The following is a 56,018-nucleotide window of genomic DNA, read 5'->3' as shown; positions in this document are numbered from 1 at the left end:
TAGCCGACACCGCGCGAGGTGATGATCAGCTTCGGGTCGTCGGGGTGGTCCTCGATCTTGACCCGAAGCCGGCGCACGTGTGCGTCGACGAGGCGTGAGTCGCCGAGGTACTCGTAGCCCCAGACCCGCTCGAGCAACTGATCGCGCGACAGGACCGAGCCCGCGTGGTCGGCGAACTCGCAGAGCAGCCGGAACTCGGTCTTGGTGAGATCGATCTCGGTACCGCCCTTGAGCACGATCCCCTGCTCCCGCCGCAGCTCCACGTCGCCGAACATCGACGTGCGCGGCTGGATCTGGTCATGGAGGTGGACGCGGCGGAGGAGCGAACGGATCCGCGCCGCCAGTTCCTTCGGCTCGACCGGTTTGGTGACGTAGTCGTCAGCTCCCGCCTCGAGTCCGGCGACCATGTCGACGGTGTCGGTCTGCGCGGTGATGATGATGATCGGGACGATGCTCTTGGATCGCAACGCACGACACACCTCGAACCCCGACAGGTCGGGCAGCCGAAGATCGAGCAGCACCAGATCGACCGACTCGCGTTCGAACGACGCCAAGCCCTCCGAACCGTTCGCCGCCTCACGCACCGAATAGCCCTCGTCTTCGAGCGCGAGCGACAGCGCGAGTCGAATGGCGTCGTCGTCTTCGATGAACAACAGGGTTTCCATGACGTGCGCCGATGATAGGTCACCGCGGTCGGCCGATCCGCTCTGTTGCGGTTTGCAGTCGAAGAATCGACCAGACATCGACGGTTCGATGCGATCCGGAGCGATGAACCTGACCGGCTACTGGAGATCGACCGACGAAGGCCCTGCTCACCGACCCGGCGGAAGATTTCCCCTTCGTTACACAAAACGCACAATACGAGCGTCGGGTCGTCACAGACCGGGAGCACTATGTGAATCGTTCACGCTGCCCCGGTGAGGTACCTCCCTCCCCCTGGTGCCTCACCGGCAGCGGGTGAACCCCCTCTCTCAGATCCGTTGATGAGTCGGCGCGTCCGAGTCAGTCTGCAACACTCGACCCGTGGCCAGCGATCGCTCCCTTCGACTGCGAACTCGCGTCACGCTGTTCTTCGCTCTCATCGCGTTGTTCGCAGGTCTGGTTCTGATCGGGGTGACCTACGGTTTCGCGCGGAACAATCTTCTCGACGAGCGGTCGTCGTCGGCGAAACAGCAGGCGTTCGACAACGCCTCCGAAGTGGCCGACCAACTCGACGCGGCGCTCGTCGACCCCGAGGTGAACGTCGGCGACTACTTCGTCAACGATCTGCGGACCGAACCCGGCGGATTCGCGGTGTTGGTCGACCCGCGATCGCAGACCGACGTCACCCACCCGCTGTCGGACTTTCCGCCGGAACTGGTCGAACACGTCGAGGCCGGCGGTTCCGCGATCGAGTACACATCGATCGACGGAGACGACTACGTCACGGTCGGCACGTACATCCGTCGCCACGACACCGGATATCTCGAAGCATTCCCTGCCGACAACGAGCGTTCCACCCTCACCGCCCTGCTGACCGCGCTCGCCCTCGGCGGCGCCGGCACGTTGCTGCTCGCCACGTTGTTCGGATATTCGACGAGCCGCCGACTGCTCCGCCCGATCAGTCGCGTCGCCGACGCCGCGGAAGACATCGCGTCGGGTGGTCTCGACACCCGACTCGAGAGCGAATCCGATCCGGACCTGGACCGTCTGGCAAACTCGTTCAACGACATGGCGGACGCGGTGCAGACGAAGATCGAGCTGGAAGCCCGGTTCGCGTCCGATGTCAGCCATGAGCTGCGCTCCCCGATCACCGCGCTGACCGCCGCCGTCGAGGTGCTCGACGCGAAGCGCGAGGACATCCCGGAGAGGACCCAGCAGGCGCTCGACGTGGTGGTCAGCCAGGTCCGTCGGTTCGACAGCATGGTCATCGACCTGCTGGAGCTCTCGCGCCTCGATGCCGGCGCGACCGATCTCACGGTCGAGACGCTCGACATCATCACCCTCACCGATCGCGTTGCCGCTCGTTTCGGGAGCCCCGACATCGAGGTCGATGTCGACCCCGCGACTCCGCGCGAGATCGACGTCGACAAGGTCCGTTTCGAGCGGGTGCTCGGCAACCTGATCGAGAACGCCAACCACCACGGCGGCGGGGCTCTGCGTGTGGAGGTCGTGCCGACCGGACGAGGAATGCTGCGATTCGCCGTCGAGGACGGCGGCCCGGGCGTCGCGCAGAGCGAACGCGACCGCATCTTCGAGCGGTTCGCTCGCGGCAGCGCAGCGCGACATCGCATCGGAACCGGGCTCGGCCTCGCACTCGCGTCCGAGCACAGCAGCGCGATGGGCGGCGCAGTGTGGGTCGAGGACCGTCCCGGCGGGGGCGCTCGTTTCGTCTTCGAGATCCCGTCCCGGAGGAACTCATGAGCCGCTGGTCCCACCCCGCAGCGTGGTGTGCGGTCGCTGCCCTGGCCGCCGGCTGCGGGGTGCCCACGGGCGCCGACAGTTTCGAAGCGATCGACGACGCCGAGATACCGAATCGACTGGCCGACACCACCACGACGACCACGACCACCACGACCACCACCACGACGACGGTCCCCGACACGCCGGAACAGAGCACGACCACGACGATCGCCCCGGCGACGCAACTGGTCGAGGTGTTCTTCCTGTCACGCGACCAACTCCGAGCCGTGGAGATGGCCGCCCCGTCGCCCGTCGCCGACACCGACCTGATCCTGCTCCTCGAACGAGGACCAGGTCCCTCCGGAGACCTCCTCACCAACCTGGTCGAAGAAGGCTCGATCATCGACACGTCCGCCCAGGACGGAGTTCTCACGATCGACCTCGACGAGGACGTGCTCGACGACATCGCGTCGCGTGACCAGCGCGCGGCGATCGCCCAGATCGTGCTCACCTTCCTGTACGGCCTCGGCGGCGTCGGCCAAGCGGTGTTCACGTTCAACGGGAGCACCGACACGGTGGCGGTCCCGACCGGTGACGGCGAACTCACCGACGAGCCGGTCTCGGTCGACGACTACTCGACCATGCGCGTCGACACCGAGTTCGATCCGTCGACGGTCGACGACCCCGACCCGGTGGAGTCCGTCCCCGACGACGACCCCGTCGTCACCGACGACGGAACGACGTCCGTCCCGGAATCGTCGACCGACGGATAGCCGGTCTGACGAGGTCCGACTCGAGATGCTGAGGCGTACCGCCACGCCAGAGCCGTGGCGGTCGGGATCGGGCTATCGTGCGCGTGGTGAGTGCGGTGGACCCGGTGGTCGATCCTGAGCGTTTGGCGGTCGTAGCGCAGTTGGGGATGATGGACGGTCCCCATGAACCGGTGTTCGACGAGTTCGCCCGGCTCGTCGCCCGATTGCTGAGTGCTCCCTATGCGTTCGTGACGATCGTCGATGACCTCCGGTCGTACTGGACCGCCGCGCACGGGGTGAACGACGGCACCCGATCGAACTCGGTCGACGAGTCGTTCTGTCAGTACGTGATCCGATCGCGAGATGACCTGGTCGTCGGTGACGCGTCAGCGGACCCAGTCACCAAGGACAACCCGTCGATCGAGACGATGGCCGTCCGGGCATGGGCGGGTGCTCCGATCGTGCTCGACGGCCAGGTGATCGGCAGCTTCTGCGTCGTCGACACGCAAACCCGGACCTGGACCGACGACGACCGCGACGTGCTGCACACCTTCCGGGATCAGGTGCAGCGCGAGTTCGAACACCGACGCGACCTCCAGATCGCGCGTTCCGCCCAGGAGGAAAAAGCACAGTCCTTGGCGGCGTTGCGCGCCGAACTGATTCCGGCCGAACTCCCCGAGGTCACGGGCTGCGACATCGCCGGGTGGTATCGCGCCGCAACCGATGGCAACGATGTTCTGGGCGACTTCTACGACGTGTTCGCCATCGACGATGACCGATGGGGCGTCGTACTGGGCGACGTGTGCGGACACGGCGCCGCCGCAGCACGACTCACCGCCCTGGTCCGGTACAGCCTGCGCGCTGCCGCCACGCACTCACGAGATCTCGACGAGGTCCTCAGCGAGGTCGACAACTCCCTCCAACACGATCACGTCGACCCGGGCCGGTTCGCAACGCTCAGCTACCTCACGGTCGACACCGCCCGACCAGGCCGAATCGAGCGAGCCAGTGCAGGTCATCCGCCCCCGCTCGTCCGCGATCCGGATGGAACCATTCGCCGGCTGAACGGCGCCAACGCCAGCCCGGTGGGTCTCGCGACGGAAAACCGGTACCTCAGTGAGGCGCTGACTCTGCCACCCGACAGCATCATCATGCTCTACTCGGACGGCGCCACCGACGCCCGCAACCCGGCCGGAGAACCCTTCGGCGACGACGCCCTCGAACATCTCATGTCGACCGCACCCACTCACGCCGCCGACGCGTTCATCGACCACATCGCAGACGGCATCGTCACCCATGCCTGCCAGAACCTGCTCGACGACGTCGCCCTGCTGGCCATCAGGATCCTCGCTCCTCCGCGCATCGGTCCGACGTCCCCGTCGATCGGGGCAAGCGCTCCGACCGACCGTCAGTAGCCGAGCCGCTCGACTCGATCGGGCCGGCGCTGCCAGTCCTTGTCGACCTTCACCCGCAGCTCGAGGAAGGCACCGTCGGGGAGTTGCTTGCGGGCGGCCTCGCCGACGCGCTTCAGCACGCTGCCGCCCTTGCCGATCACCATGCCCTTCTGACTGTCGCGCTCGACGATGATGTCGACGCGAATGCGTGGCCACTCCCATTCCACGACCTGCGTGGCGATGGAGTAGGGCAGCTCGTCACGCGTGGCCGCGAGCAGTTGCTCACGGACGAGTTCGGCGACCCATCGTTCCTCGGGGAGATCGCTCACCTCGTCATCGGGAAAGTATCTCGGCCCGGGAGGAAGCTGGTCGACGAGGTGGTCGACCAACCCGTCGAGGCCGTCCTTCGTGCGCGCGGACACGGGGAAGTACTCGCGTGCGCCGAGTTCACTCGCGGCGCTCAACATCGCCAGCACCTTCTCCTGCGGCGCTCGGTCGATCTTGTTGACGATCACGATCGCCTTCGACATGTCGAGCCGGTCGGCGACCCAGCGATCTCCCTTGCCGAACGGCTGTGTCGCGTCGAGCACCAGCGCGGTCGCGTCGACGTCGCCCGAGTTCTGGTCGACGCTGTCGAGCGCAGTCGCGTTGACCCGCTCGCCGAGCGCCGTGACGGCCTTGTGCAGACCCGGCGTGTCGACGAACACGAGTTGGCTTTCGGGACGCGACAGCACCCCCATGATCCGGTGACGGGTGGTCTGCGGCTTGTCGCTGACGATGCTGATCTTGCGTCCGCAGATCGCGTTGACCAGCGACGACTTGCCGACGTTGGGACGACCGACGAACGTCACGAAGCCCGACCGGAAATCACCGACCGGACCCGCAGATGTGTCGTCTGTTTCGTCGCTCATCACGACAGTCTGCCAACATCAGCCTCATGCGCATGATCGAAGGAATCGACGGACTCAAGGCCCTCGTCGGAGAGCACCTCGGATACTCGCCGTACGTCGAGATCACCCAGGAGCAGGTGAACACCTTCGCCGACGCCACGGGCGATCATCAGTGGATCCACGTCGATGTCGAGCGCGCCAAGGAGGGCCCGTTCGGTGGGCCGATCGCGCACGGCTATCTCACGCTCTCGCTGGGCCCGATGCTGTCGCCACAGGTCTTCGGCGTCTCCGGCGTCGCGATGGGCGTCAACTACGGGACCGGGAAGGTCCGCTTCCCCTCGCCGGTCCCGGTGGGTTCCAAGCTGCGACTCGGCATCACGCTCACCGCCGTCGACGACGTGCCGGGCGGCGCGCAGGTCACCCAGGAGTTCGTGTTCCAGATCGAAGGCGCCGACAAGCCGTCCTGTGTCGCCGAAGTCATCTTCCGCTACTACGTCTGACCGCCGACTGAGATGACCTCGGCGATGTCCGACAGCCCCGACGTCGCCTCGGACGACGCCGAACTCGGCCTCGCCGAGGTGCACGAAGCCATCGGGCGGACGCGCCCGGATGCCGAATGCCTCGTTTTCCGCGACCGTCGATTCACGTGGGCCGAGATCGAGGACCGGACACGCCGCCTTGCGAACCACCTCCTCGGCGAGGGTCTCGGGTGCCACACCGAGCGTGACGAGGTCGCCGGGCACGTCTCCGGCCAGGACCATCTGGCGATCTACCTCCACAACGGCAACGAGTACCTCGAGGCGATGCTCGGGGCGCTCAAAGCCCGCGTCGCATCGCTGAACGTGAACTATCGCTACGTCGCGGAGGAGCTCGAGTACCTCCTCACCGATTCCGATGCCCGCGCGGTGGTCATCCATTCCACCTTCGCCCCCACGTTGGCCGAAGTCCTCCCGAGCGTCCCGAACCTCACCACGATCCTACAGGTGCCCGACGAATCGGGCAACGACCTGCTCCCCGGAGCCGTGTGGTACGAGGATGCACTCGCCGCGGCATCGCCCGAACGTCCGCCCGTCGACTGGTCAGCCGATGACCTCTACATGCTCTACACCGGCGGCACCACCGGAATGCCCAAAGGTGTGATGTGGCGCAACGGCGATGCGATGCGCGAGTGCTTCGGCGGCTCCAAGACGGCGACGACGATCGACGAGTTCATCGCCGACGCGAACACCGGGCTGCGGGCTCTCCTCGCGCCACCGTTCATGCACGGTGCCGGACACTGGATGAGCTTCCGAACCTGGCTCGGTGGGGGCACGATCGTGGTCCAGGACGTGACCGACCGACTCGACCCGGCCGACATCTGGACGATCGTCGAACGTGAGCGGATCGACTTCCTCCTGATCGTCGGTGATGCGTTCGCTCGGCCGCTGCTCGACGAACTGGATCGCGCCCGATCGGCAGGCTCGCGGTACGACCTGTCGTCGCTGACCGTGGTCCTCTCGGGTGGAGCGGCGCTGTCGGCTCCACTGAAGGACGAGTTCCTCGCGCACCTCCCGACGTTGATGATCATCGACGGACTCGGGTCATCGGAGGCAGGCGGCCAGGTCTCTCAGGTGTCGACCGGCGGGGATTCGACGACGGGAACGTTCCCGATGGTCGAGGGCAATGTCGTGCTCTCCGCCGATCTCGATGCCGTTCTCGACCCTGGGTCGGACGAACTGGGGTGGCTCGCCAAGACCGGCCGCCTCGCACTCGGATACCTGGGCGACCCGGACAAGACGGCGCGCACCTACCCGGTCGTCGATGGCATCCGGTACGCCGTGCCGGGCGATCGAGCCCGCCTGCTCGTCGACGACGTCGGCGGACCGGGAATCGTCGAACTCCACGGCCGGGACTCGGTGACGATCAACTCCGGCGGCGAGAAGATCTTCGCTGAGGAGGTCGAGGCGGCGATCAAGGAACATCACGCGATCTACGACTGCATCGTCGCAGGACGACCGAGCGAACGCTGGGGCAACGAGGTCGTGGCGATCGTGCGCATCCGTCCCGACCACGAGGTGTCGGACGAGGACCTGATCGCCGAAGCCGAACGCCACGTCGCTCGATACAAGCTCCCCAAGGAGATCATTCGCGTCGACGACATCGTCCGCTCGCCGAGCGGCAAAGCCGACTATCGGTGGGCTCGCGGCGTCGCAATTGGATGACGGCCGCCACGCACCTCGAGGCGGCGTCCGTCGAGGCCCTGCTGACCTGGCCCGGGGTGATGGAGGCCATCGAGAACGGACACCGTTCGCCACCCGCGGAGATCGACGACACTTTGCTCCGCCGGGGTGATGATTCGCTCCTGAGCCGTGCAGCATGGATCGACGGCCTCGGCTGCGCGGTGAAGACCGCGACGATCTTCCCGTCCAACTCGACCGTCGACCTCCCGACCGTGCACGGTTCCGTGTCGCTGTTCTCCGACCGGACGGGACGACTGGACTGCACGCTCGACTTCCACATGGTCACGAAGTGGAAGACCGCCGCCGACTCCGCACTGGCCGCCAGTCGTCTGGCTCGGCCCGACACGAACCGCATCCTGATCGTCGGCTCCGGCACCGTCGCGGCATCGATGGTCGACGCCTATCGATCGGTGTTCCCCGGGGCCGACGTGGGGATCTGGAGCCGAACTCCCGAGAACGCGCGTGCCCTCGCCGCCGCGGCATCGGCTCGCGTCGTCAGCGATCTTCGCGCCGAAATCGCTGAAGCCGACCTCGTGTGCACGGCCACCATGTCCTCCGAACCGGTTGTGTCCGGCGACTGGCTCCGGCCGGGTCAGCACATCGACCTCATCGGCGGGTACCGGCCGGACATGCGCGAAGCCGACGACGAGTGCATCCACCGCGCCTCGGTCTTCGTCGACAGCGTCGACACCGCGCTCGACGTGGGCGACATCGGCGGGCCCGTCGGCAACGGGATCCTCGACCCCGAGCGCCTCGTCGACTTCGGCGGTCTCGAGTCCGGTGCGTTCGCGCGGTCATCCGACGACGAGATCACGCTCTTCAAGAACGCCGGCGGGGCACACCTCGACCTGATGGTCGCTCGGCACATGTTCGAGCGGCATTCCGCGTCGGATCGAAGGCGGCTCGACGTCGGAAGCTCGTAATCTCGGATCAGCCGGCGACCTGTGTTCTATGGTCTGATCTGGACCTCAACGAAGACGAAAGGTGGGCCTGCCATGGGTCTCATGGACAAACTCAAGGGCGAACTCGTCGACATCATCGAGTGGATCGACGATTCGCGTTCCACGCTCGCGTGGCGCTTCCCGCGCTATCAGAACGAGATCAAGAACGGCGCCCAGCTGATCGTCCGTGAGGGCCAGAAGGCGGTCTTCGTCTATCGGGGCGCACTGGCCGACCAGTTCGAGCCCGGCCACTACGAGCTCACGTCCGAGAACCTGCCGATCATGTCCACGATCCAGGGGTGGAAGCACGGATTCGACAGCCCGTTCCGGTCCGAGGTGTACTTCATCAACACCCGCCCCGTGACCGACATCCGCTGGGGAACTCCCCAGCCGGTCACGGTTCGAGACCCCGATTTCAAGATGGTCCAGGTCCGTGCGAACGGCCTGTGCGTCGTCAAGATCGTCGATGTCGAGATCTTCCTCAAGGAGGTCATCGGCACGGACTCGGCGGTCGATGCCGACGAGATCACCGAATTGTTGCGGCGCATCATCTCGATGGCGTTCTCCGACATGGTGCTGGCATCCGGACTGGGTGCGATCGATCTCCAGGGCCAGCAGGTGTCTCTGTCGGGACGCCTCGCTCAGTTCGTGCAGGAGCGCGTCGACGACGAGTTCGGCCTCGAGATTCCCGACATGACGATGAACATCTCGTTGCCCGACGAGGTGACCCAGGCGATGACACGCGGCGTCGCGAAGGGCGTCGAGGCGTCCGGCTTCGTCGAGAACGTCGACCTCGACAAGTACCAGCAGGCCCAAGCGGCCGATGCGATGCTCGCCGCCGCCGAGAACGAGGGCGGCTCGGTGATGGGCGACATGATGCAGATGGGCATGGGCGTCGCGATGGCCGGTCAGATGGCCAACCAGATGCCCGGCGCCGGTGGTGCTCAACAGGCGCCGGCGGCTCAGCCCGCCGTCGCGGCCAACCCCGGCGGTGCCCCGCCACCACTTCCCGGCCAGAAGCTCTTCCACGTCGATCACGGCGGCCAGGCGGGTGGTCCGTACAACATGGCCCAGATGCAGCAGGGCATCCAGGGGGGCCAGGTCACCGGGCAGACCCTCGTGTGGGCACAAGGGATGGCTGCCTGGGCTCCGGCCCAGTCCGTCCCCGAACTCCAGGCACTGTTCGCTGCTCCCCCGCCCGTGCCGCCGACCAGCCCGAACCCCCCGCCGGTCCCCCCGACTCCGCCAGCGCCCGACGCTCCGACGGAGTGACCCGATGAGCGACACCCCACCGCCGCTCGGCGGATCCGACGAGGGGCCACCGCCACCGCCTCCCCCGCTTCCGCCGTCGGACACTCCACCGCCGCCACCTGCACCGGGGTCTCCGGGCCACACCGGACGCCGCGACGATCTCGACTCGCACTCGCTGACGATGAAACACGTCACCGAGAGTTCGCGCACGTACCCGTGTCGTGCGTGCGGCGGCGAACTCCACTTCGACATCGCATCGCAGAAGTTGAAGTGCCAGCACTGCGGGAGCACCCACGAACTCGTCGAAGGCGACGGCGAGGTGGTCGAACAGGATCTGCGCGCAGCACTCCGCAGAGTGCGTGAAGGCAGAACCCAGCCCGGCGTCGTCACCGAGGAGAAGGAGATCGTCTGTCAGAACTGTGGCGGACACACGACCTTCTCCGGAAGTCTCACCGCGAACAACTGCCCGTACTGCGCCACCCCGATCCAGCGTGACGACGTCCACGACGCACCCGAGCGACTTCCGGTCGACGCGGTGCTTCCGTTCCAGGTCGACGACAAGGCGGCCGCAGAACTCATCGAGGCGTGGATCAACGGACGCTGGTTCGCTCCCTCGGAGTTCAAGCGGTACAACCGCACCGGCTCGTTCAAGAGCGTCTACATGGCGTACTTCACCTACGACGCCGACACCGTCACCACCTACGTCGGCCAGCGCGGCGTCACCCGTACCCGCACCGTCGGCAGCGGCGACAACCGCCGGACCGAGGTGTACACGCAGTGGTACCCGGCGCGGGGCACGGTCGGGAACAGCTTCGACGACGTACCGGTGCTGGCGAACACCGGCTTCGAAAAGAACCGCATCGACAAGCTCGAACCGTGGCCGACCCAGACCGCGAAGCCCTACTCGGCCGAGTACTCGGCAGGACACCTCGCGCGGACCTACGACCGCGACGTCGAGGACTGCCTCGGCGAGGCGACCGCGGTGATGAACGAGGAGATCAAGGGCACCATCCGTCGCGACATCGGTGGCAACCAACAACGCATCGACCGGATGAACATCAGCTGGCGCGAGATGACCTACAAGCACGTGCTGTTGCCGCTCTGGTTGCTGACCGTCATCTACGACGGGCGTCCGTTCCAGGTGTACATCAACGGCGCCACCGGCGAGGTCCACGGTTCTCGCCCGTACAGCAAGGTGAAGATCGCATTCGCCGTCACCGCTGCGCTGATCCTGTTGATCGTGATCATCGTGTTGTACTCATCGTCGGGCGGGGGTGGATCAGGGTGATCACCGCGCTCCTGGTGCTGGCGGTCGCTGCGGTGATCGGTTTCGGTGTTGCGCTGACCGTGCGGTCGAAGCGCGACTTCGCCCAGCAGAACGAGATCGTGCCGGGCGAGAAGTCGCCGGCGCCTGCAAGCTGGGCCGGCGCGCACTCGCGTGAAGCCAAGCTGCACCGCCGACTCGGAGCGGCCGTCCGCGGCGCCCACGAGAACCCACGCCTGGTCGAGTTGGGACTGGCTCCCCAGATGCGATCGATCGATGCCGAAGCCCTCGCGATCGACGAACGACTGGTCGCCTCGGCGGCTCTCCCGGCAGCACACCGCGAGGCTGCGATCGACACCGTGGAGGAACACGTCGTGGCCCTCGAATCCACGATCGCCGAGATGGTCACGAGCATCACGGTGGCCGATTCCAAGGCGCAGCTCGAACAAGCGGTTTCGGCGGCCGACCTGAAGTTGCACGCACTCGCGCAGGCCCGCGCCGAGGTCGAACTGATCGATCGCCAGGTCGCCGGAACCGACGACGCGTCGAACGAGGTCGCCCGACACGCGCAACCCGCGCCTCCTCCCCCGGCCACGTCTCCGCCATCGGAGCCACCGCCGCGACCGGCGACGAGTCCGGACGACCCGCCGGCCGCTGCCGCCGACGAACACAACGCCTAGCCTGAGCGGGTGAGTTCCCAGCCAGCCCCGGACGCTTCGACCCGCCGATGGGACACCGACGATCTTCCCGAGGGCGAGGAGAAGGTCGCTGCGGTGCGCGACATGTTCGACGCGATCGCGCCGAAGTACGACCGACTGAACCGCATCATCTCGTTGCGCCTCGATGTGCGTTGGCGCAAGCGAGCGATCCGGGACCTCGCGCTTCCCGCAGGATCGAGCGTGCTCGACCTCGCCAGCGGCACCGGCGACATGTGCATCGACCTCGCCGAGTCGGGTCTGCGACCGTTCTCGATGGACCTCAGCTTCGGGATGTTGACGGCAGACCGATCCGGCGCCCCGCGCGTGCAGACCGACATCTTGCGCTTGCCGGTACCCGACGGGTCGGTCGACGGCGTCACCTGCGGCTTCGCACTCCGCAACCTCCTCGATCTCGGTGATTTCTTCGAGGAGTTGGGTCGAGTGATCCGTCCCGGAGGACGGATCGCGCTGCTCGACGTCAGCACCCCACCGAATCGGGTGTTGCGTTTCGGCAACGACATCTATTTCGGCAAGATCGTGCCGAAGATCGGCGCCGCACTGTCCGACGGCGCGGCATACAGCTACCTCCCGAAGAGCGTGGCCTACCTGCCCGATCCCGATGAACTGCTGGCGATGTTGCGTTCGGCCGGGTTCGGCGATGCGACGCACCGACAGCTCTCGGGTGGGCTCACGCAGCTGATGGTCGGCACGCGCGACTGATCCGCGAGGTTCGACGACCATGAAGGCGATCACCCGCCCCCTGTCGGAGTTCACCGACGCCGCACCGGATCTCAACGACATCGCCGCCGACGACGGGGTCCTGTTCGTTCGCGGCGGCAACGGAGTCGCGGGAAGCGGTGTCGCGACTCGGGTGGCAGCGGACGACGCCGCGGACCTCCTCGCATCGATCGAGCACGACTCGTCCGTCGGAGCGGCGGCACCGATCGCGGTCGGAGGAGTCCCGTTTCGCCCCGGCGCCGATTCCGACCTGCTCATTCCCGCGGTCACGGTCGTCAAACGCGACGGCGACGCGTGGGTGACCGCCATCGATGGTGCCGACATCGACGCAGCGTTGGCCCCGCCGCGCGAACCCGAACCCACCGCGCCGTCGTGGACGATCGCTCCACTCGTCGACATCGACCACTACCTCGCGGCGGTTGCCCAGGCGCGTGATGCGGTTCGTGCCGGGACACTCACCAAGGCGGTCATCGCCCGCCCGATCGAGGTGGCTGCCGATGGCCCCATCAGCATCCACGCGGTCCTCCGCCGACTGAAGGCGACGTTCTCGTCGAGCTACCGCTTCTCGATCGACGGGTTCGTCGGGGCCTCGCCCGAACTGCTCGTGGAGGTCGAGGGTGCCGTGATCCGGTCCCACCCGCTCGCCGGCACGACGCCGCGCACGGGCGACGTCGACAACGACGCGCGTCTGGCCGCAGAACTGCAGGCGAGCACGAAGAACCAGATCGAGCACCGAGTCGTGATCGACGACGTTCACGACCGACTCCTGCCCTATGTCAGCTATCTCGACTGGGAGCCGGAGCCGTCGGTCGTCACGGTCGCCAACGTGCAGCACCTCGGCACCCGGATGGAAGGAATGTTGTCCCAGCCCGGCCCGTCGGTCGTCGAGCTGGTGCGCGCCCTGTCGCCGACGCCGGCACTCGGAGGTCACCCACGTTCCGAGGCACTCGACCTGATCGGCCACGTCGAGGGGTTCGAACGGGGTCGGTACGGAGGTGCGGTCGGCTGGGTCGACGCGCACGGCGACGGAGCGTGGGCCGTGGCGATCCGCTGCGCAGAGTTCGCCTCCGATCGGAGATCCGCACGCTTGGTCGCCGGCGGAGGCATCGTCGCCGACAGCGACCCGCTCGCCGAACTCGCCGAGACCCAGGCCAAGTTCCAGGCGATGCTCTCGGCGATCATCCGGCCGTAGCGTCGATGCACCCAACTGCGAGTCGGACCCGATAACCTCTCGACGACTTGGGGGCGGAAGGCGAAAGCTTTCCGCCTCCACCATTTTTTCGGCGGCCGCTCGCAACGGCCCCTTCGGCTGATGTGTCAAGCTCGGCTCGTGAGCGGACGCAGGGTGATGACGGCAGCGGTCACGCTCGGCCACGGCGGGCCGGAACACATCGAGATCCACGACGATTGGCCGCGCCCCGAGGTCGGAGCGGGGCAGGTGCTGGTGCGCGTGACTGCGGCCGCGCTCAACAACACCGACATCTGGTCGCGCGAAGGCGCCTACGGCACCGCCGATGATCCGGACGCGGTCGTGGGGTGGAAGGGTGTGCCGCTCGATTTCCCGCGGATTCAGGGGATCGACGTCGCGGGCGAGGTCGTCGAAGTCGGTTCCGGCGTCGACGAGACGTGGAACGGGCGCCCGGTGATCGTCGACCCGGCGGCTCGCTACGACGGGGCGTATCCCGCCGACATCATCGGGAGTGAGATCGACGGCGGATTCGCCCAGTACCACCTCTGCTCGGAGCGCCAGCTCCACGACGTGTCCGGCTCCCCGCTGTCGCCCGCTCAGTTGGCGTGTCTGCCCACGGCGTACGGCACCGCACTCGGAATGCTGAATCGGGCCGAGTGCGCCGCCGGCGAGCGGGTGATCGTGACCGGCGCGTCCGGAGGGGTCGGGATGGCCGCCGTCCAGCTCCTGATCGACCGCGGTTGCTCCGTCGTCGCCCGGACCAGCGAGTCGAAGCGCGACGTCATCGCCGAACTCGACGTGGCGGAGATCTCCGTTCGCGGGATCGACGACATCACCGCGATCGAACCCGCCGATGCTGTCGTCGATGTCGTGGGTGGCGACGAGTTCGGACCCCTGATCGACCGACTTCGCGACGGCGGTCGACTGGTGACCGCCGGCGCGATCGCGGGACCGATCGTGCCATTCGACATCCGCCGCCTGTACCTCCGACACCGGAAGATCATCGGCTCCACGATGCACACGCCGGACGACTTCGCCCAACTGGCGGCGATCGGTGCCAGTGGTGGTGTCGCCCCGCTCGTCGCGGCGACCTTCCCTCTCCCCGAGATCGCCGCTGCCCAGGAGCGCTTCGGACGCAAGGACTTCGTCGGCAAGCTCGTGCTGCTGCCCTGACCGGACCGGGGCGGGCGGTCGTGCTGTTCAGCGCGCGGCGTCCAGGGCCGCATTCACGGCATCGTGGAGCCGCTGGTGGACGAGGACGTTCTCCGCGCGATCGGACGGGACGCGGCACAACCACGGTCCGGGCCGACCCAGTTGATCGATCAACTCGGCGCCCGAGGTGGCCGTCGCCGTGGGAACCCCGTGAGCGGCGGCGAGTTGCAACACGTCCGTTCCCAGCGGGGTCCCGAACAGCTGCTCGAATCGACGGTGTTCGAGGATCGTCGCCTGCGGGAGGAACGAGAAGATCCCACCGCCGTCGTTGTCGACCACGACCACGCGCAGATCGACCGCCCGCTCCGTCAATGCCACGAGTGCGTTCGAGTCGTGCACGAACGCGAGGTCACCGATCAGCACGAACTCCGGACCGACGGGTCGGGCCGAGCTGTGTGCTCGGCCGAGCGCCCTGCCGAGCGCGGTGGACAGGACTCCGTCGATGCCGTTCGCACCGCGGTTGCTGTGGGCGGTCGCCGTGCGTCCGCCGAACCATTCGAGATCGCGGACCGGCATCGATGAGGAGACGGTCAACCGGGCAGCCGGCGGAAGGTTCTCGGCGATCACCCGGGCGACCGCCGGTTCGCTCAGATCGTCACCGATCACGTGCGTTGCCATGACCTGATCGGCGATCTCGTCCACACGGCGCCACTCGTCGAGCCACGAGCGACCGGTCGCTGCCGAGGGAGCCGCGGCCAGCAGGTCGTCGATCGTGCACCGGGCCGCCACATCGTGCGCGGGATCGATCCGGCCGGGGCCGCCGACCTGGATCAGCGTGGCGTCGAGGCGAGCCGTCCACTGCGCGAGCAGTTTCGACGTCGACGGTCGACCGATTCGCACGATCGTGTCCGGGGCGAACGTGTCCGCGAACCCCTCGGACCGCAGCAGCGCGTCGACGGTGCTGACGTCGCCGAGGTGCCGCATGCCCGACGTCGGGTCGGCGATGATCGGCCAAGCCGTCCGCCGACCCAACTCGACGATCTTGTCGACATCGACGCCATGCCGACCGCCCACGAGGATGATCCCGCGTTCACGATCGAATCCACTCGGGACGGCGTCGGTGGGCGCAACGTTCGCGGGGGCGTGATCGACGGGTTCGGGATCGTGCGGAGCGGGCAGGGCGTACGCCCGACCGACCAGCGGCTCCCGGAAAGCGAGGTTGAGCTGAACGGGACCGTGAGCCGAGTGTTTCCACGCGGTCGTCGCCAACGGGCGCCACTCCCCCGCCGTCGACGCCTCGGCGACCCCTGGATCGCATGACCAGCGGACGTGGCCGCCGTACAGATCGATCTGGTCGATGGTCTGCGGCGCGCCCACCCCTCGCAGCTCGTCGGGCCGATCGGCGGTGAGCACGATCAGCGGAATCTCGGACAGTCCGGCCTCCACCACGGCCGGGAAGAAGTTCGCGGCGGCGGTGCCACTCGTGCACAGCAGCAACGCCGGGGTGGCCGGTCGGTCGGGACCTGCGTCGAGCCCGAGCCCGACGGCCACGAAGGCGGCAGCGCGTTCGTCGTGGACGACGTGGACCGCCATCTCCTCTCGATCGGTGAGCGCGAGCGCCATCGGCGTCGACCGCGAGCCGGGGGCGACGATGGCGTGGCGCACGCCGAGCCGCAGCCACTGATCGACGAGGGTCGCACAGTACGTGGCCTGGACGTCGGTCGGACTCGCGTCGGCGGGGAGTTCACGAGCAGCGGGGACCTCGACCATCGCCCACCGACGATACGGCCCTACCCTGGAAGTCATGGACATCGACACCAACACCGGACCCGGGTCGAGCGACCAGACCGGCTCGACTCGGCCCACGATCTCGATCGACATCTACTCCGATGTCGTGTGCCCGTGGTGCTACATCGGCAAACGGCGCTTCGAAGCAGGCCTTGCCGAGGCGACCGAGGACGGTGACCTCGGTGTGGATTTCGACATCGAGTACAAGCCCTACCAGCTTGATCCCACGGCAGCGCCGGGCGTTGCCGGTCCGGTGCTCGACGCCTACGCGAAGAAGTTCGGCGGTCCGGAGAAGGCCGAGCAGATCATCGGCCACGTCACTCGCACGGCCGCCGAGGACGGCCTCGAGTTCCGGATGGATCGTGCGCAGCGCGCCAACACGCTGCTCGCACATCGGCTGATCTGGTGGGCGGGGCAGCCCGAATCCCCCGTGACGCAGGACGCGATGAAGGAGCGACTGCTCCGGGCCTACTTCATGGACGGAACCCACGTCGGTGACGCCGGCGCGCTGGCCGACTGCGCCGCAGACGTCGGCGTCGACCGCGACGAGGCGATTGCGTTCCTCGAGTCGTCGGAAGGCACCGCCGAGGTCGCGGCAGAACTCGACCACGCCCGGGACACCGGGATCACCGCAGTGCCCACCTACGTGTTCAACGACCAGTGGGCCGTGCCGGGCGCCCAGGATTCGGCGACCTTCGCGAAGGTGTTGCGCAAGATGGCCGATCAGGCGCTCGCTGACGCCCCCGCGTGAGCGACCGGGTCGTTCTCGCCCACGGATTCACTCAGACCGCGCGGAGCTGGGCCGACATCGAGGCGCGACTGCACGAGTCGACCCCGGGGGTCGTGACGCAGGCGATCGACCTCCCGGGCCACGGACGCGCCGGTGACGTCCACACCGATCTGTGGGGAGCGGCCGACCACCTCGTCCGCCAGGGCGGCGCCGGCACCTACGTCGGCTATTCCATGGGCGGGCGGGTGTCGCTGCACGCGGCGCTCGCTCATCCGGAACTCGTCGAGCGACTCGTGTTGATCGGCGCGACGGCCGGCATCGACGACGCCGACGAGCGCGCGGCCAGGCGAGCGAGCGACGAACGCCTCGCCGAGCGGGTCGAGCAGATCGGCGTCGAGAAGTTCATCGACGAGTGGCTTGCCAATCCACTCTTCGCCGGTCTCGACGAGGAATCCGCGATGCGCAGCGACCGACTGCGCAACAGTGCGGCAGGGTTGGCTTCGAGCCTGCGGACCACGGGAACCGGGACACAGGACCCCCTCTGGTCACGGCTTGGAGAAGTCCGCTGCCCGACGCTCGTCCTGGTGGGTGAGCACGACTCGAAGTTCCGTTCGCTGGGTGAGCGGCTCACGAGCGGCATCGACGACTCACGACTGATCGTGATCGAGGACGCCGGACACAGCGTCCACCTGGAGAACCCGAGCGCAACCGCGGCGGCTCTGGCCACGTTCGTCCGCTGACGTCACCCCAGTGCGAGACCGACGGTCGCCAGCGCACCGAAGGCCAGCTGCAGCCGACCCGTTTCACCGAGCACCGCGATCAGATCCGGGCCGACCGCGCCGCCGAGGACGATACGCGCCGGCTTGACAGCGAGCGGCACCGCCCCGATGGCCAGCAGGACCCACGGGCGTTCGAACGCGGCAACCGCCGTCAGGACGAAGGCGAGACCGACCAACGCAACGTACAGGACACGCGTGCGACGGTCGCCGAGCCGCACGGCGAGCGTCCGCTTTCCGACCTCTCGATCGGTCGGGATGTCGCGCAGGTTGTTGATCACGAGCAGCGCGCACGCCAACGAACCGGCGGCACACCCCATCACGATCGCCAGCCCGGTGATCCGCTCGACTGCCGCGAACGTCGTTCCCGCGGTCGCGACCAAGCCGAAGAACACGAACACGAACACCTCGCCGAGGCCCATGTACCCGTACGGGTGCGATCCGCCGGTGTAGAACCAGCCGGCGGCGATCGCTGCTGCGCCGACCACGATCAACCACCAACTGGTCGCGATCGCGATCGCGAGCCCCGCCGCTGCAGCCAGACCGAACGCCGTGTACGCGGCGATCTTCACCGCTCGCGGTTCGGCCAATCCGCCGGCGACCAATCGCGCGGGTCCGACCCGGACGTCGTCGGTTCCGCGCACGCCGTCGCTGTAGTCGTTGGCGTAGTTCACCCCGACCTGCAGCGACAGGCTGACGACCAGCGCGAGCGCCACGCGCCACCACACGACGTCGACGTCGAGACCGACGGCGCAGGCAGCACCGATCGCGACCGGGACCACTGCGGCTGGCAGTGTCCGTGGGCGGGCTCCGAGCAACCAACGATTCATGTGTGCGCCATGATGGAGCCGATGACACCACTCCGCCAAGTGCTGAGCCCCCGGTCCCTCGGTGAGCCGGGAGCGACATGGCACGGCTGATCGTCATCGACCGACCGGGAGGGCCCGACTTCGTCGACACACTGAGCGAGATCTGGGAAGCCGGCGACGCCGCGTTCCCCGTCGATCAACGTCTGCCGCCGGCAGCACGGAACGAGCTCTGTCGGGCGATGCGGGTCGGTGACGAGGTCGAAGCGGGCGATGCACTCGTCATCGCGACCAGTGGATCGACCGGCGCTCCGAAGGGTGTGGTCCTCACCCACGACGCGGTCGCAGCATCCGCCACCGCGACATCCCGTCGGCTCGATGTCGGACCCGACGACCACTGGCTGGCGTGTCTCCCGCTCGCTCACGTCGGAGGGCTGTCGGTCGTGACGAGGAGCCTGCACACCGGGACGCGGCTCACCGTGCACGCCGGATTCGATGCGGCGTCGGTGATGTCGAGCGGAGCGACGATGGTGTCGCTCGTGGCAACCGCGCTGTCACGCATCGATCCGAGCATCTTCCGCACGATCGTGCTCGGTGGGTCCCGTCCACCTGCGGATCGGCCGACGAACACCGTCACGACCTACGGCATGACCGAGACGGGCAGCGGTGTCGTGTACGAAGGTCGCCCGCTCGACGGCGTCGAGGTGGACATCGGCGGCGACGGTGAGATCCGTGTGCGTTGTCCGATGCTGCTTCGTTGCTATCGCGACGGCGTCGATCCGAAAGACGCCGATGGCTGGTTCGCGACCGGTGACCTCGGCGAGTGGCGCGACGACGGGCGCCTGCACGTCCTGGGACGGCGCGGCGACCTGATCATCACCGGTGGCGAGAACGTGTGGCCCGAGGCCGTCGAGGCCGCGCTCCGGTCCCATCCCGACGTCGCCGACGTGATGGTCCGTGGCGCCGAGGACGCCGAATGGGGCCAGGTCGTCGAAGCCGTGGTCGTCCCGACCGCGGGTTCGACCCCCACCCTCGACGCACTCCGCGGTCACGTGAAAGAGCACCACGCCGCGCATCTCGCTCCGAAACGTTTGGTCGTGGTCGACGCGGTCCCGCGCACCGCCCTCGGCAAGCCGATCCGGCGCTGAGTGAACGGGACACAACCGCCAGGTGAACAGGCGGCAGTCCCATCGCGCCCGACGCACACCGTGCACGTATCGTCAGGTCGCATGAGCACGGACGCATCCCAGGATCCGACACCCGCACTCGACGCCACCGACATCCATTCGCTCATCGACGCCTTCCGCACGATGACGGCCGAGGAGATCCGGTCGCAGGGCTTCACCGTCGACGGAACCTTCGACGAGATGGACGACCCGGTGCTCATCGGTCCGGATGGCCTCCCGCTCAAGACGTGGCAGGAGGGCTACCCCTACGAGGAACGAATGACCCGAGAGGAGTACGAGCGCGACAAGCGAGCGCTCCAGATCGAGCTGCTCAAGGCTCAGGACTGGATCCAGGACACCGGCCACAAGCTCGTGGTGGTGTTCGAAGGGCGCGACGCCGCGGGCAAGGGCAGCACCATCAAGCGGTTCATGGAGCACCTCAACCCGCGGGGCGTCGATGTGGTCGCACTCGCCGTTCCCACGGCGCGCGAACAGGGCGAGTGGTTCTTCCAGCGCTATGTCCGGCACCTGCCCAGCAGTGGTGAGATCCGCTTCTTCGACCGTTCGTGGTACAACCGCGGTGGGGTCGAGCCGGTGATGGGCTACTGCACGCCGCACGAGCACGAGGAGTTCCTGCGGTCCGTGCCCGAGTTCGAACGAATGGTGATCGAGTCCGGAACGACGCTCATCAAGCTTTGGTTCTCCGTCTCCCGGAGTGAACAGATCACCCGCTTCACGATCCGCCGGGTCGACCCCGTTCGTCAGTGGAAGCTGAGCCCCACCGACATCGCGTCGCTGGATCGCTGGGACGACTACACGGCGGTCAAGTCCCAGATGTTCCAACGCACGTCGTCACCGCACGCGCCCTGGACCGTGGTGCGCAGCAACGACAAGAAGCGCGGTCGGGTCAACGCGATGCGCCATGTGCTGCATTCGTTGCCCTACGAGGGCAAGGACACCGAGATCGTCCACCCACCCGATCCGATGATCGTCGGATCACCGACGTGGATCGAGGCCGAACACGGCGAGACCACGGCCTGATCCTCCTTCACTCGCGTGGGGCATCGGGTGGCGGACCGAGTGAGATGATCCGTTCGACGTCGTCACCGTCGGACGTCTCGGGCTGAAGGTCGACGACGCCATCGGAGGTCACGACCGCCAACAGCAGGTGACCATGTGGCAGGGAGCCGGTTCGAGCACGGATCTCCCACCCCTCGTCGACGTGGCGCTCGATCGCGGAGCGGGTGAGCGTTCCACCGAACGGCCGAGGCGTCCACGGATCGGCCACGCCCGCGATCGACGGAACCTCGTCGGGGAGCAGCAGCACGTGACGTCGGCCGATCAGCTCGGTGAGGCGGGCAACGAACACACTGTGGACGATGCCGGGGCGGAACGACACGATCACCTTCGACACCCCCGCTCGCTCGACGGCCTCGTCGAGGAGGGCCGCTTCTCCGTGCAGAGAAACCGTGATCATGTCCGAGTCCTCGGTGTCGTCGACGACCGATTCATCGACCGGGGCGTCGTTGCTCAGGATCAGCACCGTGGGAACCCCGGAAGCCGCAAGGCTCCGGCCGAACGACACCAGCCACGGATCGTCGCCGAACAGACCGATCCCTCGCGGCGGCGGTCGCGTCACACCCAGCATTCGTGCGACCGGTTTGGCCGTGAGTCCGTAGACCACACCCGTACTGATGATCACGCCGAACACGACGGGGAGCAGGAAGGTGACGTCGTAGTCCGCGTCGTTCAGCCTCAGTCCGAACTGCGCGGCGGTTGCGGCAGCCACGATGCCGCGCGGATCCATCCACGCGACGAGCCCCCGCTCGCGCCGGGTCAACGGCGACCCGGCGAGTGAGACGGCCGCGGTCAGCGGGCGCACGACGAGCACGAGGAGCGCCGCGATTCCCAGGCTCGGGAGCGCGTACTCCACCAGGTCGTCGACGGCGATCAGTGCGCCGAGGACGATGAACAGGATCCCGATCACGAGCACGTCCAGCGTCTCGCCGAAGCCGGTGATGCGGTCGATCTTCACGATCCGCTGGTTCGCCACGACGATGCCCATCGTGGTGGTCGCGAACAGTCCGGCTTCCGACAGGAACACTTCCGTCGACGCGAACGCGGCCACGGCGAACAGCACCGCGACCGACGCCTCCATGTCGTCGGTGAGGAGGAACCGCGACATCACGAACACCAGCAGTGCAGCTGCCACCACTCCGACGATCACACCGAGACCAAGGCGACCTGCCATCTGCACCACCGGGTGGATCTCGGTGCCATCGGGACGCAGCACGAGGTTCAGCACGATCACACCGACCGTGGCCCCGAGTGGGTCGAGCGTGGTCCCCTCCCACCGCAGGACCGAACCGAGCGGCTCCTGTGGTCGCACCGTGTTGAGGATCGGACCGACGACGGTCGGACCCGAGACGGACAAGATCGCGCCGGTCACGAACGCGAGCTCGCGGGGAACGTCGAGGACCAGGTTGGCAGCGATGGATCCGCCGACGAACGTGATCACGAGCCCGATCGTGACGAGTCGCACGACCGATCGCCGCGCTCCGGTCGGAAGATCGGCCACCCGGAGCTGCAGCCCGCTCTGGAACAGCAACAGGCTGAGCAGCATCGTCACGAGCGGGAACAGCAGCTCGCCGAACATCTCCTCCGGTTCGACGAGACCGAGGACGTCGCCGGAGAGAATTCCGGCAGGCAGCAGGAGCAGCAGCGACGGGAACCGGATGCGACGCCCGATCCACTGCGCCCCGATCCCGAAGACCAGAATGGTCGCCAACCCGACGATGATCTCGTTGTCACTCATCGGTTCTTCACCCGAGGCGGCGTCGACATCCCGGAGACGTTACGCAGCTGCGGCCGTCCGGGACGCGAAAGCGTCGGGCCCGTGGCCGAACGTGTGCCTCGATCGAGGCGTTCAGACGATGCTGCTGGCGCCGTCGGCCCAGTAGCGGTCGCGGAGGACTCGTTTGTAGAGCTTGCCGGTCGGGAGTCGCGGCAGCTCGGCGTCGAAGTCGATCGAACGTGGCACCTTCTGGCGCGACAGGTGCTGCGCACAGAACTCGGTCAGTTCGAGCGCGAGCGCCTCATCGTGCTCGATCCCGGGCATCGGCTGCACCACGGCCTTGACCTCCTCACCCAGATCGACGTTCGGCACGCCGAACACGGCTGCATCGGCCACCTTCGGATGCGTGATCAGCAGGTTCTCGGTCTCCTGCGGGTAGATGTTCACACCGCCGGAGATGATCATGAACGTCTTCCGGTCGGTGAGGTACAAGAAGTTGTCCTCGTCGACGTAACCCACGTCGTTGACGGTGGTCATCGTGCCGTCACTCGACTTCGCTTCGGCGGTCTTGCTCGGATCGTTGTGGTACTCGAAATCGGTTCCGGACTTGAACCACAGCGTTCCCGGCACGCCCGTCGGCATCTCGTTCATGTCGTCGTCGGCCACGAACACCTCGCCGAGCACGATCTTGCCGACCGTGCCCTTGTGAGCGAGCCACTCCTCGCTGTTGCACGCCGAGAAGCCGAGCCCTTCGGTCGCGCCGTAGTACTCGTGGATGATCGGGCCCCACCAGTCGATCATCTGCTCCTTGACCTGCACCGGGCAGGGCGCAGCGGCGTGGACGGCGAACTCGAGCGACGAGAGGTCGAACCGCTCTCGATCCTCGATCGGGAGCTTCAGCATCCGGCTGAACATCGTGGGTACGAGCTGGCTGTGGGTCACCCGGTACCGCTCGATGAGTCGGAGGTACTCGAGCGGGTCGAACCGCTCCATGACGATCGCGGTGCCACCCTGTCGGATGGTGAGGTTCACGGCCGCCTGCGGGGCGGAGTGGTACAACGGCGCGGGCGACAGGTAGACCATGTCGTCGCGGTAGTGCCACAGATTGGACAGGAAGTCGAACAGCGGGAGCTGTTCGGAAGGGTGCTGCTCCGGGAGTGGGCGGATGATGCCCTTCGGCTGGCCCGTCGTCCCCGACGAGTAGAGCATCGCCGAGCCGAGCAACTCCCGCTCGATCGCTCCCGTCGGTTGATCGGCAATTGCGGTCACGTAGTCCCGTACCCGATCGTCGACGTCGTCCGGCGCTCCACCGACGACGAGGACCAGCGACACGTCGGCGAGATTCGGCAACGCGTCGAGAACGACCGGCAACTTCGCCGTCGAGGTGATGACGACCTGAGACTCCGAGTTGTCGACGATGTAGCTCATCTCCTCGGCCGTGAGGTACGAGTTGATGCACGTGTAGTACATCCCCGACCGCTCCCCCGCAGCGCACGCCTCGAAGTACCGATCGTTGTTCTCCATGAAGATGGAGTAGTGGTCGCGTGGGCCGAGACCGTGGGACTCCAACAGGTGAGCGAGTTGGTTGCTCCGAGCTTCGAAGCTGCGGTAGCTGACCGATTCCCCGGTCGACGCCATCACGAACGCCGGCCGATCCGGATGCTCGATGGCGTGTTGCGCTGCGTACATGTTCGACCCCCAAAGTCGCTCGGCGTGGAACCCTCGGTTTCGACCGATCGTACATGCGTGGTCCGCAGCGACTGACGAACACGATTGCATCCTGAATCGAACGTCTGTACGATCTGGATATGGATACGACGCCCAAGCCGGGTGAGCCGTCCGGCCCTGTGGATGTGATCGACGAGTCGACGTTCCAGGAGTTGTGCGATGACGTCGCGGGTCACGTGAACGCCCAGATGGGTCGGTTGTTGGATCTGACCATCTGGTTGATCGACCCGGAGAACGAACGGTTCTGGGCCGCCCACGACGTGTGGCGACCCCAGCAGTTCCTGGCGTGGCGATGCGGGATCGGACCCTCACTCGCCAACAACCTCGTCGCCGCAGCCGAGCGCGCTGACGAATTGCCGACGTCGCTCGACGCGATGCGTTCCGGCGAGTTGTCGCTCGATCAGCTGATGCCGATCGTCAGGCGCATCCCCGCCTGGGCCGACGAGCAGGTCGTGTCGCTGGCGAAGAAGCTGACGGTGTCCCAGGTTCGCCGCCTCGTGAGGAACACCGACTGGCACTGGACACCCCCAGCCGACGACGATGCTGCCGACGAGAGCACCGCTGTCACCAGCTGCCTGGACGCTGACGACACCCCGACCGGCGGCGAAGCACCGACCGGCAGCAAGGCAACGTCCGCCGAACCAGCCTGCAGCACGTCCGGAGCGTCGGAGCTTCGGAATCGCGTGGCGTTCGGGACCGGGGCCGATGGACGTTGGTGGCTGCACGCCGACCTCGATCCCGACGTCGGACTGCTGATCGAGAACGCCCTCGACGAAGCACGTGACGCCGTGTTCCAACGCGAGAACCGCGCCGCCCACGACGACGCCGAACGCGTCTTCCGGCCGGTCAGCGATACCGATGCGTTGTTCGAACTCGCGCAACGCTCACTCGACACCGTCACCGAGCCCGCCCGTCGAAACCGGTACCGCGTCAACCTGCACCTCGACCTCCACGGCTCGCTGCGCACCGACCACGGCGATCGCCTGCCCGACTCGATTGCGCGCCATCTCACTTGCGACGGCAGCATCGATCCCGTCTTCGCCGCAGCCGGCAAACCGGTCTCGGTCGGACGCACCCAGCGCACGATCCCCGACCGGACACGTCGCACCGTCTTGCAGCGGGACCGACGTTGCTGCCAGGTGCCCGGCTGCACCACGACCCGCGGATTGGACCTGCACCACATCATCCACTGGGCCGACGGCGGACGAACAGACACCCCGAATCTCGTCGTGCTGTGTGCTCGTCATCATCGGATGCACCACCGACACCGCCTCGGAATCACCGGCAACGCCGACGACCCGAACAGATTGGTGTTCACCGACGCTCGCGGGCACCCGATCCGAGCATCCGGCGCGACCCCGCACCCACCGAACGGGCCACCGAGACCGATCCGCGGCAACTATCGGCATCCGCTCGGCGAACGACTCGAATCCCGCTGGGTCAGCTTCGTGAACCCGAGAGTCCCCGCGATTCGACGCCGCGACCAGTACCCCGACCTCGCCGGACCCGACCCGAGCAACCCGGAACGGACCGACCCGAGCGTGCACCACGCCGAGCGATACCCCGACGTCAGCTGACCGCTCGCTTGCTCCGTGGAGTCCGAGGAACGTCGCCCGGCGACGGCGTCGCGATCAGCCGGCGGCAGGAGCGACGCCGGCGCCACCGTCGATCACGTACGTCTCGCCCGTGATCCACGAGGCGAGGTCGCTGGCGAGGAACGTGGCGAGATTGGCGATGTCCTGGGGATCCCCGAGTCGCTTCGTCGGAAGGCGTCCGGCGAGGGTCTCACCGAAGTTGTCGACGAGGTAGGCCGCGAAGTCGGTCTCGACGAGTCCCGGCGCGATTCCGACGACCCGGGTCGGTCCGATCTCGGACGCGAGTTGACGGGTGGTGTGGATCAGCGCCGCCTTCGTCACGTTGTAGACACCGAGTCCGAACTCGGCGCGGAGTCCACCGACCGACGCGACGTTGACGATGACACCGGGTTCCTCGGAGAACGCATGCTTCCACGCCGCCTGGCTCCAGAAGATCGGGGCTTCGAGGTTCACCTGCAACGTCTTGTCGTACCGTGGCTTGTCGACCTCCATCGTCGCGCCGAAGTACGGATTCGTCGCAGCGTTGTTCACGAGGATGTCCAATCGGCCGAACCGCTCGATGGTTGCGAGGACCGCGCGTTCTCCGGCGTCCTCGTCTCCGGCGTTCGCTGCGAACGTCTCGACCTCGCCGGTCATCTCGGCGGCCGCGGCATCGAGGCTGTCCTGCTTGCGGCTGTTGATCATCACCTTCGCGCCCGATGCAGCAAATGACGATGCGATCGCCTTGCCGATTCCACGTGAGGCGCCGGTGACCAGCGCGACCTTGCCCTCCAGAGAGATTTCCATCCGTCGAGCGTAGGAGCCGCCGAACGGTGGGTCTCAATCTTGCGCTTGGCGGAACCCGGCCGGAGGGGGCCCGCCCCAGTGCAACGACGACAACAGGTCGAGTTCGCGCGACCGCATCAGCGCGGTCTCGTCAGCCTCCGCGTGGTCGTGACCGAGGACGTGCAGCAGACCGTGCACGACGAGCAGCGCCAGCTCGTCGTCGAAGGTGCCGGCATGGTCGCTGCTCTGTGCGAGTGCCACGTCGGGGCAGATCACGATGTCGCCCAGCAGCGTCGGCACACCCGGCATCGGCTCGTCGTCCATCGGGAACGACAGCACGTCGGTCGGCCCCTGCTTGCCCATGTGCTCGGCGTTCAATTCGGTCATCGCACCGACATCGACGAACGTCAGCGACAGTTCTCCGTCGCCGCCTTCACGCGATGCGGCGGCCTCGGCCAGCTCCGCCCAGCGCTCGACATCGACCGGGACGGCCGTTGGTTCAGCTCGCTCGTCGCGGGCAACGACCGTGCAGGTCATCGGACTCGATTCACGACTTCGAATTCCCCGACTGCTCGTAGGCGGCGACGATGTCGGCCACGATCTTGTGGCGAACGACGTCGGACCCGGTGAGGCGCACGAACGCCAGGTCGTCGATGCCGGCGAGGGTCCGCTCGAGTCCCGCCAAACCACTCTTGCCGTTCGGCACGTCGACCTGCGTGGCGTCGCCGGTGACCACGACGCGCGATCCGAATCCGATCCGGGTGAGGAACATCTTCATCTGCTCGGGCGAGGTGTTCTGCGCCTCGTCGAGGATGATGAAGCTGTTGTTGAGCGTGCGTCCACGCATGAACGCGAGCGGGGCGATCTCGATCACCTGCTTCTCGACGAGCCGCGTCACGGCCTCGAGGTCGAGCATGTCGTAGAGAGCGTCGTACAACGGTCGGAGGTACGGGTCGATCTTCGCCATCAGATCGCCGGGCAGGAACCCGAGGCGCTCCCCGGCCTCGACCGCGGGGCGGGTCAGGATGATCCGCTGGACTTCCTTCGCCTGCAACGCACGGACAGCCATCGCTACAGCGAGCCACGATTTGCCCGTCCCGGCCGGCCCGATCCCGAAGGTGATCACGTTCTCGGCGATCGCGTCCACGTAGCGCTTCTGGCCACCGGTCTTCGGCTTGATCTGGCGCCCCTTGGCCCCCTTGAGGATGCTGTGGCCGAGGATCTCTGCTGGCTTCTCGTCGGCGCGCATCATGGTGAAGATGCGCTCCAGCGTCGATTCGTCGAGCGTCTGACCGGTCTGCAGCAGGGTGACGAGTTCCTCGAACAGGCGGGCCACGCCGGCCACTGCGAGCGTGTCCTCACCCTCGACGCGTACCTCGTTGCCGCGCACGGTGATCAGAACGTTCGGAAAGTTCTTCTCGATCAATCGCAGGTACTGGTCCCGGGGGCCGACCAGAGCGGTCATCAAGTGGGTTCCGGGGACGACGACGGTGGTCGTGGTGGCTGCGGGCATCAGAGCATCCAGCGTACGTTCCGCGACGGTCTTCCGCGTGGTGCGTTGCGATCCCCGGAGTCTCCAGGCGTGCGATCTACACTCCGTGCGTGCCCGAGGCGACCAGTCCAGCGCCCGATCGGCGACGAGCCGGGGTCGGGAGCGGCGCTCAGGCGCGGATCCGTCAGTGGGGAATGACGTCGTGGTGGATCGTGGGCATCATTCTCGCGATCGGGCTCGGCTACTCCCTCATCATGGCGTTCAGCGGCCTGGTCGTACCATTGCTCCTCGCGGTCGTCGTCGGCGCCCTGGGCGTTCCGGTCGTCGACTGGCTGCAGCGCCACCGGGTACCACGGTCCGCGGGCGCGTTGCTGCTGATCGCGATCTTCGGGGCCGTCCTCATCGTCACGACGATCCTGGTGATCAACGGCATCGTGCGCGAGACGTTGGAGATCAGGGCGACGCTCATCGACGGGGTCGACGAGATCGACCAGTGGCTCGCCGACGGCGACGTGTTGGGCGATGGCGAGAGCATCGTCGGTACCGGGTTCGACCAGGGACCCACGTGGTTGTCCGGCGTTGCGACCTGGGCGGGCACGGTCTTCTCGAGCACCATGGCGTTCGCGATCGGAGTGTTCCTCGCGACGTTCATGCTCTACTACATCCTCGTCGATTGGGTCCGCGTTCGGAACTGGCTCGCCCGGCATCTCGGCGTCGCCCCTGAACTGGGTACGGCGATCCTCGACGACGCCACCATGATCTTTCGACGCGGCTTCGGCGCACTCACCCTGACCAGTCTCGTCACCGCTTCCGTGATCGGGCTCGCGATGATCGTGCTCGACCTGCCGCTCGTGATTGCCGTGGTCGGCGTCACGTTCATCACGTCCTACGTCCCGTATCTGGGGGCGATCCTGTCGGGAGTGTTCGCCTTCCTGGTCGCGCTCGGATCAGGCGGACCTCAACAGGCCTTCGTCCTGCTGGTCGTCGTACTGGTCGCCCAGAACATCATCCAGACCGTCGTCGGCAACCGTCTGACCAGCGACCGTCTGTCGCTGCATCCGCTGCCGAGCATCATCTCGAGCGTCTGTGGAGTGGCGATCGCCGGACTGCTCGGAGCGATGCTGTCGGCACCTGCGCTGGCGCTGGCGATCGCGGTGAACAAGCGGCTGCGCTCCCCCGAGCTCGTGCCCGGGATCGAGGAACACATCGGGTCCGTCCCACAGGGAGCCGAACCCGAGAATCCGTGACCAGAGGGTGGTCACGAGCCTGGAATCAGGCCCGTGACCAGCACCTCTCTGGAGGCGACGCCGGGAATCGAACCCGGGTAGACGGCTTTGCAGGCCGTTGCGTAAGCCACTCTGCCACGTCGCCAGCAGGTCGGAGGCTAGCGGCTGGGTGCCTCGCCGCGGCGGGCGCGATACCAATCGCCGAGTGCAGCCAGTCCCTCGTCGATCGAGACGCTCGGCCGCCAACCCAGATCCGCCCGCACGTTGCGTTGATCGAACCAGTGCGCCGTGCCGAGTTGATCCGCCAGGAATCGGGTCAGTGGCGGTTCGTCTTCTCGATGCAGTCGCGGCCACGCCGCGTCGACCACCGATCCGATCCGACGGGCGACCCCCAGCGGGACGTTCCGCGGTTCGAACGGCACGTCGGCAGCGACGCAGAACGCTTCGACCAGTTCACGGATCGGGCGCGGCTCACCATTGCTGACGACGTAGGCCTTTCCGGCACACGCCGCGCCGGGGGCGATCGCGTCGACCGCGGCAACGAGCGCTGAGGCCGCGTTCTCGACGTAGGTCGTGTCCACCAACGAGCGGCCCGCACCGACCAGAGCGAGGCGGCCGTTCTCGGCACGCTCGACGATGCGGCCCACGAGCTGCGTGTCGCCCGGTCCCCACACGAGATGCGGCCGAACGGCGACGACGGCGCATCGTTCGTCGGAGGAATCGAGGGCCCGTCGTTCGGCAATCGCTTTCGTCTCGGGATACCACGCCGTCCCGTGCTCGACGATCGGCGGTTCCGCTCGACCACCGACGATCGGACGACCGTCGTGTGCCACGGACGGCGTCGAGACGTGGACGACCCCGCGCGCCCCGTGTCGCTGGGCGGCTGCGATGACGTTGCGAGTACCGTCGATGTTCACCGAGGCGTACTCGTCACGCGAGCCGACCACGCCCACCTTGGCGGCCAGGTGGACGACCACGTCGCATCGCTCGAGCGCAACGTCGAGCGCCGCCGCGTCCCGCACGTCGCCGAGATGGGTCACCAGTTCGCCGGGCCCGGGCGTCGGACGGTCCGGCGAGTCGGTCTGCCCACGCTGGAACGCGACGACCTGATCGCCCCTCTGCAGCAGGGACTCGACGAGCGTGGCGCCGATCAGACTCGACGCTCCCGTGACAGCGATGCGCATGACGTCAGTCCATCCCGGTCAGGACAAGAACTCGATGGCCCGCTCAGCCACTGCCGTTCGATCGATCTTTGCGTTGTGCCGAATGTCCACCGGCAGCTCACCGATGACGAGCACCGCAGCGACGGGCACGTCGACAGCGCCCCGAACCGCTGCGGCGAGGTCACGGTCGGCGAGTTCCAGACCGGACGCGTCCGCCTCGACGACCACCACGACCTGCTGACAACTCGCCGGCCCCACGCCGACGGCGGCGACTCGCCCCGTCGTGACGATGCCGGATGGCGAGAGCGCTCGTTCGATCGCGCGCTCGATCGGAACCGGGGTCACCGGACCATCAGCCGCGTCGATGACGTGCACGCTGCGCCCTTCGACCCACAACCGACCGTCGTCGTCGAGGTGACCCACATCTCCCGACCGATGCCATCCGGCTCCCGGACGCGCCGTCCGTTCCGTCTCCCATCGGGCGAGGTAGCCCTCCGACACCCACGGGGCGCGCACGAGGATCTCACCCGTTGCTCCCACGGGGACCGAGGTCGGAACACCGGCGAGCGGATCGAAGTCGAGGTCTGCGACCAGCACCTCCGCACCCTCGACCGGTTCGCCGACGCAGACGCCACGTCCGTCGCCGCTCAACTCCGCTCGATCGATCGTTGCGAGGTCGATGTCGGCCACCGGCAGTGCTTCGGTCATCCCGTAGGGCGTCCGGATCGACGCATCGGGCGCGAGCGCAGAGACGGCGCGCAGCGTCTCGGCGGGAACGGGTGCGCCCGCACTGAACACCAGACGCAGCTGTGCTACGCCCTCGAGACCGGCCGCGTCATCCGCAGTCGCGAGCACGTTCGCCAAGGCGGCGGGCGATGCGAAGGCCATCGTGGCATCGATCTCTCGACACGCTTCGTCGAGCGCGGTGGCGGTCAGGGTTCCGGGCTTGGTGACGTCGCAGTCCGTGAATGCCGTCGGGACGCCGAGCGCCGGACCGTAGAGGGCGAACGGGGCGAACGCGGCGACGAGCCGGTCGTCGTCCCCGATCCCGTAGGTCGTGGCCAGGGCGTCGCGCTGGGCCGCCAGTTGGCCGTGTCGGTAGCGCACACCCTTCGCGGGGCCGGTTGCGCCGGACGTGAACAGGATCGCGGCGAGTGCATCGGCTTCGGGCTCCGACGGGAGTTCGGTCGAGCCGGTCTCCTCGCCCACCAGCATGGCGACGTCGATGTGCTGCGACTTCGGCGCCCATCGGAGCACCGTGCTGGCGAGTCCGGCTGTGCGGGGACCGATCGTCCACGCGGGACGCGCCGACGCCACCGCGCGACCGAGTCCACGCAGGCCGAGTCCCCGGTCGGCCACGACCGTCACACCGCCCGCACGCCAGACGCCGTACACCGCGATCAGCAGATCGATCCCCGGCGGCGTCAGCATCGCAACCCGGTCGCCCGGCTCCAGGCCGCGTCGCACGAGCCCCGCGGCGACGTTGTCGACGCGTCGAGCAAACGTCGCGAAGTCGATCCGGTCGCGCCCCGCAAGGTCGGCGACGGCGATCGTGTGCTCCGCCCGCCGGCGATGCAACCCGTCGAAGACGGAGGAGGTGTGCTGCTGCACCACCGGACGAGGTTCTCGGTCGGTGCCGAGCAGGTCGGTCAACCACCGGTCGACGGTCGACGCCACGTCGGCCTCCGCCATCACGAGATGGTTCGCTCCGGGAAATCGCTGTAATTCTGCGTGCGGAAGTCGCTGCATCAGGTCGGACGCGAAGTCGTCGTCGAACACGATGTCCCGCGCACCCCACGCAAGCAGCACGGGCGCGTCGATGCGACCCAACTGGGCCGCGACCGCGGCGATGTCGGCCGCGGATTCGTGGTCGTCGGTGAGCGGAACGTCGCCGACGAAATCGGCGATCGCTCGCCGGTGTTCAGCACCCCGGTACGGGGCCCGGAACACCACGCGGTCCTGACGGCTGATCCGCCGGCCCGAGAGCCGGACGGTTCCTTCCACGAAGGTCGATGTGCGGCGACACACCAGGTCGCGCAACGGTCCGGATGCCGCCAGTCGGATGATCTTGGGAGCGCCGCGGCCGGCCGGCACGGCGATACCGGTGTTGCAGAGCACCATGCCGGCGACGTCGTCGGGGTGATCGACGGCCCAGCCCATCGCGATCGCGCCGCCCCAGTCGTGGGCGGCCAGCACGAGCGGGAGGGAGGCGTCGATCGCGAGGTGGTCGATGAGATCGCCGAGGTCGGCCACTCGATCGACGTACCGCCGGGGCGGAGCGTCTGCGCCGAGGCGTTCGCTGTAGCCCATCCCGAGCTGATCGATCGCGATGACGCGGTGGTCGTCGCCGAATCGACGGAGAAACGATTTCCAGGCGTACGCCCACGTCGGATTTCCGTGAACACACAACACCGTCGCTCCGTCCGGCCCACCCGGTCCGGTGTCGAGGAGATGCCACCGATGGGTGATGCCGTCGTGGCCGGGCACGTCGAACGTTCGCGACCACGCGGGATCGATCCCCCACGTCCTCCATGTTCCGTCGTCCGGCCGGTCCATCGCCGGTCGCGGTTCGTTCACCAGACGATTTCGGTGAAACTCGTGTTCAGTCCCGAGCCGATTCCCATGCACAGCACACGCTCGCCCGGCTGGATCGTGTCCTGCACCGAGGCCAGCGTGATCGGGATGGCGGCCGGGCCGACGTTGCCGTACTGCGGGAACGTGCGCGGGCACCGGTCGGGGTCGATTCCGAGGCGCTCACACAGGAGTTCGGTGTGGCGCTGGCTGACCTGATGGACGACGTAGTGGTCCATCCCGACTTCCCAATCGAAATCGTGACCGCTGTGCTTCCACGCCGCTTCGGCGAGCTCGAGACCGGCGATCATCAGGCCGTGCGAGTCGGTACGCATCCGGTCGAGATCGCCGATGCACAGCTGATTGTGCTGGGTGGCGCTGCGGGCGATGCCGCCGACGAGGCGGTGCGCTTCCGGATGTTGGTCGAGACGGCAGAGCACGGCGGCGGCAGCGCCCGAGCCGAGCGTGAGCGACGCGAACTCGGAGAACACGTCTTCCGCCGTGGCGTTCGGATCCTGGAGCCGTTCGATCGTGGTCTGCTGGGTGTGGCGACTGCCCTCGCCGTCGACGATGAGGGCGTAGTCGATCGACCCGGAATCGATGGCGGCCGCGGCGATCTGCATGCCGTTGATGAAGCCGAGACAGGCGTTGCCGACGTCGAAGTTCAAGCAGCTGGGGGCGAGTTCGAGCGCATGGTGCACGGCACAGGCGACCGACGGTTCGAGATGGTCCTTGCACACCGATGTGGAGATCAGCATGCCGACCGCGTCCGGGTCGATGCCCGATTCATCGAGCGCCTTGCGCCCGGCCTTGGCCGCCGCTTGATCGAACGTCACGTCCTCGGGCCACCAGCGCCGTTCCTCGATACCGGCGAGATCGGCCAGGATCCCTGCGCTCAGACCGGTCCTCTCGTAGGTGTCGGCGAGCTGTTCGTCGATCCATTCCGAGGTGACAACCTCGGGGGCTTCGACGGCTGCCACGGTCAGCAGCCCCACGTTGCGGTGCGTCAGTACCGAGTTGGCTGCCATCAAATGTCCTCTCGCGTCGAGCGAAGCGTCTGGGTACGAGTCGTACGAGTGATCGAGCCTACGTGGTCCGAGACGTGTTGGCATCTCGCTGCCCCGACTCGACGGTCGAGACGCCGTCGGGACGAGGGGTGCAGCTGACGACTGTCAGGTCGTCGGCGGCTCCGTGGTCGCCGCATCATCCTCGGCATCGTCGGAATCGCCGCTGTCGGCGACAGACGACCCCAGGTCCTCGAGCGACTGACCGGCGACGTCGTTGCCCATCAGCACGAGCACGGTCGCGTCGCCGAGGTTGCCCGACTCGGTCGGCGCGGGCTCCGCCACCTCACCGACGGTGATGTCGCCGCCGCCGAAGACGAGGCGCAGGTTGTCGGCGACGGCCTGAGCTGCTGCGTCGCCCGCCACGTAGAAGATCTGCGTGGTGTCGAGCTTGTCCACGTCGTCGGAGCTGTTGACCGGATCGGCCGTCGTGTATCCGACCGCGACGAGGCCATCGGTGAGCCCACCGGCACCGCCGTCGACCCGACTCGCGTTCGCCACGAGCACGGTCGCACCGTCGGTGACGTACTCGAGTTCACCGGAGGTCGTTGCGGTCGTTTCCGCGGCCTCGGTCGAGGCGGTCTCGGCCACGGCGGTCGAGCCGGAGCCGACCGAATCGTCCGATGCCACCGAATCGACCGACGCCGTCGAATCATCGGAAGCCGCCGAATCAACCGTCGTGTCCGCGTCCTCACCGTCGTCGTCGCCACCGCACGCAGCGAGCAGGAGCGACCCGCACGCCACAACGGCAACCGCGGCGGACCATCGTCGGCGACGCCGATCGCCACTCGATTCGGACAGGGTCGGTGCCGCGCTCACAACAGGCAAGCTAGTCGCGCTTCGACATCGCCCAGGACGGAGCCGATCGGTGCCCGCAGGCCGCTTCCGCCGTGACGCGCACTCCTGCTGCTCGTGAAAAAGCGAAATCCCCCCTGTGACCAGGGGGGATGACGATTCTGGAGCGGATGACCGGGATCGAACCGGCGACCTTCACCTTGGCAAGGTGACGCTCTACCAACTGAGCCACATCCGCATGGCGCACTCCACGTTCCGAGTGCGGTGTTTTCGGTCCGGTAGTTTGCCACCGGCCGGAGGGGATCACAACCTCCCGAGGGTTCACGACCCGCGACGAGGCGAGGACGACGACGCCCGATCGATCGCGAGCGTCGGATCGTCCTCGTTCCCGGCCATTTCCGGCATCCGCTCGACCGGATCGGTCGCCGGGGTCGCATCGTCAGCGGGTGCGTCCTGGTTCTCGACTTCATCGTCGTCGGCCTGCTCGGGGCCCACGGCGTCCTCCGCCTCCGGGTCGTCCGAATCCTCGAACTCGACCTCGGGCGACGTGTCCGAGGTGTCCGATGTGTCCCCGTCGCCGACGTCGTCATCATCCTCGACGTCACCATCTTCGGCGTCGCCCTCGTCGCTCACATCGAGGTCGGCACCTGCTTCGAGACTCACCGGACGCGCACCGTACGGGCGGGCGTCATCGAGGAGTCGCTGGCGTTCCTCCGAATCCCCCTTGCGCCACGGGCGGGTTTCCATCTGTTCCAACGGGGCGAACAGTTCCGGTTCGGGTTTGGTCCGACGGAACAGCCACCACGCGAGCACGGCCAGTCCGATGCCGAGCAACACGAGGGCGACCGTGGTCAGATACACCGTGCGCGTCGCCGAGGGGTCGCCGACCGCGATCGCGGACGACGAGAAAGGGAACAGAGCTGCGGCCGACACCAGTGAGCGATTCTGCCAGCTTTGATCGCGAACGCGTCGATACCACGTGCGCGCAGGTGCGTGAGTCGTCACCGCTGATGCGCCGGACACCACACTGCGGTACGGCCGTTGATCGACGTTCGATCGAGCGGTGCACCGTCGAGCGGGCACGCGCCGACCGCGGCACGGACCTCCGGCGAGAGGTCGCCGTGGGTCGATCCGCCGGCCGCCAGCATGACCGGAAGCCGCAACCGGCACTGCTCACTGATCGCATCGATGTCGTCGCCGGTCAGCGAATCCGCCGGCCGCCGCGGGGCCACACCGGCGTGGAACAGCACCTCGTCGGCACACAGGTTTCCGAGGCCCGCGACGACCGCCTGATCCAGCAATGTGGGCTTGATCGCGCCGCTCCGCCGCCCGAGGCCCGCGATGAGCTCGTCGGCGGACAAGGTCAGGCAGTCGGCGCCGAGCCCGGAGAGATCCGGATCGAGGCTCAGCCTCCCCAATCGGCGTGGATCGTTCATCCGCAGCGCGGGCCGTTCCGACGGTGACGTGTCGTTGGTTGCCTTCGTCCAGAGGCGCAGCCGATCCCACGCCGCTCGGTCCCGGTTCGACGCGTACTCCAGACGAGTGATCGGAGCCGCGCCGTCGATCTCGAGCCGACCGGTCATTCCGAAATGCAACCCGAGTGTCGGCCCGTCGGTCTCGACGAGCACGACCTTCCCGCGGCGCCACACTCCCCCGATCGTGCTGCCGTTCAGGAGGTCGACGAATCCGGGCGGAGCCACGCGCTGATCGCACCAGACACGCTCGATCGTGCGGCCGACGAGTGTCTGCGCCGCACGCGTCCAGATCTCGGCTTCCAGACCTTCGGGCATGTCCGTACGCCGACGCGTCCCGCGTCAGATGACCGATTTGCTGACGTCGCCGAGGAACCGGTCGAGCGGACCGGCGATCTGATCACCGTTGATCAGGAACGCGTCGTGACCGTGTGGTGAATCGATCTCCAGATACTCACTCGGCGCGCCGTTCGCTGCGACCACCGCTTGGATCTGCTGTTGCTGATACGCCGGGTAGAGCATGTCGCTCCAGATTCCGACCGACATCGTCGGAATCTGCACTCGCGCCATGGCCCGCTCGAGCGATCCACGCCCGCGGGCGACGTCGTGCAGGTCCATCGCCTTGCCGATCGACAAGTAGCTGTTGGCATCGAAACGGCGGACGATCTTGAAGCCGTGGTGTTCGAGGTAGCGCTCGACCTCGTACTGCTGCCACATGCCGAGCACGTCGCCGGTCTCCATACGACCGGAGAAGTCACGGCCGAAGCGATCGGTGAACACGTTGTCGCTGCGGAACGTGACCTGGGCGATCTGGCGCGCGATCGACAAGCCCTCGGTCGGGCCGTCACCGGGTTCCGCGTCGTAGTAGTCACCCCCGCGCCACTTCGGATCCAGTCGGATCGCCTGGCGTCCGATGCCGCCCCATGCGATCTGTTGCGCGGTGGCCTGCATGCAGGTGGCGATCGCGACGAGCGAACGCACCCGCCGCGGATACATGACGGCCCACTCGAGCGCCTGCATCCCGCCCATCGAGCCACCGATCACCGCCATCCACTGGAAGACACCGAGATGCTCGGCGAGGCGGGCCTGGGATCGAACCATGTCCCGGATCGTGACGACCGGGAAACGGGACCCGTACGGCTGCCCATCGGCCGGGTTCGGCGAAGCGGGACCCGTCGATCCCTGACAGCCGCCCAGCACGTTGGCACACACGACGAAGTACCGGTCGGTGTCGATCGGCTTGCCCGGCCCGACCATCGCGTCCCACCAACCCGCGTCAGGATGGCCGCGGGTTGCCCCTCCGGCAGCGTGGCTGTCGCCCGTCCAGGCGTGGCACAGCAGCACCGCGTTGGCCCCGTCTGCGTCGAGCGTCCCCCAGGTTTCGTAGGCGATCGTGACGTCGGACAGCGTGACGCCGGAGTCGAGCGCGAACCGACGATCGGTCGCGAACGTGAACAGCCGCCGATGGCCCAGCGGGTCACCCGGCATCCAGGCTCCCGTTGCCGGGTAGGGGTCGGTGGTGGTCACGTCGTCATCGCCGTCGTCTGCGTCGTCGAGCTCGTGAGCCCGGTGGCGTCGACGGTACCACCGCGTCGCTCTGCGAGCGCTCCACGTTTCACCGCACCGCGCGGCGTGGATGCGCGGTGTCGAAGTGTCAGCTGCCCATCTGTCCGACGATCGGTTGGGCCAGTCGCATGCGCTGATCGAAGCCCACCTCGTACGGGAGGAAGCCGTTGCGGTCGGGGTAGATCAACTGCACCATGTCGAGAGGTTCACCACGGAACCAGGACACGGCGGTGTCGAACAGGTCCGCTGCCGTCGTGGGATCGATCGGTGCGAACACGCACCGCAGTTCGTTGTCGAGCAACCCGACCAGCTCGGCGCCGAGTGGGATCTGCGTCCCGCCGCGGCACGCGTCGGCGACGAGTGTGATCAGTCCGTTCGACGCGGCGGGAGCCAACCCGAACACGGCGACGTCGGGGAAGTCGACCGCCTCCCGCATGCCGATCGAGTACGCACTCGCCGGCGTGGGCGGGTCGGTCGTCGGGTCGGGAACGACGGCCTCGAGCGCCCAGCCGTGCGTCTCGATCATCCATTCGATCTTCTCCGCATGCGGAATGTGGAAATCGGGAAGCTCCATGGTTCGACCGTACCGCTCGGTGTCCACCGGGGTCAGCGCCCCGTCGACACTCAGATGACGTCGAGGGAGTCGAGGTCGACGCAGTGCTGGAGGTGGCGGGTCGCCATGGCCGCGAACATCGCCTCGCTCCGGTCGCTGCCGCCGACGATCTGACTCGCGACGACGGACATGATCACGCCGGCGAACGCCTGGCGCCGGTACTGACCCCAGAGCCATTCGGCGTCGACCTCGACGCCGTGTTCCAGGAGCGCAGCCCGGTACGCGTCGAGCAGGTCACGCTCCGCAGCGCGGCGGTCCTCGACCTGGAGACCGGCACCGCAGAAGTAGGCGACGTCGTTGATCGGTGGACCGTGGCCGGGCGTCTGCCAGTCGACGGCGGTGACCGGCGGACCGCCCTCCGGCGTGCCGAACAGCAGGTTGTCGAGGCGGTAGTCCCCGTGCGTCACCGTCAGCGTGCTGTCGCCGCCCGCCACCCATTCGACGAGGCGTGGACCGAACTCGTCCAGCACCTGCTGCGACGCGGGGTCGAGGTACTTCGAGTACGTGGCCGAGAAGCCCGGAAGGAACATGGCCCACAACGCGCCGAGCTGTTCACCGTCGTCGGTACCCGTCCGACGGCTGAGGAACTCGTGTTCGAAGAGCGTGTCGTCGGCCCAGCGCGGACCGTGCAGCTGCGCCAATTCGACCACAGCCAGCCGCGCGGTCTCCACGTCGCAACCTGTGACCTGGTCCCCCTGTTCGGCGGGCGCCATGTCCTCCAGCACGAGCACGAAATCGCCACTCTCCTCGTCCCACTCGCCGTGGTGGCAGTGAGGCACACGGATGTCGACGGTCGACGCGATGTGCTCGTAGAACTTCACCTCGCACTCGTAGTTGCGGAGCGCGATGCCGGTCGCACGGCTCGTTTCGTCGAGCGACGGCAACTTGATGACCACGGAGTCCGGTGCACCCACGGCACCTCCTGTGCTCACCCGGAGGTTCAGCCCGACGAGGCCGTCGCCGATGCGTTCGGTGCGGATCTCGGAGACATCGGCCCCGAGCACCTCGGACAGCCACTCGGGTGTGATCTGGTCGGGCTTCACCGGGCGGACCGTAGCCCGCTCGCCGATACCGTCCCGAGTCGATGTATCGGTTTCTGTTCCGGCCGCGTTGGTTGCTGTTTCATCTGATCGTCATCGCCGGGATCGTCGGGATGATCTTCCTGGCGTTCTGGCAACTCGACCGTCTCTCCGAACGCAAGGACTTCAACAGCGCCGTGCGCGAACGGTCGCAGGAGGCGCCGGTGGAACTGACGGTCATCCTGGACGAACTCGATCGCGGCGAGCTGTCCGAGGACGATGCCGAGTGGCGACGGGTCACGACGTCGGGGACGTACCTGCCCGCTCAGATCATCGAATTCAACAACTCCCAGGGCGGACGTGCCGGCGACAACGTGCTCAGCGCGTTGGTCACCGACGACGGCACCACGGTGGTGGTCAACCGCGGCTTCATCCCGCTGGGAACCGACCATCCCGATGCACCGACCGGCGAGGTCGACATCATCGGATTCGTTCGGCCATCCGAGGTCCGTGAACGCGGCGACCTGACCGACGCCGACGACGGCGAGCCGCTCACCGAGATCCGTCGCATCGACATTCCACAGATCGCCCGACAACTGCCCGGCGAGGTCGCACCCGTCTTCATCCAGCTCACCGGCTCGGAGCCACCGATCGCGGCGGACGATCCGGAACCGGTCGTCCTGCCCGAACTCGACAGCGGGCCGCATCTGTCGTACGCGATCCAGTGGTTCATCTTCGCCTTCTGCGTCGCACTGGGTTGGGTGCTCGCCGTCCGCCGATCGCTTTCCGTCAGGGCCGCAGAGCGGACAGCAGCGTCAACGGATTCCCGGTCACCAGTCGACGACGCAACGGAAAATCAGCCCGTCGAAACATCGTCGTCATGACGGCGGCGACGTCGCGGGGCGCCGCGTCGACCCGGAGATAGGTCGGCCACCGGTCCGCCGGAAGCTCGAAGAAGGTCTGGAAGAACCGGCGGATCTGCGCGGCGTCCATGTCGAGCAGAACCGCCAGGCCGTAGTCGTGCAGCCGCCGACTCCGCCGAAGTCGGATCGGCCACACGGCGTCGGCGACCGCTCGATGATCCGCTGTTCGATCGGCCGGCCGGTCCAGCCGTTCCGCGATCGCCGAAGCGACGCGGTCCGCAGCGCGCAGCGACGACGCCACCGAGTAGCCGGTCGCGGTGTGGATCATCCCGGCTGCCGCACCGAACCTCACCGCGCCCGGAACGGTGCTCCCTCGTGCCGGAACGGGCGCACCCATCGGAATCCGAACCCGTTCGATGCGCAGCGCACGCTCGAGCAGCTGGTCGGGTGACGAATCGAGCCTCGACGCCAAGCGCTCGATGAGCTGATCGGGATCGAGCACCGGGCCGGCGAGCACGGTCTCCTCGACCAACCAACCGTCGCTGACGGGGAGCGAGTACGCGAACGTCGGCTGTTCGACCGACCCGGCGTCCGGCGGCGAGCGGTAGTCCATCATCGTCGGCGTGCCCAGTGATCCCTCCGGTCGCTCGGGGAGCACCACTCCCAGCGCCGTTTGCCACGACCGCGAGTTCGGTGCGGTGGCCAATTCGGATCGATCCGTCGGGTCGAGTCCGGACGGCCAACCGGTCGCGTCGATGACGATCCGCGCGTCGAGGTCGTGGACATCGACGACCACGTCCGTTCGGTGCGGCACTCCGTCACGGAGCTCCGACCGCAGCCGCTCGTTGTCGAGAACTCCGTACTCCCGATCGATCGTGATCGCGTCGTCGAAGTGCGCGGCGATCGAGTCGAAGCGCTGCAACCAGATGTCACGATCGGCGACGACATCGACCCCGTCGAGATCATCGACCCACGTCGTGTACGTGGCGTTCCACGGCCGATCGCCGCCGACCAGAACGACTGCGACACCACGCCGTCGCAGTGCCTGGGCGAGCGCGGAACCTGCGGGCCCGTCACCCACCACCGCGACGTCGGACGATCCCATGCAGTTCGACTCCGTGGCTCCGGGGATCAGCGCGCTTCGAGTTCCGCCATCCGCCGGAACTGCTCGACGACGTCGGGAGACGTGTATCCGACATCGAGGGTTCGGTAGACGGTGTCCACGTTGACGGCGATGCGGCCGTACTCGCCCCAGTCACCGAAACGTGGCGACGCGTCGAGCAGTTCGGCGATGTCCTTGGCTGCGTCGAACGCGTCGATCCCGGCATCGTGACGACCGGTGGCTTCCGTGTCGACGAACGCGAGATAGTCGCGGACCTCGACGATTCCGTCACGGTCCGTCAACGGCCCGTGCCCCGGAACGACCGTGTCGACGTCCATCGCCAGCATCAGATCGCACGCGGCGATCCAGTTCGAGAGCGGACCCGCCCACACGATCGGTGTTCCGCCGATGAACAGGATGTCGCCCGTGTAGACGGTGCGCGCATCGGGAACGTGGACGATGACATCACCCTGCGTGTGAGCCGGACCGACCTCGATCAGTTCGATCGAGCGCCCTCCGACCTCCAGGCGAAGGCGATCGTCGAACGTGCGCGTCGGCAGCGTCAACTCGATGCCGCCGAAGTCGAATTCTCCGAAGAAGCTCCGGAACAGGTCGCCCACCTCGCCGGGCGCCTGATTCAGCGCGTCGAGCATGGCGGGCGGGACCTCGGGCATCTCCTCCGCGGTGGCGGTCGACGCGACGATCTCCACCTCGGGCCAGTTCGTGACCACCTCACTGTTGCCGTAGCAGTGGTCGCCGTTCGCGTGCGTGTTGACCAGCGACGACACCGGGGCGGATGCGGTCAGCGGCGCCATCGCCTCGAGCATGGTTGCGGTCAGCTTCAGGTCGAACAGCGTGTCGACGAGCAGCGACCGGCCGTCGCCGACGATCAGTCCGGCATTGCTCCATCCCCAACCGCCATCGGGTTGGAGATACGCATGGCACCCGTCACCGATCTCGTGCAGGCCCAACGTGTACGGGCTCGACGCGCTCATGACGACAATCCTTCCACGGCTCCGGCCACGCCCGGCCAGCGTGCGGCGATCCGCTCGGCGAGCATCGTGGTCGGAAGATGGGTGTTCGCGTCCGGAATCCCGGGGAACGCCGACGCGTCGCACACGTACGTTCCTTCGTGCCCGATCACTCCCCCAGCGTCGTCGAGCACCGTCGCGCACGAACTCGATGCGTGCACGTAGTCGGCGCCGTACTCGAGGAGCCACGCCTCGATCGCCTCGTCGCTGTCGAGGGACGCAGCCCGGGTACCCCGATCGTCGATGAACACCTCGTCCACGACGGGACCGAACGGTGGGTCGTCGAGCGTCGTGAGTGCTTCGCGCACCGCGACGGCGAGGCGCCGCCGGTCATCGGCGTGACTGAGCAGGTGGAAATCGACGATCGGTGGCTCCATCGGGTCGTCGGAACGAAGTCGGACGCTGCCGCCGGGCGAGATCGGGCGCATCAGCGCCACCAGGAGCATCGCGTACTCCGGGGGCGAGTCGACTCCGAGGTGGTTCAAGGCGAGCAACTGGATCCCGTCGTGGTTCACGATCGACGCGGTGGCGAGGCCACGGCGCGCCGGATCGAGCTGCACCCGCGAGTCGGAACCGAACTTCAGCAGGAGTCCAGCGGCTGGATGGTCACGCAATCCCGTGCCCGCCGCGGTGATTCCGGAGCGTTGCAGGATCGTCGGGCTGTGGATGGCGCCGGCGGCGAGTACGACGGCATCGCAATCCACCTGTTCGCCGCCGGCCAGCGTCACTCCCGTCGCCGCGCCCGAGGCGTCGAAGTCGACCCGGTCGACGACCCGGTCGCTGACGACCTCGAACCGCGACCCGACGGCGCCGAGAATCGGCCAGAGGTACGCCTCGGCGGACGTGACCCGGCGACCGTTGCGTCTCGTCAGCGGACACACCTCGGCGTCACTGCGCGCTTCGAGCAAGAGGCGGTCGGTGCGTCCCAACTCGGCGTCCTCCGGTCGCTCCTCGGGGATGAGGCAGCGTGCCCAGGCCTGCTCCACCTCGGCCGGTGCCCACCCCCACGACGCGTAGAGGGCCGGGTCACCACGCAGCGCGACCATCCCGTTCACGGCACTCGATCCGCCGACTCCGCGTCCGCGCAGGTAGCGCCGCTCGGGCCCCGCTGTCGTTCGCCGCGCGACGACGTCGGGAAAGGTCCGCCCCTCGACCCCGATCGCAGCGAACGCATCGCTGCCGTCGATGTCGACGACACCGTGGTCGGGCTGCATCGGAGCGCCGGCCTCGATGAGCGTCACGTGGTGTCCGGCGTCGACGAGCCGTCGCGCCGCGACGCACCCGGCCGACCCGGCTCCGACCACCACCCACTTCACGGGCCAACACCCCCGTCACGTCGACTCATCGGGCCGACCGCTCGGTCGCCTCGGGCAACCCTGCGAGGTGCGCTGCGTCGTTGTAGCGCACGACCCGCCACGCTCCATCGGCGCCAGGGGCCCGGAACTCGGTGAGCGAGGTGTTCAGGGTGTTCAGCACGAAACCACCGGTGGATGGCACACCGACGACGCTGCGGAAGACTGCGTCGACCACTCCGCCGTGGCACGCCACGACCACGTGGCGACCTGTGTAGGTCTCGATGACCCGGTCGAGCGCCCGGCCGACGCGGGCGTGGAAGTCCGCGGTGGTCTCGCCACCGGGGAAGATCTCGACGGTCGGGTCGCCGTTCCAGTCCGGTGTTCCGAAGCGCTCCACGTACGCCTCGAAGGTCGTGCCGTCGATGTCGGGCCCGGGATCGTGCTCCCCGAACTCGGGCCACGGTGCGTCCACCTCGACCGCACCGAGGGCAGGACGGATGATGTCGGCCGTCTCGATCGCCCGTGCGAAGTGGCTCGAGAGCAGCACGTCGGCATCGATCTCCTGCGTCTCGTCCAACCGCGCCGCCAGCCGGACGCTCTGCCGTCGTCCCAGCTCGCTCAAGCCCGAACAGGTCCGGTGTCCCCCGATGATCCGTCCTACGGTCACGTTCGACTCTCCGTGTCGGATCAGTGTGATCCGGGTCGGATCGGGCTGCCGTCCCGCGGCCGTGGAGTCGTGCGTCGCCATCAACGACGGAGCGTAGGCCTCGTCCGCCGTCCATGTCGGCTCGACCCGCGCCTGACACAGCGTGACAATTCGTCGCGAAGTTCTGCGCGGACCACGCGACGGGTGTGTGAATTTTCACGCGAAAAGCTGGTCCGAGGACGCTCCGCTCCGTATGGTCGCGCCGGTGTCCCATCGCCATCGCATGACGATCCGCTCTCTGGACCGGGACCCACGGGTCGATCAGGTCATCGCGGGTGCCGCAGCGCTGGGTCTCCCGGCCGTGAGTGGCATGACCATCGCCGACGTCGTCCACATCGACGGCGACCTGTCCGACGAGGCCAAACAGCGACTGCACGGTCTCCTCGTCGATCCCCTGCTCCAGATGGGAACGTGGGCCGTTCCGACCGAACCCGGGGTCGAGATCGCGCTCCTGCCCGGGGTCACCGACACGGCCGCTGACGCCGTCCGCCACGCGACCACGACGCTGGGAATCGACATCGAATACGCCGCCACCGGCCTCCGCGTCGAGTTCGACGCCGAGGTCGACGAGGCCACCCGCCGCACCGTGGTCGCCCGTTTCCTCGTCAACCCGATCGTCGACCAGTGGACGGATGGGACGATCGAACCGGTTCGTCCCGGGACCGAGGAAGCCGTCGGCGCCGTCGAATCGATCCCCATGCGCGGCCTCGACGACGACGCGCTGGCCGAACTGAACGTCGAGCGGGCGCTGTACCTCGACCCGGAGGAACTCCGCGTCATTCGCGACCACTTCACCGAGCTCGACCGCGACCCCACCGATGTCGAGATCGAGACCCTCGCCCAGACGTGGAGCGAGCATTGCGCCCACAAGACGTTCCGGGCCGTCGTCCATGCGCTCGAACCTGGCGCCTCCGAGAGCGATCAGCGCCCGTCACTCATGCACCAATTGCGCTCGTGTACCGAGGCGATCGGTGCCGACTACGTACGTTCCGCCTTCGTCGGCAACGCCGGTGTGATCGAGTTCCAGAAGGGAACGACACTCGCCCTCAAGGCCGAAACGCACAATCACCCGTCGGCGGTCGAGCCGTTCGGTGGAGCGAACACGGGGGTCGGCGGTGTCATTCGTGACGTCCTCGGGATCGCCCATCGCCCGATCGCCATCACCGACATCCTCTGCTTCGGCCCGACCGATCTGCCGCTGGCGGAACTTCCCGAGGGGACGCTGCACCCGCGTCGGATCGAGGCCGGCGTGATCGACGGCGTCGCCGACTACGGCAACAAGATCGGTCTGCCGACGGTCGCCGGAGCCATCCTCTACGACCCCGCGTACACGACGAATCCGCTCGTGTTCGCCGGATGCATCGGCTCCGCTCCGAGCCGCTCGCTGCACGACGGTCCGCACGCCGGAGACCGGGTGCTCGTGCTCGGCGGTGCCACGGGACGTGACGGCATCCGCGGCGCCACCTTCTCCTCGGCGACGATGGACGCCACGACGGGCGAGGTCGCCGGGGCGAGCGTGCAGATCGGTGATCCCATCGTCGAGAAACTGCTGATCGACGTGCTCGTCGGGGCCGAGGACATGTACTCCGCGATCACCGACTGCGGGGCCGGCGGCCTGTCGTCCGCGATCGGCGAGATGGCGGAGGGCATCGGCGCCGACGTCGACCTCGCTCTCGTTCCGCGGAAGTATCCGGGGCTCGAGCCGTGGGAGGTCTGGTTGTCCGAAGCCCAGGAGCGGATGGTCGTGTCCGTGCCTCCGCGGGGCGTGAGCGCGCTCGCGAACCGGTGCGAACGTGTCGGCGTGGGATGGTCCGACATCGGTTCGTTCACCGGCGACGGAACACTGATCGTCCGCAACGGTGACGACGTCGTGGCCGAACTCGACACCACGTTCCTGCACGACGGACGACCGCAGCGGCACATGAACGCACGACTGCCCGACCCGCGTCGCAGCGGAGCCACCACCCGCGAACTCGACGATCCGGCCGCCTCGATCCTCGCACTGCTCGGCCATCCGAACATCGCATCGAAAGCGGCGACCATTCACCGCTACGACCACGAGATCCTCGGCTCGACCGTCGTGCGCCCATTGGTCGGCGCCGCGTCGGACGGACCCGCCGACGGAGTCGTGCTCGCCCAGCCGACCGAGACCCACGGGTTCGCGATCGGGATCGGCGTCAACCCGTGGTTCGGGCTCCACGATCCGGAGGCGATGGCCTTCGCCGCGGTCGACGAGGCGGTGCGCAATGCCGTCGCCGTCGGTGCCGACCCGGAACGCATCGCTCTGCTCGACAACTTCTCGTGGGGCGATCCGCGACGCGAGTCGACGATGGGCGACCTCGTCGCCGCTGTCGACGGCGCGTGCGCCGCCGCATTCCTGTTCAACGCACCGTTCGTGTCCGGGAAGGACTCGCTCAACAACGAGTACCTCGGCGGGGACGGAGAGCGCCACGCCGTGCCACCCACGCTCGTCATCACCGCGGTCGGCCACGTTCCCGACGCCGATCACTGCATCACGCCCGATCTGGTCTCGCCCGGCAACCTGCTGATGCTCATCGGGTCGACCGAGACCGAGTTCGCCGGCTCGCACTACGACCTCGTCCACGGCGAACCCGAGGACCCCGGCGTCGTGCCCGCTCCCGACACCGATGCGGCGATGAACTATCAGCGCCTCCACGCCGCGATGCGCGCCGGCTTGGTCGTGTCGTGCCACGACGTCAGCGAAGGCGGTCTCGCGGTCGCCCTGGCCGAGATGTGCATCGCCGGACGGTTGGGGGCCAAGATCACCGAGCTGCCCCATGACAACCTCGCCACCGCGCTGTTCAGCGAATCGATCGGGCGCCTCGTGGTCGAGGTCGAGGAGCGCAGCGTCGATGCGTTCCGTCGGATCATGGACGACGAGCTGGTCGACCTCGGAACGGTGAGCGAGAAACGGGTGCTGTCGCTTCCCGGTGTCGACCCGATCCACCTCTCCGAACTGATCGATGCGTTCAACAGCCGGGCACAGGCGATCGCATCGGTCGGCTTCGACGCTACGACCGGCAACGACAGCGAGGCACGGTCATGAGTCGAGTTCCTGCGATCGTGATCACCGGGCCCGGTACGAACCGTGACCACGACGTCGCCAAGGCACTCGATCTGGCCGGATCCGACGCACGCATCGTGCGTGCAAAGGAACTGATCACCAGCCCGCGACATCTCGACGACGCCCGCCTCGCCGTCGTTGCGGGCGGGTTCAGCTACGCCGACTCGTTGGGAGCCGGCCGCATGATGGCCCTCGACCTGACCCTCGGGCTCGGCGAGAAGCTGCACGAGTTCGTCGACAAGGGGCGGCCGCTCCTCGGCATCTGCAACGGATTTCAGGTGCTCAGCCGCACCAATCTGATTCCGGGTGCGCTCGGGCACAACGCGCAGGGAGTGTTCGACTGTCGCTGGGTCGTGCTCGAACGGGCGGCGAAGAGCAAGAGCATCTGGACCAAGGGCATCGAGGATCCGATCCACTGCCCGATCGCCCACGGCGAAGGACGCTATGTGCACCCGGACCCCGCCTCGCTCGAGGCCGCTGGTCAGATCGCGCTGCGCTACCGGAGTACGAACCCGAACGGCTCGATCGACGACATCGCCGGCGTCAGCGACCCGACCGGCCTGGTCCTCGGCCTGATGCCCCACCCGGAGAATCACATCGTGGCGCGACAACACCCGCACCACCGGCGGGGCGGCGGTGGGCGGCGCCACCTCGGACTGCGCATCTTCGAAGCGGGCGTCGCCCACGCGAAGCAAGTCTGACGCGAGAATCGTCACCATGACCGGGCACCCCGCACCACTGACCGAGATCGACCTCCCGCTGTCGGACCGTCGGGACGGCAAGGTGCGGGTGTCGTATGCGCTCGGCGGTGAACGAACCGGCCAGCGCCTCTTCGTCACCACCGATCGGCTGTCGGCCTTCGACCGGATCATCGCCGGGGTCGCCTACAAGGGACAGGTACTGAACGAACTGTCGGCATGGTGGTTCGATCAGACATCCGACATCGTCGCCAACCACGTCATCGAGGTTCCCGATCCGAACGTCACGATCGCTCGGGCAGCGGCGCCGTTGCCCGTCGAGGTGATCGTTCGCGGACACATCACCGGGGTCACCGACACCGCGCTGTGGACCGCGTACGAGCGCGGCGAACGCACGATCTACGGACACGAGCTTCCCGACGGGCTCCGGAAGAACGACCCGCTCCCCCATCCGATCGTCACCCCCACGACGAAGGGCGATGCCGGCGCGCACGACGTACCGATCACCTGCGACGACGTGGTCGAGCGTGGCCTGGTCGCGCCCGACGTGTGGAAACAGGTCCACGACGCGGCGCTGGCTGTGTTCGAACGGGGTCTGCAACGCGGGCGTGACGCCGGGCTGATCCTCGCCGACACGAAGTACGAGTTCGGCATCGCCGAGTCCGGTGAGGTGCTGCTGATCGACGAGGTCCACACCCCCGATTCGTCACGCTGGTGGGTCGAGGACAGCTATCAGGAGCGCCTGGCGTCCGGCGTCGAACCCGAGAGTCTCGACAAGGAGGTCGTCCGCCGAGCGCTCGCCGCCGTCGACTTCCGGGGTGACGGCGACATTCCGACGTTGGGTGACGAGGTCTGGTCGGCCACCAGCGCCCGATACGTTGATGCCTACGAGCGACTCACCGGCGAGACGTTCCGATACGCCGACTATCCCGCAGCCCCGCGCATCCGTGTCGCGGTCTCCCATCTGGAGTGACATGACCCGATCGATCCCGGTTCAGGCGGTTCCCGCTGAGTTCGCGAACGACGACGTCGCGCACGACGAGTGCGGTGTGCTCGGCCTGTCCACACCGCACGGTGACGGCGTGGCACAGCTCGCCTTCTTCGGGCTCTTCGCGCTGCAGCACCGGGGCCAGGAGGCTGCCGGAATGGCGGTCAGCGACGGCAAGCGGGCGCGTGTCCACAAGGAGCCGGGTCTCGTCTCGACCGTCTTCACCCCCGATGCACTCGCACCGTTGACCGGGTACCACGCGATCGGACACACCCGCTACTCGACGACGGGTTCCAACGCCGAGCGCAACATCCAACCGTTCCTCGTCGAGACGATGCACGGTCCGCTCTCGGTCGCCCACAACGGCAACCTGGTGAATGCGACCGGGCTGCGCGACGAGTTGCTCAACAAGGGCTTCGGGCTGACCGCCACGAGCGACACCGAGGTGTTCACCCTGATGCTCGCAGCGGCGGGCGGCCGGACGTGGCAGGAGCGCATCGAGCGCACACTGCCGGCGTGGAAGGGAGCGTTCTCGCTGGTCATCCTCGCGTCCGATCAGGTCATCGCCGTCCGTGATCCGTGGGGTTTCCGGCCGCTGTCGGTCGGACGCCTCCCCCATGGCGGCCATGCGGTCGCCTCCGAGACCTGTGCGCTGTCGACACTCGGCTGCGTGGACATCGACGAGATCCACCCCGGCGAGATGGTCACCCTGCGCGGCGCCGAGATCGAGCGCCAGCAAGTCCTCGCTCCACAGCCGAACGCCGCCCGGTGCACGTTCGAGTTCGTCTACTTCTCCCGCCCCGACTCGGTGTGGGATTCCAAGTCGGTCCACCACGTCCGTCAGCAACTCGGCGTCGAGTTGGCTCGCGAATCGCTGGTCGACGCCGATGTCGTGATCCCCGTGCCCGACTCGTCGATTCCCGCGGCGATCGGTTTCTCGAAGGAGAGCGGCCTGCCGTTCAACGACGGGCTCATCAAGAACCGCTACATCGGACGCACCTTCATCGAGCCGACTCAGGACATCCGCGAGCGCGGCGTCGCGCTGAAGTTCAACGCGCTCAGCGAGAACCTCGAGGGCAAGCGGGTGATCATGATCGACGACTCGCTCGTGCGCGGCACGACCGCGGGACCGCTCGTCAAGCTCGTCCGTGACGCCGGCGCGGCCGAGGTGCACCTGCGGATCACGTGCCCGCCGATCACCCACGCCTGCCACTTCGGTGTCGACATGGGCCACGACGGCGACCTCATGGCATCGCACCTCAGCGTGGCCGAGATGGAGGACCACATCGGTGCCGACAGCCTGGCGTTCCTCTCGCTCGACGGGATGATGCGCGCCGTGGCCGGCCGCGAGGGTGGCGTCGACGACGGCTACTGCAACGCCTGCTTCACGGGTACCTATCCCCTCGCGGTCGGCGACGCTCAGGCGAAGCTCGCCTTCGAGGGCGTGCTGCACTGATGCAGGTTCTCATCCTGGGCGGCGGCGGGCGCGAGCAGGCACTCGCATGGGCGTGCCGACGCGCCGGACACGACGTGCGCCTCGCACCGGACCTCGCCGATGCGTCGTCCGCCGACACCGACCTGGTCATTCCCGGACCCGAGGCCGCATTGGTCGACGGTGCCGCCGACGAGTGCGCCCGTCGGGGCATCCCCTGTTTCGGTCCGACCGCCGACCTCGCCCGGATCGAGGCGTCGAAGGGCTTCGCGCGCCAACTGGCGGCCGACCTCGGCATTCCGGGTCCCCGCTTCGCGCGTTTCGATCCCTCGGCGTCGACCAACGTGGTCGACGACGCACGCACGTGGTGGCGCGCCCTGGGGACCGGCGTGGTCGTCAAACTCGACGGCCTGGCGGCCGGCAAGGGTGTCGTCGTCCCCGACTCCGACGGCGAGACCGAGGCCGCCATCGTCGACGCGGCCTTGTCCGGGGCATTCGTCCTCGAGGAGCGGATCAGCGGACCCGAGTTCTCACTGCTCGCACTGTGTGACGGCACCACTGCCGTCGCGCTGCCGCTGGCCCAGGATCACAAACGGATCGGGGAAGGTGACACCGGCCCGAACACCGGTGGCATGGGTGCCTACGCACCGGCGCCGGTGGCGCTGCGACCCGACGATCTGGTCGCCGAGTTCGTCCAACCGGTCCTCGACCATTTCCGATCCGCCGAAACGCCCTACGTCGGCGTGATCTACGCCGGCTTGATGTTGACCGCCGACGGGCCCCGCCTGATCGAGTACAACGCCCGATTCGGCGACCCGGAGGCTCAAGCGGTGCTCCCGCTGCTCGAAACCGATCTCGGCGAGTTGGCACTGGCGGCCACACGCGGTGACGTCACCAGCGTCCCGCTCGTCACACGCTCGCGGTCCGCTGTCACCGTCGTCGCCGCCGCCGACGGCTATCCGGGCAACCCGATCACGGGCGCGCAGATCACCGACCGCATCGACGATGCCGAAGCGCTCAACGAGGCCGGCGAAGGCGTTGCGATGCGCTTCGACGCCGGCGTCACCGACGGGTGCGTGTCCGGCGGACGCGTCCTGGCCGTGACCGGTGTCGGCCACGATCTCGACGAGGCGCGCCGGATCGCGTACGCACGCATGTCGGCGATCGAGTTCCGGGGAATGCAGGTGCGCCGTGACATCGCCTGGCGTGCTCCCGGGGCCGCTCTGGCGTCGTACGCCGATGCAGGCGTCGACATCGACGAGGGGACGCGCGCCGTCGCCGAGATGAAAGCGGCGGTCGAATCGACCCACGACGTCGGTTCGGGCCGTGGAGTACTGCAGGGTGTCGGCAGCTTCGGCGGGGTGTTCTCGGCTGCGGCGATCACCGAACTGGACGACCCGGTTCTCGTCGCGTCCACCGACGGCGTCGGAACGAAGGTCGAACTCGCGGCCCGACTCGGTCGCGTGCGTGGGGTCGGTGCCGACATCGTCAACCACTGCATCGGCGACGTGCTGGTGCAGAACGCTCGTCCTCTGTTCTTCCTCGACTACATCGCTGCGAGCGTGCTCGATGCCGACATGGTCGCCGACATCGTGAAAGGCATGTCCGAGGCGTGCCGAGCCGCGAACTGCGCGGTTCTCGGCGGCGAGACCGCCGAGATGCCCGGCGTGTACCGCGAGGGGGCCTTCGACATCGCCGGCACGCTGATCGGCGTCGCCGATCGGTCCGAGCTGCTCCCGCGCGCCGACGTGGCGGCCGACGACGTGCTCATCGGTGTGGCGTCCTCCGGACCGCACACGAACGGGTACTCGCTGTTGCGCAAGGTGTTCGAGTGGGCGCCGATGGACACGATCGTCGCAGGAATGGATCGTCCGCTCGGTGACGCACTGCTGGAACCGCACCGCAACTATCTCGATCCGCTGCGTCCGGCACTGGCAACCGGCGCCGTGAAAGCACTCGCCCAGATCACGGGGGGTGGCCTTCCCGAGAATCTGCCGCGGGTGCTTCCGGACGGGATCGGCGCGGAGATCGATCTCGGTTCCTGGCCGGTGCCGCCGCTGTTCCGTCTGGTGCGCGAGCTGACGCCCCAGATGTCGACCGATGAGCTGTATCGCACGCTCAACATGGGCATCGGCATGGTCGTCGTCTGCGCCGCGGCCGACGCCGACGACGTCCAGGCAGCGATCCCCGAGACCACCTGGCGCATCGGCCGCCTCACCACCGGCCCGCGCACCGTCACCCTCCGCTGAGGTTTCGGCGCTATTGGGAGCGGGTAGGCCGCGCGAGCTCGTGGAAAGGAGCCGCGCCCATGCCCCGACTCAACCGAATTCTTCGTCCCGATGCTGTCAAGACGCTCGACGAGTACCTCGCCATGGGCGGTGGCGAGGGACTGAAGCTCGCGTCCGACATGGACCCGCTGGAGATCATCGCGATGATCGAGGCGAGCGGTCTGCGCGGCCGCGGCGGTGCCGGCTTCCCGACGGGGACGAAATGGCGCACCGTCGCGGAAATGTCCACCGACCGACCGGTCTCGGTGGTCGTGAACGGAGCCGAGGGAGAGCCGGGCACCTTCAAGGACCGCACCCTCCTCGACAACGATCCGTTCCAGGTCATCGAGGGAGCACTGATCACCGCGCGCGCCGTTGGAGCCACCGACGTCGTCATCGCCGTCAAGGAGCAGTTCGACGAGCAGATCGCACGGCTGCGCCCGGCCATCGCCGCATTCGAGGCGTACGGACTCGAAGACGTCGAACTTCGTGTGGTGACCGGCCCGTCGTCCTACCTGTACGGCGAGGAGTCGGCGCTGCTCGAGGTGGTCGAGGGGCGACCACCTCTGCCTCGGGTGACCCCTCCGTATCGGCGCGGACTGGCCGACGGTGCCGATGTGCGCAACGAGGCCAGCGAGGTCGCGCTCGCCGGCGAGACCAGCGGGGCAGGAAGCACTGCGGTGGTCAACAACGTCGAGACGATGGCCAACGTGACGTACATCCTCACCCACGGCGTCGACGAGTTCCGTTCCGTCGGCACCGACGCCACGCCGGGGACCGCGATCTGCACGATCTCCGGTGCGGTTCCCCACCACGGTGTCGCCGAGTTCGCGATGGGCACGCCGTTCTGGAACGTGCTCGATGAACTCGGCGGTGGCGCCGTCGACGACCACACGGTGATCGGCGCCATCTCCGGCACCGCCAACGCCGTTCTCACCGCCGATCGCTTCGACACCGGACTGTGCTTCGACGCGTTCGCCGACACCGGGTCCGGGCTCGGCTCCGCCGGCTTCATCGTGCTCGACGACCACACCGACCTCGCGGCGACCGCGCACGGCGTCGCCCGATTCCTGGCGATCGAGTCCTGCGGACAATGCCAGCCGTGCAAGGACGACGGGGGTGCGATCGCCGATCGACTCGACGTCATCCGCAAGTCCGACCGAACGGCTCCGGCCGACATCGACAACGAACTCGAGTCGCTCTTCGGGACCGTGGCCGACGGAGCGCGTTGCGGACTCGCCTCGCAGCACCAGAGTGCGGTCGCCAGCCTCTACGCCCTCGCCTGCACAGCGACGGGGTCCCACCTGTCGGGTGAGCTCGCTCCCGCTGGTCTCGAACTCATCGCACCGATCGTCGACATCATCGACGGGGTCGCGCAAGTCGACGGTCGCCATCTCGACAAGCAGCGGGACTGGTCGACCGACGGCGAGGACAGCACGACTGCCCCTGTCGATCTGCTCTGAACGACGTCCGGATTTCGTTTCACACGACGTCCGGCGTGGTACTCCCCTGGCATGAATGAGACGACGCCGACCACTTCTGCCATGACCGACCTGCGCGACCTCGTGGAGCGCGACGGGCCGTTCCTGACCGCGCTGATTCCAGCACGGAGCGATGTCGCCGGTGCGTCCGAGCGTTTCGGGGTCCAGGTGCGCAATGCCCTCCGTCCGGCTTCGGCCGAGTGGGAAGACGACGTCGCCGAGATGACGTCCGACCTCGAAGCGCTCGACCACGGTGACGGCGCAGCACTGATCGCCGTGAGGGCGCGGTCGGGCCCGACGTTCGCGGAGTTCATCGACCAGCCGGTCCGACGCGCCGAGCTCACCGAGGCGCCGCTTCCCCGGCTCGCACCGTTGATCGAGGCGCGCCAACGCGTCATCGCTCACGTCGTGGTCGAAGTCGACCTCGCAGGCGCCGACCTGGTCGCGTTCGACGGCGGCGGGACCACCACGAGCGAGCAGGTCGAGGGCGACACCGAGCACATCCATCGTGGACACCCCGGCGGTTGGTCCCAACGTCGTTTCCAGCAGCGCGCCGAGAACACCTGGGACGAGAACGCCCGGGACGTCGCCGACGCCGTCGAGCACATGGTCGCCCGGGTCGACGCACGGATCGTTCTGGTCGTCGGACCGACCCGCGCCCAGTCGATGCTCGTCGAACTGCTCGGCGATCGCCTCTCGATTCCGACCCACGCCGTCGAGGCGGGCGATGACGAGGGTGCCGCCGCCGAGATCGTCCGGCTGGTGTCCGACATCGCGGCCACCGACACCAAGCGGCTCCTCGACGAGTTCAAGGAGCGCGTCGATCACCGCACCTCCACCTCGCTCGAGGTCACCGAGGCACTGGCCGAGGGCCGGGTCGAGACGTTGCTGGTCCACGACGCCGAGTCGTCCGACAACCCCGGAATCGTCGACCGTGCAATCCGTCAGGCGCTGCTCACCGACGCCGACATCCACGTCGTCCCGAACGTCGCCATCCTCGACGACGGCCTCGCCGCCATTCTCCGCTGGTAACCGCTCGACCCCGTTCTCGTGAACAGTTCGCGCACGGAG

Annotated in this window: 48 protein-coding genes and 2 tRNA genes; 26 read left to right on the top strand and 24 right to left on the bottom strand. The window is 67.7% G+C overall.

Annotation, left to right across the window (positions count from 1 at the left end):
- The coding region (locus ON45_RS09130; protein ID WP_040493348.1) for a response regulator at positions 1–665 on the bottom strand (665 nt) is incomplete at its 3' end.
- 358 nt (positions 666–1,023) lie between these two features.
- Between ON45_RS09130 and ON45_RS09125 the strand changes: the two genes are divergently transcribed.
- The 3 genes from ON45_RS09125 (at position 1,024) to ON45_RS09115 (ending at position 4,549) form a co-directional block, all read left to right on the top strand.
- Positions 1,024–2,403, top strand: coding sequence for a HAMP domain-containing sensor histidine kinase (locus tag ON45_RS09125; protein ID WP_040493330.1), 1,380 nt, complete (start codon positions 1,024–1,026; stop codon positions 2,401–2,403).
- Positions 2,400–3,155: a GerMN domain-containing protein gene (locus tag ON45_RS09120; RefSeq protein ID WP_040493329.1), complete on the top strand. Its 756-nt coding sequence runs from the start codon at positions 2,400–2,402 to the stop codon at positions 3,153–3,155. The genes ON45_RS09125 and ON45_RS09120 overlap by 4 nt, the downstream gene beginning before the upstream one ends.
- 86 nt (positions 3,156–3,241) lie before the next feature.
- On the top strand, positions 3,242–4,549 hold the full coding sequence (locus ON45_RS09115) for a PP2C family protein-serine/threonine phosphatase (RefSeq protein WP_148288600.1): 1,308 nt from the start codon (positions 3,242–3,244) through the stop codon (positions 4,547–4,549).
- On the opposite strand, the gene era is transcribed toward ON45_RS09115, so the two are convergent.
- Positions 4,543–5,439 (bottom strand): GTPase Era, encoded by an 897-nt coding sequence (gene era / locus ON45_RS09110; RefSeq protein ID WP_051062790.1) that lies wholly within the window; start codon positions 5,437–5,439, stop codon positions 4,543–4,545. The two genes, ON45_RS09115 and era, sit on opposite strands and share 7 nt — an antisense overlap.
- A gap of 32 nt (positions 5,440–5,471) precedes the next feature.
- Here era and ON45_RS09105 point away from each other — a divergent pair, with 32 nt between their 5' ends.
- From ON45_RS09105 to ON45_RS09065, 9 genes are all read left to right on the top strand, one after another.
- Entirely contained in the window at positions 5,472–5,918 is a 447-nt protein-coding gene (locus tag ON45_RS09105; protein ID WP_085946526.1) for a MaoC family dehydratase, read from the top strand.
- A 24-nt stretch (positions 5,919–5,942) separates the two neighbouring features.
- Positions 5,943–7,619 carry an acyl-CoA synthetase gene (locus tag ON45_RS09100; RefSeq protein ID WP_040493346.1) on the top strand — a complete coding sequence of 559 codons (1,677 nt, stop codon included), beginning with the start codon at positions 5,943–5,945 and terminating at the stop codon, positions 7,617–7,619.
- Positions 7,616–8,560, top strand: a complete 945-nt coding sequence (locus ON45_RS09095; RefSeq protein ID WP_040493326.1) for an ornithine cyclodeaminase family protein — start codon at positions 7,616–7,618, stop codon at positions 8,558–8,560. Before ON45_RS09100 ends, ON45_RS09095 begins: the two co-directional genes overlap by 4 nt.
- Positions 8,561–8,632: 72 nt before the next feature.
- On the top strand, positions 8,633–9,850 hold the full coding sequence (locus tag ON45_RS09090) for an SPFH domain-containing protein (protein WP_040493325.1): 1,218 nt from the start codon (positions 8,633–8,635) through the stop codon (positions 9,848–9,850).
- A gap of 4 nt (positions 9,851–9,854) precedes the next feature.
- Positions 9,855–11,117, top strand: a complete 1,263-nt coding sequence (locus tag ON45_RS09085) for a peptide-methionine (R)-S-oxide reductase (RefSeq protein ID WP_040493324.1) — start codon at positions 9,855–9,857, stop codon at positions 11,115–11,117.
- The gene (locus tag ON45_RS09080) at positions 11,114–11,773 is read left to right on the top strand and encodes a hypothetical protein (protein WP_040493323.1); all 660 of its coding nucleotides are present in this window, start codon (positions 11,114–11,116) and stop codon (positions 11,771–11,773) included. The genes ON45_RS09085 and ON45_RS09080 overlap by 4 nt, the downstream gene beginning before the upstream one ends.
- A gap of 9 nt (positions 11,774–11,782) precedes the next feature.
- Positions 11,783–12,511 carry a ubiquinone/menaquinone biosynthesis methyltransferase gene (locus ON45_RS09075; protein WP_040493322.1) on the top strand — a complete coding sequence of 243 codons (729 nt, stop codon included), beginning with the start codon at positions 11,783–11,785 and terminating at the stop codon, positions 12,509–12,511.
- A gap of 19 nt (positions 12,512–12,530) precedes the next feature.
- Positions 12,531–13,721 carry an isochorismate synthase gene (locus tag ON45_RS09070; RefSeq protein ID WP_051062788.1) on the top strand — a complete coding sequence of 397 codons (1,191 nt, stop codon included), beginning with the start codon at positions 12,531–12,533 and terminating at the stop codon, positions 13,719–13,721.
- 138 nt (positions 13,722–13,859) lie between these two features.
- The gene (locus tag ON45_RS09065; RefSeq protein ID WP_206537674.1) at positions 13,860–14,891 is read left to right on the top strand and encodes an alcohol dehydrogenase catalytic domain-containing protein; all 1,032 of its coding nucleotides are present in this window, start codon (positions 13,860–13,862) and stop codon (positions 14,889–14,891) included.
- 27 nt (positions 14,892–14,918) lie between these two features.
- On the opposite strand, the gene menD is transcribed toward ON45_RS09065, so the two are convergent.
- A complete protein-coding gene (gene menD, locus ON45_RS09060; protein ID WP_051062787.1) occupies positions 14,919–16,640 on the bottom strand; it encodes a 2-succinyl-5-enolpyruvyl-6-hydroxy-3-cyclohexene-1-carboxylic-acid synthase in 1,722 nt (573 codons plus the stop codon).
- A gap of 34 nt (positions 16,641–16,674) precedes the next feature.
- Between menD and ON45_RS09055 the strand changes: the two genes are divergently transcribed.
- Together ON45_RS09055 and ON45_RS09050 are read left to right on the top strand one after the other, a co-directional pair.
- Complete coding sequence (locus ON45_RS09055) at positions 16,675–17,409, top strand: DsbA family oxidoreductase (protein WP_206537673.1); 735 nt, start codon at positions 16,675–16,677, stop codon at positions 17,407–17,409.
- Positions 17,406–18,128, top strand: a complete 723-nt coding sequence (locus ON45_RS09050; protein WP_051062786.1) for an alpha/beta fold hydrolase — start codon at positions 17,406–17,408, stop codon at positions 18,126–18,128. Before ON45_RS09055 ends, ON45_RS09050 begins: the two co-directional genes overlap by 4 nt.
- Positions 18,129–18,130: 2 nt before the next feature.
- Here the strand turns inward: ON45_RS09050 and ON45_RS09045 are convergent, their stop codons facing one another.
- A complete protein-coding gene (locus tag ON45_RS09045; RefSeq protein ID WP_040493320.1) occupies positions 18,131–18,994 on the bottom strand; it encodes a 1,4-dihydroxy-2-naphthoate polyprenyltransferase in 864 nt (287 codons plus the stop codon).
- A gap of 77 nt (positions 18,995–19,071) precedes the next feature.
- On the opposite strand from ON45_RS09045, the gene ON45_RS09040 reads away from it, so the two are divergent.
- Both ON45_RS09040 and ppk2 read left to right on the top strand, forming a co-directional pair.
- Positions 19,072–20,118: a class I adenylate-forming enzyme family protein gene (locus ON45_RS09040; RefSeq protein WP_051062785.1), complete on the top strand. Its 1,047-nt coding sequence runs from the start codon at positions 19,072–19,074 to the stop codon at positions 20,116–20,118.
- Between the two features lie 162 nt (positions 20,119–20,280).
- Positions 20,281–21,177 carry a polyphosphate kinase 2 gene (gene ppk2, locus ON45_RS09035; RefSeq protein ID WP_040493340.1) on the top strand — a complete coding sequence of 299 codons (897 nt, stop codon included), beginning with the start codon at positions 20,281–20,283 and terminating at the stop codon, positions 21,175–21,177.
- 7 nt (positions 21,178–21,184) lie between these two features.
- Here ppk2 and ON45_RS09030 read toward each other — a convergent pair whose 3' ends face one another.
- Both ON45_RS09030 and ON45_RS09025 read right to left on the bottom strand, forming a co-directional pair.
- Entirely contained in the window at positions 21,185–22,951 is a 1,767-nt protein-coding gene (locus ON45_RS09030) for a cation:proton antiporter (protein WP_051062784.1), read from the bottom strand.
- A gap of 111 nt (positions 22,952–23,062) precedes the next feature.
- Positions 23,063–24,619, bottom strand: a complete 1,557-nt coding sequence (locus ON45_RS09025; RefSeq protein ID WP_040493319.1) for an AMP-binding protein — start codon at positions 24,617–24,619, stop codon at positions 23,063–23,065.
- Positions 24,620–24,738: 119 nt separating this feature from the next.
- Between ON45_RS09025 and ON45_RS09020 the strand changes: the two genes are divergently transcribed.
- On the top strand, positions 24,739–26,235 hold the full coding sequence (locus ON45_RS09020) for an HNH endonuclease (protein ID WP_083914651.1): 1,497 nt from the start codon (positions 24,739–24,741) through the stop codon (positions 26,233–26,235).
- A gap of 54 nt (positions 26,236–26,289) precedes the next feature.
- Here the strand turns inward: ON45_RS09020 and ON45_RS09015 are convergent, their stop codons facing one another.
- The 3 genes from ON45_RS09015 to ON45_RS09005 are packed head-to-tail and all read right to left on the bottom strand — an operon-like array spanning position 26,290 to position 28,531.
- On the bottom strand, positions 26,290–27,039 hold the full coding sequence (locus ON45_RS09015; protein WP_040493317.1) for an SDR family oxidoreductase: 750 nt from the start codon (positions 27,037–27,039) through the stop codon (positions 26,290–26,292).
- 33 nt (positions 27,040–27,072) lie between these two features.
- Positions 27,073–27,555 carry an rRNA maturation RNase YbeY gene (gene ybeY / locus ON45_RS09010; protein WP_051062783.1) on the bottom strand — a complete coding sequence of 161 codons (483 nt, stop codon included), beginning with the start codon at positions 27,553–27,555 and terminating at the stop codon, positions 27,073–27,075.
- A gap of 10 nt (positions 27,556–27,565) precedes the next feature.
- Entirely contained in the window at positions 27,566–28,531 is a 966-nt protein-coding gene (locus ON45_RS09005) for a PhoH family protein (RefSeq protein WP_040493316.1), read from the bottom strand.
- 89 nt (positions 28,532–28,620) lie between these two features.
- Here ON45_RS09005 and ON45_RS09000 point away from each other — a divergent pair, with 89 nt between their 5' ends.
- Positions 28,621–29,757 (top strand): AI-2E family transporter, encoded by a 1,137-nt coding sequence (locus ON45_RS09000; protein ID WP_148288599.1) that lies wholly within the window; start codon positions 28,621–28,623, stop codon positions 29,755–29,757.
- A gap of 49 nt (positions 29,758–29,806) precedes the next feature.
- Here the strand turns inward: ON45_RS09000 and ON45_RS08995 are convergent.
- The 11 genes from ON45_RS08995 to ON45_RS08945 all read right to left on the bottom strand — a co-directional run bounded on the left by ON45_RS08995 (position 29,807) and on the right by ON45_RS08945 (position 40,023).
- Positions 29,807–29,881, bottom strand: a tRNA-Cys gene (locus tag ON45_RS08995).
- A gap of 13 nt (positions 29,882–29,894) precedes the next feature.
- Entirely contained in the window at positions 29,895–30,920 is a 1,026-nt protein-coding gene (locus ON45_RS08990) for an NAD-dependent epimerase/dehydratase family protein (protein WP_040493314.1), read from the bottom strand.
- A gap of 18 nt (positions 30,921–30,938) precedes the next feature.
- Positions 30,939–33,476, bottom strand: coding sequence for an alpha/beta fold hydrolase (locus ON45_RS08985; protein ID WP_051062782.1), 2,538 nt, complete (start codon positions 33,474–33,476; stop codon positions 30,939–30,941).
- A complete protein-coding gene (locus ON45_RS08980; RefSeq protein WP_040493313.1) occupies positions 33,473–34,498 on the bottom strand; it encodes a 3-oxoacyl-ACP synthase III in 1,026 nt (341 codons plus the stop codon). The genes ON45_RS08985 and ON45_RS08980 overlap by 4 nt, the downstream gene beginning before the upstream one ends.
- A 144-nt stretch (positions 34,499–34,642) precedes the next feature.
- A complete protein-coding gene (locus ON45_RS08975; protein ID WP_040493312.1) occupies positions 34,643–35,353 on the bottom strand; it encodes a LytR C-terminal domain-containing protein in 711 nt (236 codons plus the stop codon).
- 138 nt (positions 35,354–35,491) lie between these two features.
- Positions 35,492–35,567, bottom strand: a tRNA-Gly gene (locus ON45_RS08970).
- 83 nt (positions 35,568–35,650) lie between these two features.
- Positions 35,651–36,262: a hypothetical protein gene (locus tag ON45_RS08965; protein ID WP_148288598.1), complete on the bottom strand. Its 612-nt coding sequence runs from the start codon at positions 36,260–36,262 to the stop codon at positions 35,651–35,653.
- 68 nt (positions 36,263–36,330) lie between these two features.
- The gene (locus tag ON45_RS08960; RefSeq protein WP_040493310.1) at positions 36,331–37,119 is read right to left on the bottom strand and encodes a DNA-formamidopyrimidine glycosylase family protein; all 789 of its coding nucleotides are present in this window, start codon (positions 37,117–37,119) and stop codon (positions 36,331–36,333) included.
- Between the two features lie 24 nt (positions 37,120–37,143).
- Entirely contained in the window at positions 37,144–38,328 is a 1,185-nt protein-coding gene (gene metX, locus ON45_RS08955) for a homoserine O-acetyltransferase MetX (protein WP_040493309.1), read from the bottom strand.
- A 127-nt stretch (positions 38,329–38,455) separates the two neighbouring features.
- The gene (locus ON45_RS08950; RefSeq protein ID WP_158412307.1) at positions 38,456–38,941 is read right to left on the bottom strand and encodes a DUF4262 domain-containing protein; all 486 of its coding nucleotides are present in this window, start codon (positions 38,939–38,941) and stop codon (positions 38,456–38,458) included.
- A 50-nt stretch (positions 38,942–38,991) separates the two neighbouring features.
- Positions 38,992–40,023 carry a phosphotransferase family protein gene (locus ON45_RS08945; protein ID WP_051062781.1) on the bottom strand — a complete coding sequence of 344 codons (1,032 nt, stop codon included), beginning with the start codon at positions 40,021–40,023 and terminating at the stop codon, positions 38,992–38,994.
- A gap of 41 nt (positions 40,024–40,064) precedes the next feature.
- Here ON45_RS08945 and ON45_RS08940 point away from each other — a divergent pair, with 41 nt between their 5' ends.
- Entirely contained in the window at positions 40,065–40,883 is an 819-nt protein-coding gene (locus ON45_RS08940) for an SURF1 family cytochrome oxidase biogenesis protein (RefSeq protein WP_040493307.1), read from the top strand.
- Here the strand turns inward: ON45_RS08940 and ON45_RS08935 are convergent.
- The 4 genes from ON45_RS08935 to ON45_RS08920 are packed head-to-tail and all read right to left on the bottom strand — an operon-like array spanning position 40,789 to position 45,038.
- Positions 40,789–41,967: a lycopene cyclase family protein gene (locus ON45_RS08935; protein WP_051062780.1), complete on the bottom strand. Its 1,179-nt coding sequence runs from the start codon at positions 41,965–41,967 to the stop codon at positions 40,789–40,791. The two genes, ON45_RS08940 and ON45_RS08935, sit on opposite strands and share 95 nt — an antisense overlap.
- Before the next feature lie 26 nt (positions 41,968–41,993).
- Entirely contained in the window at positions 41,994–42,959 is a 966-nt protein-coding gene (locus ON45_RS08930) for an MBL fold metallo-hydrolase (protein ID WP_040493306.1), read from the bottom strand.
- The gene (locus tag ON45_RS08925; RefSeq protein WP_040493305.1) at positions 42,956–44,311 is read right to left on the bottom strand and encodes a GMC oxidoreductase; all 1,356 of its coding nucleotides are present in this window, start codon (positions 44,309–44,311) and stop codon (positions 42,956–42,958) included. The genes ON45_RS08930 and ON45_RS08925 overlap by 4 nt, the downstream gene beginning before the upstream one ends.
- A gap of 25 nt (positions 44,312–44,336) precedes the next feature.
- Positions 44,337–45,038 carry a histidine phosphatase family protein gene (locus ON45_RS08920; protein ID WP_051062779.1) on the bottom strand — a complete coding sequence of 234 codons (702 nt, stop codon included), beginning with the start codon at positions 45,036–45,038 and terminating at the stop codon, positions 44,337–44,339.
- Between the two features lie 181 nt (positions 45,039–45,219).
- Here ON45_RS08920 and purL point away from each other — a divergent pair, with 181 nt between their 5' ends.
- From purL to ON45_RS08880, 7 genes are read left to right on the top strand one after another with little or no spacing between them, the layout of a single operon-like run.
- Positions 45,220–48,063, top strand: coding sequence for a phosphoribosylformylglycinamidine synthase subunit PurL (gene purL, locus ON45_RS08915; protein ID WP_083914657.1), 2,844 nt, complete (start codon positions 45,220–45,222; stop codon positions 48,061–48,063).
- Complete coding sequence (locus ON45_RS08910) at positions 48,060–48,782, top strand: phosphoribosylformylglycinamidine synthase subunit PurQ (protein ID WP_040493304.1); 723 nt, start codon at positions 48,060–48,062, stop codon at positions 48,780–48,782. Before purL ends, ON45_RS08910 begins: the two co-directional genes overlap by 4 nt.
- A gap of 16 nt (positions 48,783–48,798) precedes the next feature.
- Positions 48,799–49,752: a phosphoribosylaminoimidazolesuccinocarboxamide synthase gene (locus tag ON45_RS08905; RefSeq protein WP_040493303.1), complete on the top strand. Its 954-nt coding sequence runs from the start codon at positions 48,799–48,801 to the stop codon at positions 49,750–49,752.
- 1 nt (position 49,753) lies between these two features.
- A complete protein-coding gene (gene purF, locus ON45_RS08900) occupies positions 49,754–51,223 on the top strand; it encodes an amidophosphoribosyltransferase (protein WP_040493302.1) in 1,470 nt (489 codons plus the stop codon).
- Positions 51,223–53,448, top strand: coding sequence for a phosphoribosylamine--glycine ligase (gene purD, locus ON45_RS23630; RefSeq protein ID WP_051062777.1), 2,226 nt, complete (start codon positions 51,223–51,225; stop codon positions 53,446–53,448). Before purF ends, purD begins: the two co-directional genes overlap by 1 nt.
- Before the next feature lie 59 nt (positions 53,449–53,507).
- Positions 53,508–54,929, top strand: coding sequence for an NADH-ubiquinone oxidoreductase-F iron-sulfur binding region domain-containing protein (locus ON45_RS08885; protein ID WP_040493301.1), 1,422 nt, complete (start codon positions 53,508–53,510; stop codon positions 54,927–54,929).
- A gap of 51 nt (positions 54,930–54,980) precedes the next feature.
- Positions 54,981–55,979, top strand: a complete 999-nt coding sequence (locus tag ON45_RS08880; RefSeq protein ID WP_148288597.1) for a baeRF2 domain-containing protein — start codon at positions 54,981–54,983, stop codon at positions 55,977–55,979.
- Positions 55,980–56,018: the final 39 nt, after the last annotated feature.

It is taken from the genome of Ilumatobacter nonamiensis YM16-303 (assembly GCF_000350145.1).
Lineage (GTDB): Bacteria > Actinomycetota > Acidimicrobiia > Acidimicrobiales > Ilumatobacteraceae > Ilumatobacter_A > Ilumatobacter_A nonamiensis.
The sequence above is the reverse complement of the archived record's forward strand: the minus strand, read 5'-3'. Positions and strand labels throughout refer to the sequence as shown.

Bases quoted from the DNA above. Each gene is read 5' to 3' on its own strand.
- ON45_RS09005 (WP_040493316.1), bottom strand. From the start codon at position 28,531: ATGCCCGCAGCCACCACGACCACCGTCGTCGTCCCCGGAACCCACTTG.
- ON45_RS09070 (WP_051062788.1), top strand. From the start codon at position 12,531: ATGAAGGCGATCACCCGCCCCCTGTCGGAGTTCACCGACGCCGCACCG.
- ON45_RS09085 (WP_040493324.1), top strand. From the start codon at position 9,855: ATGAGCGACACCCCACCGCCGCTCGGCGGATCCGACGAGGGGCCACCG.
- ON45_RS08935 (WP_051062780.1), bottom strand. From the start codon at position 41,967: ATGGGATCGTCCGACGTCGCGGTGGTGGGTGACGGGCCCGCAGGTTCC.
- menD (WP_051062787.1), bottom strand. From the start codon at position 16,640: ATGGTCGAGGTCCCCGCTGCTCGTGAACTCCCCGCCGACGCGAGTCCG.
- purF (WP_040493302.1), top strand. From the start codon at position 49,754: ATGACCCGATCGATCCCGGTTCAGGCGGTTCCCGCTGAGTTCGCGAAC.
- era (WP_051062790.1), bottom strand. From the start codon at position 5,439: ATGAGCGACGAAACAGACGACACATCTGCGGGTCCGGTCGGTGATTTC.
- ON45_RS09015 (WP_040493317.1), bottom strand. From the start codon at position 27,039: ATGGAAATCTCTCTGGAGGGCAAGGTCGCGCTGGTCACCGGCGCCTCA.
- ON45_RS08960 (WP_040493310.1), bottom strand. From the start codon at position 37,119: ATGCCCGAAGGTCTGGAAGCCGAGATCTGGACGCGTGCGGCGCAGACA.
- ON45_RS09045 (WP_040493320.1), bottom strand. From the start codon at position 18,994: ATGAATCGTTGGTTGCTCGGAGCCCGCCCACGGACACTGCCAGCCGCA.
- ON45_RS08980 (WP_040493313.1), bottom strand. From the start codon at position 34,498: ATGGCAGCCAACTCGGTACTGACGCACCGCAACGTGGGGCTGCTGACC.
- ON45_RS08880 (WP_148288597.1), top strand. From the start codon at position 54,981: ATGAATGAGACGACGCCGACCACTTCTGCCATGACCGACCTGCGCGAC.
- ON45_RS08940 (WP_040493307.1), top strand. From the start codon at position 40,065: ATGTATCGGTTTCTGTTCCGGCCGCGTTGGTTGCTGTTTCATCTGATC.
- ybeY (WP_051062783.1), bottom strand. From the start codon at position 27,555: ATGACCTGCACGGTCGTTGCCCGCGACGAGCGAGCTGAACCAACGGCC.
- ON45_RS09105 (WP_085946526.1), top strand. From the start codon at position 5,472: ATGATCGAAGGAATCGACGGACTCAAGGCCCTCGTCGGAGAGCACCTC.
- ON45_RS09120 (WP_040493329.1), top strand. From the start codon at position 2,400: ATGAGCCGCTGGTCCCACCCCGCAGCGTGGTGTGCGGTCGCTGCCCTG.
- ON45_RS08910 (WP_040493304.1), top strand. From the start codon at position 48,060: ATGAGTCGAGTTCCTGCGATCGTGATCACCGGGCCCGGTACGAACCGT.
- purL (WP_083914657.1), top strand. From the start codon at position 45,220: ATGACGATCCGCTCTCTGGACCGGGACCCACGGGTCGATCAGGTCATC.
- ON45_RS08990 (WP_040493314.1), bottom strand. From the start codon at position 30,920: ATGCGCATCGCTGTCACGGGAGCGTCGAGTCTGATCGGCGCCACGCTC.
- purD (WP_051062777.1), top strand. From the start codon at position 51,223: ATGCAGGTTCTCATCCTGGGCGGCGGCGGGCGCGAGCAGGCACTCGCA.
- ON45_RS08950 (WP_158412307.1), bottom strand. From the start codon at position 38,941: ATGGAGCTTCCCGATTTCCACATTCCGCATGCGGAGAAGATCGAATGG.
- ON45_RS09055 (WP_206537673.1), top strand. From the start codon at position 16,675: ATGGACATCGACACCAACACCGGACCCGGGTCGAGCGACCAGACCGGC.
- ON45_RS08885 (WP_040493301.1), top strand. From the start codon at position 53,508: ATGCCCCGACTCAACCGAATTCTTCGTCCCGATGCTGTCAAGACGCTC.
- ON45_RS09030 (WP_051062784.1), bottom strand. From the start codon at position 22,951: ATGAGTGACAACGAGATCATCGTCGGGTTGGCGACCATTCTGGTCTTC.
- ON45_RS08905 (WP_040493303.1), top strand. From the start codon at position 48,799: ATGACCGGGCACCCCGCACCACTGACCGAGATCGACCTCCCGCTGTCG.
- ON45_RS09040 (WP_051062785.1), top strand. From the start codon at position 19,072: ATGGCACGGCTGATCGTCATCGACCGACCGGGAGGGCCCGACTTCGTC.
- ON45_RS08930 (WP_040493306.1), bottom strand. From the start codon at position 42,959: ATGAGCGCGTCGAGCCCGTACACGTTGGGCCTGCACGAGATCGGTGAC.
- ON45_RS09100 (WP_040493346.1), top strand. From the start codon at position 5,943: ATGTCCGACAGCCCCGACGTCGCCTCGGACGACGCCGAACTCGGCCTC.
- ON45_RS09020 (WP_083914651.1), top strand. From the start codon at position 24,739: ATGGATACGACGCCCAAGCCGGGTGAGCCGTCCGGCCCTGTGGATGTG.
- ON45_RS09025 (WP_040493319.1), bottom strand. From the start codon at position 24,619: ATGTACGCAGCGCAACACGCCATCGAGCATCCGGATCGGCCGGCGTTC.
- ON45_RS09090 (WP_040493325.1), top strand. From the start codon at position 8,633: ATGGGTCTCATGGACAAACTCAAGGGCGAACTCGTCGACATCATCGAG.
- ON45_RS08920 (WP_051062779.1), bottom strand. From the start codon at position 45,038: ATGGCGACGCACGACTCCACGGCCGCGGGACGGCAGCCCGATCCGACC.
- ppk2 (WP_040493340.1), top strand. From the start codon at position 20,281: ATGACGGCCGAGGAGATCCGGTCGCAGGGCTTCACCGTCGACGGAACC.
- ON45_RS09095 (WP_040493326.1), top strand. From the start codon at position 7,616: ATGACGGCCGCCACGCACCTCGAGGCGGCGTCCGTCGAGGCCCTGCTG.